This window comes from Oceanobacter sp. 1_MG-2023 (genome assembly GCF_030689025.1).
Classification (GTDB): Bacteria; Pseudomonadota; Gammaproteobacteria; order Pseudomonadales; family Oceanobacteraceae; genus Oceanobacter.
The window spans coordinates 55,877-110,300 of the sequence record NZ_JAUYWA010000003.1; the positions used below are offsets into that span (position 1 = coordinate 55,877).

The 54,424-nt window shown below is 53.9% G+C and carries 66 protein-coding genes (2 of these 66 cut by a window edge); 22 read left to right on the plus strand and 44 right to left on the minus strand.

What is annotated here, in order from left to right; translation table 11 throughout:
- The 23 genes from Q8W22_RS02970 to Q8W22_RS03080 all read right to left on the minus strand — a co-directional run.
- A protein-coding gene (locus tag Q8W22_RS02970) for an ArsR family transcriptional regulator (protein WP_305451549.1) crosses the window boundary here: on the minus strand, positions 1 to 259 show its 5' portion. The gene continues 35 nt to the left of window position 1, outside the view; the window shows 259 of its 294 coding nt (coding positions 1-259); the start codon lies at positions 257 to 259; the stop codon falls past the left edge of the window.
- Positions 259 to 582 (minus strand): DUF2730 family protein, encoded by a 324-nt coding sequence (locus Q8W22_RS02975; protein ID WP_305451550.1) that lies wholly within the window; start codon positions 580 to 582, stop codon positions 259 to 261. The genes Q8W22_RS02970 and Q8W22_RS02975 overlap by 1 nt, the downstream gene beginning before the upstream one ends.
- Entirely contained in the window at positions 582 to 812 is a 231-nt protein-coding gene (locus Q8W22_RS02980; protein ID WP_305451551.1) for a TraR/DksA C4-type zinc finger protein, read from the minus strand. Before Q8W22_RS02980 ends, Q8W22_RS02975 begins: the two co-directional genes overlap by 1 nt.
- A complete protein-coding gene (locus Q8W22_RS02985) occupies positions 812 to 1,117 on the minus strand; it encodes a hypothetical protein (protein WP_305451552.1) in 306 nt (101 codons plus the stop codon). The genes Q8W22_RS02980 and Q8W22_RS02985 overlap by 1 nt, the downstream gene beginning before the upstream one ends.
- Positions 1,114 to 1,605, minus strand: coding sequence for an N-acetylmuramoyl-L-alanine amidase (locus Q8W22_RS02990; protein ID WP_305451553.1), 492 nt, complete (start codon positions 1,603 to 1,605; stop codon positions 1,114 to 1,116). The genes Q8W22_RS02985 and Q8W22_RS02990 overlap by 4 nt, the downstream gene beginning before the upstream one ends.
- Before the next feature lie 89 nt (positions 1,606 to 1,694).
- Positions 1,695 to 2,114 carry a hypothetical protein gene (locus Q8W22_RS02995; RefSeq protein ID WP_305451554.1) on the minus strand — a complete coding sequence of 140 codons (420 nt, stop codon included), beginning with the start codon at positions 2,112 to 2,114 and terminating at the stop codon, positions 1,695 to 1,697.
- A gap of 21 nt (positions 2,115 to 2,135) precedes the next feature.
- Positions 2,136 to 2,564 carry a Mor transcription activator family protein gene (locus Q8W22_RS03000; protein ID WP_305451555.1) on the minus strand — a complete coding sequence of 143 codons (429 nt, stop codon included), beginning with the start codon at positions 2,562 to 2,564 and terminating at the stop codon, positions 2,136 to 2,138.
- Positions 2,554 to 2,928 carry a hypothetical protein gene (locus tag Q8W22_RS03005; protein ID WP_305451556.1) on the minus strand — a complete coding sequence of 125 codons (375 nt, stop codon included), beginning with the start codon at positions 2,926 to 2,928 and terminating at the stop codon, positions 2,554 to 2,556. The genes Q8W22_RS03000 and Q8W22_RS03005 overlap by 11 nt, the downstream gene beginning before the upstream one ends.
- A 10-nt stretch (positions 2,929 to 2,938) precedes the next feature.
- Entirely contained in the window at positions 2,939 to 3,382 is a 444-nt protein-coding gene (locus Q8W22_RS03010) for a hypothetical protein (protein WP_305451557.1), read from the minus strand.
- Positions 3,373 to 4,080 carry a gp16 family protein gene (locus Q8W22_RS03015; protein ID WP_305451558.1) on the minus strand — a complete coding sequence of 236 codons (708 nt, stop codon included), beginning with the start codon at positions 4,078 to 4,080 and terminating at the stop codon, positions 3,373 to 3,375. Before Q8W22_RS03015 ends, Q8W22_RS03010 begins: the two co-directional genes overlap by 10 nt.
- On the minus strand, positions 4,077 to 4,259 hold the full coding sequence (locus tag Q8W22_RS03020) for a hypothetical protein (RefSeq protein WP_305451559.1): 183 nt from the start codon (positions 4,257 to 4,259) through the stop codon (positions 4,077 to 4,079). Before Q8W22_RS03020 ends, Q8W22_RS03015 begins: the two co-directional genes overlap by 4 nt.
- On the minus strand, positions 4,249 to 4,482 hold the full coding sequence (locus tag Q8W22_RS03025) for a hypothetical protein (protein WP_305451560.1): 234 nt from the start codon (positions 4,480 to 4,482) through the stop codon (positions 4,249 to 4,251). Before Q8W22_RS03025 ends, Q8W22_RS03020 begins: the two co-directional genes overlap by 11 nt.
- A complete protein-coding gene (locus Q8W22_RS03030; protein WP_305451561.1) occupies positions 4,479 to 4,790 on the minus strand; it encodes a hypothetical protein in 312 nt (103 codons plus the stop codon). The genes Q8W22_RS03025 and Q8W22_RS03030 overlap by 4 nt, the downstream gene beginning before the upstream one ends.
- Before the next feature lie 9 nt (positions 4,791 to 4,799).
- Positions 4,800 to 5,423 (minus strand): DUF3164 family protein, encoded by a 624-nt coding sequence (locus Q8W22_RS03035; protein ID WP_305451562.1) that lies wholly within the window; start codon positions 5,421 to 5,423, stop codon positions 4,800 to 4,802.
- A gap of 9 nt (positions 5,424 to 5,432) precedes the next feature.
- Positions 5,433 to 5,618: a hypothetical protein gene (locus Q8W22_RS03040; protein WP_305451563.1), complete on the minus strand. Its 186-nt coding sequence runs from the start codon at positions 5,616 to 5,618 to the stop codon at positions 5,433 to 5,435.
- Positions 5,619 to 5,652: 34 nt separating this feature from the next.
- Positions 5,653 to 6,372, minus strand: coding sequence for a hypothetical protein (locus Q8W22_RS03045; protein WP_305451564.1), 720 nt, complete (start codon positions 6,370 to 6,372; stop codon positions 5,653 to 5,655).
- Positions 6,369 to 6,650: a hypothetical protein gene (locus tag Q8W22_RS03050; RefSeq protein WP_305451565.1), complete on the minus strand. Its 282-nt coding sequence runs from the start codon at positions 6,648 to 6,650 to the stop codon at positions 6,369 to 6,371. The genes Q8W22_RS03045 and Q8W22_RS03050 overlap by 4 nt, the downstream gene beginning before the upstream one ends.
- A gap of 1 nt (position 6,651) precedes the next feature.
- Positions 6,652 to 6,990 carry a helix-turn-helix transcriptional regulator gene (locus Q8W22_RS03055; RefSeq protein ID WP_305451566.1) on the minus strand — a complete coding sequence of 113 codons (339 nt, stop codon included), beginning with the start codon at positions 6,988 to 6,990 and terminating at the stop codon, positions 6,652 to 6,654.
- The gene (locus tag Q8W22_RS03060; RefSeq protein ID WP_305451567.1) at positions 6,990 to 7,610 is read right to left on the minus strand and encodes a hypothetical protein; all 621 of its coding nucleotides are present in this window, start codon (positions 7,608 to 7,610) and stop codon (positions 6,990 to 6,992) included. The genes Q8W22_RS03055 and Q8W22_RS03060 overlap by 1 nt, the downstream gene beginning before the upstream one ends.
- On the minus strand, positions 7,607 to 8,320 hold the full coding sequence (locus Q8W22_RS03065) for an AAA family ATPase (protein ID WP_305451568.1): 714 nt from the start codon (positions 8,318 to 8,320) through the stop codon (positions 7,607 to 7,609). Before Q8W22_RS03065 ends, Q8W22_RS03060 begins: the two co-directional genes overlap by 4 nt.
- A 36-nt stretch (positions 8,321 to 8,356) precedes the next feature.
- On the minus strand, positions 8,357 to 10,537 hold the full coding sequence (locus Q8W22_RS03070) for a Mu transposase C-terminal domain-containing protein (RefSeq protein WP_305451569.1): 2,181 nt from the start codon (positions 10,535 to 10,537) through the stop codon (positions 8,357 to 8,359).
- Complete coding sequence (locus Q8W22_RS03075) at positions 10,534 to 11,016, minus strand: hypothetical protein (RefSeq protein WP_305451570.1); 483 nt, start codon at positions 11,014 to 11,016, stop codon at positions 10,534 to 10,536. The genes Q8W22_RS03070 and Q8W22_RS03075 overlap by 4 nt, the downstream gene beginning before the upstream one ends.
- Before the next feature lie 109 nt (positions 11,017 to 11,125).
- Positions 11,126 to 11,377, minus strand: a complete 252-nt coding sequence (locus Q8W22_RS03080) for a helix-turn-helix transcriptional regulator (protein WP_305451571.1) — start codon at positions 11,375 to 11,377, stop codon at positions 11,126 to 11,128.
- A 219-nt stretch (positions 11,378 to 11,596) separates the two neighbouring features.
- Here Q8W22_RS03080 and Q8W22_RS03085 point away from each other — a divergent pair, with 219 nt between their 5' ends.
- Positions 11,597 to 12,286, plus strand: coding sequence for a helix-turn-helix transcriptional regulator (locus tag Q8W22_RS03085; RefSeq protein WP_305451572.1), 690 nt, complete (start codon positions 11,597 to 11,599; stop codon positions 12,284 to 12,286).
- Between the two features lie 443 nt (positions 12,287 to 12,729).
- Here the strand turns inward: Q8W22_RS03085 and Q8W22_RS03090 are convergent, their stop codons facing one another.
- From Q8W22_RS03090 to Q8W22_RS03100, 3 genes are all read right to left on the minus strand, one after another.
- Positions 12,730 to 13,059: a hypothetical protein gene (locus tag Q8W22_RS03090; RefSeq protein ID WP_305451573.1), complete on the minus strand. Its 330-nt coding sequence runs from the start codon at positions 13,057 to 13,059 to the stop codon at positions 12,730 to 12,732.
- Between the two features lie 304 nt (positions 13,060 to 13,363).
- Entirely contained in the window at positions 13,364 to 15,262 is a 1,899-nt protein-coding gene (gene dsbD, locus Q8W22_RS03095; RefSeq protein WP_305451574.1) for a protein-disulfide reductase DsbD, read from the minus strand.
- Positions 15,263 to 15,290: 28 nt separating this feature from the next.
- Positions 15,291 to 16,301, minus strand: a complete 1,011-nt coding sequence (locus Q8W22_RS03100) for a polyprenyl synthetase family protein (protein ID WP_305451670.1) — start codon at positions 16,299 to 16,301, stop codon at positions 15,291 to 15,293.
- A 247-nt stretch (positions 16,302 to 16,548) separates the two neighbouring features.
- On the opposite strand from Q8W22_RS03100, the gene rplU reads away from it, so the two are divergent.
- The 12 genes from rplU to ispH all read left to right on the plus strand — a co-directional run bounded on the left by rplU (position 16,549) and on the right by ispH (position 28,913).
- Complete coding sequence (gene rplU / locus Q8W22_RS03105) at positions 16,549 to 16,860, plus strand: 50S ribosomal protein L21 (protein WP_303431724.1); 312 nt, start codon at positions 16,549 to 16,551, stop codon at positions 16,858 to 16,860.
- 91 nt (positions 16,861 to 16,951) lie between these two features.
- A complete protein-coding gene (rpmA, locus tag Q8W22_RS03110) occupies positions 16,952 to 17,209 on the plus strand; it encodes a 50S ribosomal protein L27 (protein ID WP_303431725.1) in 258 nt (85 codons plus the stop codon).
- A gap of 100 nt (positions 17,210 to 17,309) precedes the next feature.
- Positions 17,310 to 18,509, plus strand: coding sequence for an Obg family GTPase CgtA (gene cgtA / locus Q8W22_RS03115; RefSeq protein WP_303431726.1), 1,200 nt, complete (start codon positions 17,310 to 17,312; stop codon positions 18,507 to 18,509).
- Between the two features lie 130 nt (positions 18,510 to 18,639).
- Complete coding sequence (gene proB / locus Q8W22_RS03120) at positions 18,640 to 19,788, plus strand: glutamate 5-kinase (protein ID WP_305451575.1); 1,149 nt, start codon at positions 18,640 to 18,642, stop codon at positions 19,786 to 19,788.
- 101 nt (positions 19,789 to 19,889) lie between these two features.
- Positions 19,890 to 20,729: a 3-deoxy-8-phosphooctulonate synthase gene (gene kdsA, locus Q8W22_RS03125; RefSeq protein WP_305451576.1), complete on the plus strand. Its 840-nt coding sequence runs from the start codon at positions 19,890 to 19,892 to the stop codon at positions 20,727 to 20,729.
- A 120-nt stretch (positions 20,730 to 20,849) separates the two neighbouring features.
- Positions 20,850 to 21,116, plus strand: a complete 267-nt coding sequence (gene rpsT / locus Q8W22_RS03130) for a 30S ribosomal protein S20 (protein WP_303431729.1) — start codon at positions 20,850 to 20,852, stop codon at positions 21,114 to 21,116.
- 123 nt (positions 21,117 to 21,239) lie between these two features.
- Positions 21,240 to 22,832: a murein biosynthesis integral membrane protein MurJ gene (gene murJ / locus Q8W22_RS03135; protein WP_305451577.1), complete on the plus strand. Its 1,593-nt coding sequence runs from the start codon at positions 21,240 to 21,242 to the stop codon at positions 22,830 to 22,832.
- Between the two features lie 177 nt (positions 22,833 to 23,009).
- On the plus strand, positions 23,010 to 24,026 hold the full coding sequence (gene ribF, locus Q8W22_RS03140; RefSeq protein ID WP_305451578.1) for a bifunctional riboflavin kinase/FAD synthetase: 1,017 nt from the start codon (positions 23,010 to 23,012) through the stop codon (positions 24,024 to 24,026).
- Positions 24,016 to 26,922 carry an isoleucine--tRNA ligase gene (gene ileS / locus Q8W22_RS03145; protein WP_303431732.1) on the plus strand — a complete coding sequence of 969 codons (2,907 nt, stop codon included), beginning with the start codon at positions 24,016 to 24,018 and terminating at the stop codon, positions 26,920 to 26,922. Before ribF ends, ileS begins: the two co-directional genes overlap by 11 nt.
- Positions 26,922 to 27,443 carry a signal peptidase II gene (gene lspA / locus Q8W22_RS03150; RefSeq protein WP_303431733.1) on the plus strand — a complete coding sequence of 174 codons (522 nt, stop codon included), beginning with the start codon at positions 26,922 to 26,924 and terminating at the stop codon, positions 27,441 to 27,443. Before ileS ends, lspA begins: the two co-directional genes overlap by 1 nt.
- Positions 27,444 to 27,520: 77 nt before the next feature.
- Entirely contained in the window at positions 27,521 to 27,979 is a 459-nt protein-coding gene (locus Q8W22_RS03155; protein ID WP_303431734.1) for a peptidylprolyl isomerase, read from the plus strand.
- A complete protein-coding gene (gene ispH, locus Q8W22_RS03160; protein WP_303431735.1) occupies positions 27,969 to 28,913 on the plus strand; it encodes a 4-hydroxy-3-methylbut-2-enyl diphosphate reductase in 945 nt (314 codons plus the stop codon). The genes Q8W22_RS03155 and ispH overlap by 11 nt, the downstream gene beginning before the upstream one ends.
- A 76-nt stretch (positions 28,914 to 28,989) precedes the next feature.
- On the opposite strand, the gene Q8W22_RS03165 is transcribed toward ispH, so the two are convergent.
- From Q8W22_RS03165 to Q8W22_RS03210, 10 genes are all read right to left on the minus strand, one after another.
- Positions 28,990 to 29,430 (minus strand): type IV pilin protein, encoded by a 441-nt coding sequence (locus Q8W22_RS03165; RefSeq protein ID WP_305414126.1) that lies wholly within the window; start codon positions 29,428 to 29,430, stop codon positions 28,990 to 28,992.
- A 50-nt stretch (positions 29,431 to 29,480) separates the two neighbouring features.
- Positions 29,481 to 30,320 (minus strand): PilW family protein, encoded by an 840-nt coding sequence (locus Q8W22_RS03170; protein WP_305451579.1) that lies wholly within the window; start codon positions 30,318 to 30,320, stop codon positions 29,481 to 29,483.
- Positions 30,317 to 30,928 (minus strand): prepilin-type N-terminal cleavage/methylation domain-containing protein, encoded by a 612-nt coding sequence (locus tag Q8W22_RS03175; RefSeq protein ID WP_303431738.1) that lies wholly within the window; start codon positions 30,926 to 30,928, stop codon positions 30,317 to 30,319. Before Q8W22_RS03175 ends, Q8W22_RS03170 begins: the two co-directional genes overlap by 4 nt.
- The gene (locus Q8W22_RS03180; protein ID WP_305451580.1) at positions 30,922 to 31,419 is read right to left on the minus strand and encodes a GspH/FimT family pseudopilin; all 498 of its coding nucleotides are present in this window, start codon (positions 31,417 to 31,419) and stop codon (positions 30,922 to 30,924) included. The genes Q8W22_RS03175 and Q8W22_RS03180 overlap by 7 nt, the downstream gene beginning before the upstream one ends.
- Positions 31,416 to 34,817: a PilC/PilY family type IV pilus protein gene (locus Q8W22_RS03185; protein WP_305451581.1), complete on the minus strand. Its 3,402-nt coding sequence runs from the start codon at positions 34,815 to 34,817 to the stop codon at positions 31,416 to 31,418. Before Q8W22_RS03185 ends, Q8W22_RS03180 begins: the two co-directional genes overlap by 4 nt.
- Positions 34,818 to 34,828: 11 nt before the next feature.
- Positions 34,829 to 35,179 (minus strand): hypothetical protein, encoded by a 351-nt coding sequence (locus Q8W22_RS03190; protein ID WP_303431741.1) that lies wholly within the window; start codon positions 35,177 to 35,179, stop codon positions 34,829 to 34,831.
- A 20-nt stretch (positions 35,180 to 35,199) separates the two neighbouring features.
- Complete coding sequence (locus Q8W22_RS03195) at positions 35,200 to 35,790, minus strand: hypothetical protein (RefSeq protein WP_305451582.1); 591 nt, start codon at positions 35,788 to 35,790, stop codon at positions 35,200 to 35,202.
- A 131-nt stretch (positions 35,791 to 35,921) separates the two neighbouring features.
- Positions 35,922 to 36,476, minus strand: coding sequence for a GspH/FimT family pseudopilin (locus Q8W22_RS03200; protein WP_303431743.1), 555 nt, complete (start codon positions 36,474 to 36,476; stop codon positions 35,922 to 35,924).
- Between the two features lie 127 nt (positions 36,477 to 36,603).
- Positions 36,604 to 37,968 (minus strand): sigma-54 dependent transcriptional regulator, encoded by a 1,365-nt coding sequence (locus Q8W22_RS03205; protein ID WP_303431744.1) that lies wholly within the window; start codon positions 37,966 to 37,968, stop codon positions 36,604 to 36,606.
- Positions 37,965 to 39,503: a PAS domain-containing sensor histidine kinase gene (locus tag Q8W22_RS03210; protein WP_305451583.1), complete on the minus strand. Its 1,539-nt coding sequence runs from the start codon at positions 39,501 to 39,503 to the stop codon at positions 37,965 to 37,967. The genes Q8W22_RS03205 and Q8W22_RS03210 overlap by 4 nt, the downstream gene beginning before the upstream one ends.
- Before the next feature lie 114 nt (positions 39,504 to 39,617).
- On the opposite strand from Q8W22_RS03210, the gene Q8W22_RS03215 reads away from it, so the two are divergent.
- Positions 39,618 to 41,252: an NAD+ synthase gene (locus tag Q8W22_RS03215; protein ID WP_303431746.1), complete on the plus strand. Its 1,635-nt coding sequence runs from the start codon at positions 39,618 to 39,620 to the stop codon at positions 41,250 to 41,252.
- Positions 41,253 to 41,333: 81 nt separating this feature from the next.
- On the opposite strand, the gene Q8W22_RS03220 is transcribed toward Q8W22_RS03215, so the two are convergent.
- Complete coding sequence (locus Q8W22_RS03220) at positions 41,334 to 42,155, minus strand: outer membrane protein assembly factor BamD (RefSeq protein WP_303431747.1); 822 nt, start codon at positions 42,153 to 42,155, stop codon at positions 41,334 to 41,336.
- 128 nt (positions 42,156 to 42,283) lie between these two features.
- Between Q8W22_RS03220 and rluD the strand changes: the two genes are divergently transcribed.
- Positions 42,284 to 43,249: a 23S rRNA pseudouridine(1911/1915/1917) synthase RluD gene (gene rluD, locus Q8W22_RS03225; RefSeq protein ID WP_303431748.1), complete on the plus strand. Its 966-nt coding sequence runs from the start codon at positions 42,284 to 42,286 to the stop codon at positions 43,247 to 43,249.
- Positions 43,230 to 43,964, plus strand: coding sequence for a peptidoglycan editing factor PgeF (gene pgeF, locus Q8W22_RS03230; protein WP_305414119.1), 735 nt, complete (start codon positions 43,230 to 43,232; stop codon positions 43,962 to 43,964). The genes rluD and pgeF overlap by 20 nt, the downstream gene beginning before the upstream one ends.
- A 57-nt stretch (positions 43,965 to 44,021) precedes the next feature.
- Here the strand turns inward: pgeF and Q8W22_RS03235 are convergent, their stop codons facing one another.
- Entirely contained in the window at positions 44,022 to 44,471 is a 450-nt protein-coding gene (locus Q8W22_RS03235) for a DUF4124 domain-containing protein (protein WP_303431750.1), read from the minus strand.
- Between the two features lie 387 nt (positions 44,472 to 44,858).
- Between Q8W22_RS03235 and Q8W22_RS03240 the strand changes: the two genes are divergently transcribed.
- Positions 44,859 to 46,583, plus strand: a complete 1,725-nt coding sequence (locus tag Q8W22_RS03240; protein WP_303431751.1) for an acetolactate synthase 3 large subunit — start codon at positions 44,859 to 44,861, stop codon at positions 46,581 to 46,583.
- 4 nt (positions 46,584 to 46,587) lie between these two features.
- Positions 46,588 to 47,079: an acetolactate synthase small subunit gene (gene ilvN / locus Q8W22_RS03245; protein ID WP_303431904.1), complete on the plus strand. Its 492-nt coding sequence runs from the start codon at positions 46,588 to 46,590 to the stop codon at positions 47,077 to 47,079.
- Positions 47,080 to 47,217: 138 nt separating this feature from the next.
- Here ilvN and Q8W22_RS03250 read toward each other — a convergent pair whose 3' ends face one another.
- Positions 47,218 to 48,027, minus strand: a complete 810-nt coding sequence (locus Q8W22_RS03250; protein ID WP_305414118.1) for an inositol monophosphatase family protein — start codon at positions 48,025 to 48,027, stop codon at positions 47,218 to 47,220.
- A 61-nt stretch (positions 48,028 to 48,088) separates the two neighbouring features.
- Positions 48,089 to 48,763, minus strand: a complete 675-nt coding sequence (locus Q8W22_RS03255; RefSeq protein ID WP_305414117.1) for an arylesterase — start codon at positions 48,761 to 48,763, stop codon at positions 48,089 to 48,091.
- 152 nt (positions 48,764 to 48,915) lie between these two features.
- On the opposite strand from Q8W22_RS03255, the gene Q8W22_RS03260 reads away from it, so the two are divergent.
- Positions 48,916 to 49,074 (plus strand): hypothetical protein, encoded by a 159-nt coding sequence (locus tag Q8W22_RS03260; protein ID WP_305451584.1) that lies wholly within the window; start codon positions 48,916 to 48,918, stop codon positions 49,072 to 49,074.
- Between the two features lie 308 nt (positions 49,075 to 49,382).
- The gene (locus Q8W22_RS03265) at positions 49,383 to 49,511 is read left to right on the plus strand and encodes a hypothetical protein (RefSeq protein ID WP_303431755.1); all 129 of its coding nucleotides are present in this window, start codon (positions 49,383 to 49,385) and stop codon (positions 49,509 to 49,511) included.
- Between the two features lie 13 nt (positions 49,512 to 49,524).
- On the opposite strand, the gene Q8W22_RS03270 is transcribed toward Q8W22_RS03265, so the two are convergent.
- The 4 genes from Q8W22_RS03270 to Q8W22_RS03285 form a co-directional block, all read right to left on the minus strand.
- Entirely contained in the window at positions 49,525 to 50,163 is a 639-nt protein-coding gene (locus Q8W22_RS03270) for a GNAT family N-acetyltransferase (protein ID WP_305451585.1), read from the minus strand.
- On the minus strand, positions 50,163 to 51,146 hold the full coding sequence (locus tag Q8W22_RS03275) for a fatty acid desaturase (protein WP_305451586.1): 984 nt from the start codon (positions 51,144 to 51,146) through the stop codon (positions 50,163 to 50,165). The genes Q8W22_RS03270 and Q8W22_RS03275 overlap by 1 nt, the downstream gene beginning before the upstream one ends.
- Positions 51,147 to 51,625: 479 nt before the next feature.
- The gene (locus Q8W22_RS03280) at positions 51,626 to 51,748 is read right to left on the minus strand and encodes a hypothetical protein (RefSeq protein ID WP_305451587.1); all 123 of its coding nucleotides are present in this window, start codon (positions 51,746 to 51,748) and stop codon (positions 51,626 to 51,628) included.
- A gap of 69 nt (positions 51,749 to 51,817) precedes the next feature.
- Positions 51,818 to 52,075, minus strand: coding sequence for a hypothetical protein (locus Q8W22_RS03285; protein ID WP_305451588.1), 258 nt, complete (start codon positions 52,073 to 52,075; stop codon positions 51,818 to 51,820).
- Between Q8W22_RS03285 and Q8W22_RS03290 the strand changes: the two genes are divergently transcribed.
- Together Q8W22_RS03290 and Q8W22_RS03295 are read left to right on the plus strand one after the other, a co-directional pair.
- Positions 52,074 to 52,838 carry an ABC transporter ATP-binding protein gene (locus Q8W22_RS03290; RefSeq protein WP_305451589.1) on the plus strand — a complete coding sequence of 255 codons (765 nt, stop codon included), beginning with the start codon at positions 52,074 to 52,076 and terminating at the stop codon, positions 52,836 to 52,838. The genes Q8W22_RS03285 and Q8W22_RS03290 overlap by 2 nt on opposite strands.
- On the plus strand, positions 52,835 to 54,424 hold the 5' portion of the coding sequence (locus tag Q8W22_RS03295) for an ABC transporter permease (RefSeq protein WP_305451590.1). It continues 921 nt past the right edge of the window; only the first 1,590 of its 2,511 coding nucleotides appear in the window; its start codon is at positions 52,835 to 52,837; its stop codon lies off the right edge, out of view. The genes Q8W22_RS03290 and Q8W22_RS03295 overlap by 4 nt, the downstream gene beginning before the upstream one ends.

Sequence of the window (54,424 nt, forward strand, 5' to 3'; positions counted from 1 at the left end):
CTCGGGCACGGCCCTGGGCAACGTCTACGCCCCGACTGGTAATCGTGGCCACGTCAGTATTCAGCACCGATTCAATTTCAACCAGCCCCTGCTCACTGAGCCAATAAAGGTGGGTTTTCACCTGGTCACGGCTGAGCCGATGGCCATAGGCATCCAGCATTTTGTTGATGATAGAGTCGTTCGCAGTGCCGTTCACGTCGGTCAGACTGCGCAGGATCACCAGACGTTGATCCTGATTTAACAGATCCTGATAGGCCATCAGTGCCCCCGGTTGTTAAGTAGATGGTCGTTGATCAGTTGCAAGCTGTGATTGATTTGCCGCAGCTCGCCCTCGACTCCGGTCACGCTGTTGCCGATTTGTGTGATCCGGTCATTCATTTTTTCAAAATCAGCGCGACTAGGCGCATGCTCAACGTCTTTTTCGATGCGGATCAGTCGGTCGTCCATCTCGTCGATGTCTTTTTTCGTGGCCCGCTGCCGACTCGCCAGCCAGACATACAGCGCAATAGCGGCGGTGATCGCCGCATTCGCAACGCTGAACCAGAACTGCATGGCCTGATAGTTAATTTCTGATGGTTCCATCAGCAGTGATCCTTGAGTTCGTGCAGCTGCTGACAGTCGATACAGCGAGCGGCATTGGGTTTTGCTGCGAGTCGCTCCGGTTCGATATCACATGCACAGTCGATACACATCACCACACCGTCCTGCACCCACTGCGCTGGCTCCGGTTTCAGCCGAGCACTGTGATTGGCCAGTGCTCGCTCGCGATCCTGTTGTTCAAGCTCCTTGGCGGCATCCAGAAAGTCCGGCATCACAAATCCTTGTTGCTGTTCGTTTGGCTCTCGGGGCGTTTGTCGAGCGTGAGCTGATATTCCTTGGCTTTTGCCAGGCGTTGCTGTTCGAGCATGGATGCGATCAAGTCGACGGTTTCATCGACCACGTCGTTGGTGCTGAGGCGCTGAATCCAGCGCAGGCCGTTGATGATCAGTCGGGTCAGCAGTCGCTCAAATACAACCGGCCATTGAATGCGGCCTAACACCGCCTGTGCGGTATCAATGATCAGGTCTGTCGTCACGGCTGATAGCAGCGGTTTGGCAATGGTGAGTAACCAGGTCATTGGGCCTCCAGGATATTGTTCAGATCTGTGGTGTATGCCTGGGCGATCCACTCCGACACATCAAAGCCGGGGCAGGTTTTGCCGTCAAACAGATCGCGATGACCACACACGGTCGAGATCGACAGGCCATTGCCGGGGTGTGAGAGAGACACAACCAGGGATCGAAGGGCAGACCATTGCTCTGGTGTGTAGCGGTCGCGGCCGATCAAACAAATGCCGATGCTGTGGTAGTTATGGCCGGAGACGTGCGCACCGGTCTCATGCAGCGGCCGACCACACCGGATAGCGCCATTCAATTCGATGACAAAGTGGTAGCCAACGGCTATCAGGTCGGGCTGGTACTTGGGTGCAAGATTCAGATTACGACGAAAGCCGCGCTGGCGGTGCCAGGCGTCGATGTCCTCGATGGTGTTAGCACGGCCGTTTGGGGTATCGGCGCAATGAATAACAATCGTGTCTATATGCGAGAGTTCGCGGGGGCTGCCCATTACATACTCCTGACCTCGGTCTGTTCAGTGGGAACAAGTGATAAGGTCAGGTTACGCGGGCGGGCGGCGGGGGTGGTTTAACGTGGGTTTTAGAATTTATGGCCGATGCAAACAGAGTTGCACGCGCGTTTTGCGATATCAATCCGCAAGTTTTTACTGACGGTTATCCAGCAGTTATGCCCTGCTGAATAGCGCTGTATTGATGTTGGAAGGTTATTATTTGTTTTCACTAAAAAATGAATAGCAACGCCGTCCTCAAAATCGATCAGTTGTGCTGATTCTGCACGGATAAATTCAAACTCTGACTGATATTTTTTAATCCCTGGGCAGGCTTTTATAACTACGGGTAGTACGGCATTGGCTCTGTCAATCATCTCTGGCGTATCGCCAGCGGTTATTGTCAATTCAGTATTTGTGGCATCGGTGTCTTTTCCAGCACTGATAATTACCAACAATACTAATGCGATTACTGCAAATGCAGTCATCATTTTTTTTGTATTAGCATCCATGCCGCTTCCTTTTGATAGTAATCAGAATAGTGTCGGCTGTACCTTCTTCTGATGGTACGCCCGCTGTTCCTTAATGATCCGATAAACGTGCTGCACTGTCACCCGGTATTTCCCAGCCAGCTGATCCGGCGTCATATGCCGATCGGCCCAATCATCGTACAAATTGCCGTCCCGGATCGCCCGTTCCAGCACGTCGCCCTTGGGCAGATAAAAATAGCGGCCGCCGCAGTAACTGGCCAGCTCTTGCACTGCGTTGTACGTCAGTTTGCTGGCATCCGCATCGCTGTAGCCCATACGGTTAAACCGTGAATTGAGCACAGCAATAATTACGATCAGATCCCGTGGCCATTTTTTACGAGCCTCGGGCGGCACGTCATCGAGATGATCGAGCGCGTCATCCGGGATAGGAGCATCTGGCATCAAGTCACGCTGTTGCTGTTCAATTGTCATCTCCGCCTCCTGTTTTCCAGGTATCGATTGGTAGATTATAGTGGTCGATGATGCTGTTCAGTTTGATCCAGTATTTATAGTCTTTCGGGGATTCTAGGATCAAAACAATGCCAGCCCGTTTGTTAGTCTCGATTGCATATCCTAGTGACTGCCCGATTGCTTCAGACCATTTATTGCCAAAGTCGAATTCAATTGCATGCGTACTGGTGACGCAGTCGACCCGTGTTTTATCAGACAGTACTTTTTCCGTCTGCCCACCTGCGTTGGAACACCAGCGCTGCTGATACCATTTTTCGTAATGTTGTCTCGCAGCATGAGCATTCATCGCTAATGACAGTAGCACCAATATAATCAGTGTTTTCAATTTGAACTCCTCACCAGGATGTGTCCGTCAAGCGTTGCATGGATGCTGCGGTTGTTTGATAGTCCGCCGCAGCAGCCGGGCGTTGGTAGCGCACTCTCTGTGTGCCACTACTGATAATGCTTTCCAGCACACGTTTTAAATAGTTGTGATTCGTCAGTGCTTTGGCGTCGGTGCTCTGGCGTTTTGCGCGGATACTCTCGACCGTGTCTTGCAGCGCTGGTGTTAACCAGTCTGGCTCTGCCAGGGCCAGGGCTTCATTTGCCAGTCTCAGCGCTCTGTCCATCGCAAGATCTCGCGATCCACTCCGAAACAGGCCCAGATAGCCAACTAAGGCTGTGGCCGTGTCGGCATCGTGCGCGGCCAGCAGAGCGAGTAACTCTCGCCCCGCATCGTCTTGCACCAGTTGCTCCAGACCGATCCGACTATGACAGACCGGACAGCGATTTAACTGCATGTCTGGCCCTCAGCGGTATCACCAACGATAACAGACATGGGTCGCAGCTCCATGCGGCTCGTGGCGTAGTGCTCCGAGTTTTTGATAGCCAGTTTTTCAAACAGTGGGTTCCATGTAATCACGTGATGATCCAGCAGGATCTGAGTAGCCTCGGCCTGGGTGACGATCTGACCATGCTCTGCGAGTGCCGGCACAGCGGCCATGATCAGCAGCAAATCGCCATTCATGGCTGAGTTGACGACCCGCCGTTGCCACTGTTTCAGCTGCTCCAAAACGGTGTTGGTCATGTTGGTTTGCTCCAGCCATTCGAGAGCATCGATCTGCCCGTTTTTTGCGCGTGTCTGTTTACGTACCCAGGCCATCAGGGCGGTTTCGCTGCCGTCGCTGATAAATCCGGCGCGGTGCATCTGTATCCAAATTGCACGGATTTTGTCGATGCGCGTTTTTCGACCGCTGTGACTGGATGGTGGCGACTGGCGATTGTCGCCGGATTTTTTCCGGCGCTTGGGTTGCCAGCCCTTGCCGACCAGCTCTTTGAGTACCGCGTCGATCTGGTTAATGGTCATGTTGCGTGAGCTGGGTGACTCTGCCGGTGCGCCGTGGCGCGTCAGCAGTTGGCGGTAGCTATCATCGGCCATTGCCAGGTCTTTTTTGGCGATGTGGAGTTTGGCCAGAGCGGCTTGCAATGGAGTTTTCATGCGGCTACCTCTTCTGCGGCTTTGATGCTGCCGTTGATATACACCGCCAGCGCGGTTTTATTTTCGGTCAGACGAACTCGGTTTACGGTGACTTCATCGTCATCCAGTTGAAACGTCACGGAGGCGAATTGACTGCTCAGTTCGCTGGCAATCGCTTGCCATTGGCCCTTAGTTATCATGTTCGTTCTCCATCATGCTGCTGGTTGCTAGCTGATGCGCCATTTTCAGTGCGTCGATCAGTTGTGGAATTCGATCAACATCAACATCCACCTGGTCTTCGTTCACACTGACCTGGACGACATCGCAGCCGTCATCAAAGTTGACGTAACACGGCTCGATCTCCAGCCACTCTCCTGCGGAGATGCACTGTTTATTCGGGTTGTTGTCGTATTGAATGGTCATGCGGATTCCCCTTCGATTCCGTGGATTGTTGTCAGCTCTTCGAGGTAGCCCACTGGCCACCAGAGGTTGCAGTTGCTGCGCGTGTGTTTGCAGACCAGGCCCCGCTTTTGGAGCTTGTTCAGCGCTTTGCGGACATCGGCAGTTTCCATGCCCAAACGACTCGCAATAACCCAAGTCGGGGCGCCACCTTCGTTGCAACAATACTGGTCATCTACGTTGTATCTGGCGAACGCCACAATGTGTTCATACCGGCCGCCAGTCTCGGCTTTAATGGCTGCAATCAGAGTTGACTCAGATAGTTCGCTCATCACATCACCTCACACACTGGCCAAATCGAGTGCGATCTGGCGGTATTTGTCGGTGTCTTCGATACGCTCATACACACGCACGTAGACGGTTGATCCACCCACTCGAATGGAGTCTTTCAAGGCGTTGGTGGCGCGTTGCCAATCTGTGTCGTCGATTTCCAACTGCAACAGCCCCAGCAGTTCAGCGGTTTTAATCTGGCCTGATCGTGTGGTGCGGAATGCCCGATCAACCAGGGCGCGGATATTCACGTCGGCGCTTGCTGTCCATTTGTCCAGGCATTCTGCAAACAGCTGCTGTGCGGCCTCCAGCTCCTCGCTGAATTGAATTTGCTCGGCAAAGACGCGCTGGATTTTGTACCGACCGTTGTAGCTGGACAGGCTGACGTTTCCTTTTTTTCCGCCCAGGGTGACTTCGTACTTGTCGGCAGCGATTTGCAGCAGGTCGGCAATATCGGCCAGGGCTTTGCGTTTGAACTCGGTCAGTTGCTGGCTGATTGCCTGCGCCTGTTTAACGAGATCGGTCACGCATTGGTCGCGCAGCTTGTCTTGCTCGCGTACCTGGTCCTCTGGCACCAGTCGGCCGCGAGCGTCTTGCATATAGCCGGATGGGATGGTTGCTTGTGCTGTGTTCATGATTTTTCCTTAGTTGCTTCCGATGAAGCGCTTTTTCGCGCGTTCTTCCACTTCTCGCTGACGTCGTTTTAATGTCAGCAGCTGTTCCTCTTGTTCCTTAGCCTCCAGCTCGTCGAAACAGGACAACACGTCTGTCTTGTGGTCTCCGGTCATCTTTCGAACTGGACGGACATCTCCGTATTTCAATTTGCTCATGGTCCTTGCCCTTGATATGCCTGTTTAAATCCGATTACGCGGCCGCCGGGTTCAGGCCGGTGCTGACAGCCGGTGGCTTTACGGGGTGTAATTGAGGGTGGCTGGCGCGGACGCTTCCTGCGCCGTTGCCAGCCTCAGCGGCGGGTGCTGCTGTTTGGGTGCCCTGGCTGGTCGCAGCCAGCGGGGCGAATACGGTGCGAGTAGTGAGCACAACCAGGCACTGGATGATGATCAGCGCCAGCCCTTGGGTGCCGATTTGCAGCCATGCCTGCCAGTCGGCTGGTTGTGCGGTGGCCTGTTCGGTGTGCAGTGCCACCAGATCGGCACGAGCCGATGCCAGCTGATTTTGTGCGGTATCGATACGGTCGGCCCAGCCACCACGGGTTTGGCTGTTCTGGTTGTAGGTGGCCAATGACGATTCCAAACTGGCTATCTGAGCGGTGATGGCCTGTTGGCGGTCTGGCAGAGTGCTAGCGGCCTGCTCGTTGCTGCGCTGTTCTGCCATGACAGGGGCTGCCAGTTGGTACAGCGGTGCCGACAGCGCCAGCAGGGTGGCGAACACGGCGATGCTGTTTTTCAGCCAGCTGCGGGCAGCCCACAACCAGATTGCCGCACCTTCAATCACCAGGCTCCAAAGCCAACCGGTGGCCGCGTCGTAGCGACTCCAGTAGTCCATGGCGTGGGTTTGCAGTAGTACGATGCCGCCCAGTAACAGCACCAGCGCCGGGGCGCGTTTCAGCAGTTGAGTGATCATTGACGGATCTCCCATTCGATACGGCAGCCAGCCAAAATGGCGCACATGGTTTTAACGCGGTCGCGGTTGGCGTTGGTGCGGGTTTGTGCCCAGCTGCCGCCAATGGCTTTCAGCTGGGCGCAGGAGCGGACCTGCAGTACTGGCACCGCCAGCGTCAGGTTGGCTTCCAACACTTCCACGCCCATTGCGTTCAGCGCAGACAGTGCATTGGCAGCACCAATCAGTTTGATTCCCAGGTGGCGGTTTCCGGCTGGTAGTGTTTCTGCTTGGTGGTTCATGTCACTTGTTCTCCGCGTAGCTACAGGTTTTGCAGGCGCGATACAGCTGCACGCGCAATGGGTTGTGGGTGGCTCCGGCCTGGCGCTGGTAGCGCTGGCAGTTGTCCAGCTCCAGTTCGCCGAGCACCGGGCAGGTGACGGTGTCGCCCAAATATTGGCCGCGCACCAGCTTTTCAATCCGGTTCAAGTCGCCGGGGTATTTGCCTTTCAGCACCTGGCTGATCAGTGCGCCAGACACCTCCAGTTCACGGGCAACCTGAGCCTGTGAGCGGGCGATACATTGATGGCGCAGTTCGGTCAGCCAGCGCGGTTCCGTGGTGGTTAACAGGATGGCGTCCATCAGTTGGCCTCCTGTTCGTCGTCGGCAGACCAGACGATCTGCTGGGTATTGGCATCAAATACCTGGTCGATGGTCTGGATGATCGGCGGCAGCGGGCCTGTGTAGCGGTGCTGCACAAACCGGTAGACGGTCAGTGCTTTTTTGTGAACCGGAGGCTTGGCGATGGCCAGGTATCCGGCACGTTCCAGGTAGCGGCAGAACCGTTTTGCCTCAGCCTCTCTGACTGACACATCATTTGTGCAAGCGGTTAAGGCCAACTCTCTGTAGTTGAATTGGCCCAGAGTGCGCATGGAACGCCACAGGTTTTCCCGCGCACGGCCCAGCTTGCTGGACTGACCGGTGCTGGTCAGGCGGGGGGCTTCGCGGCCGGTATTACGCACCAGCTGAAAGCGGTTGCGAACGTGTCCGTGATTGAGCTTTTCAACCTCAACAGTCTCCACGTATTCGCCCAGCTTCAGCTTGTTCAGATAGGCGTGAACGCTGGCGTCAGGGATGGTTTGACCCGCTCGTTTACTGGCCTGAATAATCAGGTCCGCCTCGGTGAACTCGCGCAGCTCGCGCACGGTGTCCCAGATCACCTGTTGAACGCGGATTTTCTTGGCGTGTGCATACGTATTCATGAACGCCCCCGTGGTGCTTTGCCGGTGAAGATGGCCTGGCGGTAGTTTTCAAGAGTTACGCGTTCAACACCGTTGTCGGCAGCCCAGTTACGGATGTTCTCAAGGTTGACGCAGATCCGGCGGGTGACACCGTGAGTGTCATCCAGCACTTTCAGCAACAGGTCTTCGGCAATGTTGATGTCACGGGCGTAGATATCCGCCAGCTGCAACACATCGCGTATTTGGCAGGGTTCAGCAGCGACCCAGGACAGGATGCGGTTGTGAATTTTTTCGTAGTGAGCCAGTTTGGCAGGCAATCGCTCTTCACCGATCAGCAGGATGCTGGCTTGTGAACCCTCATACAGATCCATCGCGAGCATGACGTGGCTTTTGCTGTCGGCCAGCCAATCAGCTTCGTCGATAATCAGCGGCCGACCCGATTGCATCAGTTCCTCACAGGCTTGTTCGTTCATGTCCGCCAGGTTTTTGGCGGGCATGATGCCCATTTCCTTGAGGATGGCCTCCAGGAACTTCTTGCGTGTCCAGGTGCTTTTGCACTGGATGTAAAAAGCGCGGTGGGCATTGGCGGCGTAGCTGGCCGCGAAGGATTTGCCATAGCCGCTGGGGCCATGAAGGACTCCCAAACCGGGCAGGCTGGGGCTGCGGTCTTGCAGGTGCATCATGGCTTGATTGGTCAGAGCCACGTTGTTGATACCGGCGATGTTCGACATTGATAAATACTCCGTTTAATTCGCGTTAATCAGCGCTTAACGTGCTGTCAGGGGCACCTGGCGGGTGCGCATTTCGTGAAGGTCTTTTCCGGCGATAAACGCCTTGCTGGTCTTGAATCGTTTGGCCCACAACACCTCAGCGTCGGTGGCGTCTCCGGCGTCGGCTCGCTGCTCGATCTCTACGGCAAGCAGGTAGCGTTCTTCAAAGTCGTCTGGTGGCTGGAACGCTGGGGCGACAAATTCAGGCCGAATCACCTGAGCCGCACGGGGTACTGGTGGTTGTTCCAGGGGCGGTAGCGCTGGCAGATCGGTGGCAGGTTGTGCCTGTTGCGCAGCCAGGGCAGCGCGGGCGGCGTCAATGCCAGCACTGGTGTGCTCTTGCTCTGGTCGTGGAAAATGGCGCACTTTTTCGGCGCGGGCTTCTGCTGCGCGGTGATCAAGAATTTGCTGGGCAACGTCGCGCTTGGTGACTTTTTGGGCACTGACTTTGAGGCGGCGGCGTTCTTCTTGTATCGCCTCTTTTTGAATGATCTTGGCTTTTACGCCAACCTCTTCACGGCTGACGCCGGTGATCGCCGGATCTTCGGCGGTGCAGAGGTAGTCGCCGTCCAGGTCATAGACATAGATGCGCCCCATGTCGGCCTCGTCGTAGAACACGTTCACCTGTTCGCCGGTGTGCGCCGCCAGCTCGGCGTGGATATAAAACCCGCCGTCCAGCTTGATGCCTTTTTTGGTGATGGTTCGGGTGCCAGCCAGCTCACTCAGCAGCACATCCAGCACGCGCTCGTCGTCGATCGTGCGGATGTGTCCGGCATAGCTGGCTATGCGGGCGGCAGGTGATTCCCCCAGGCTACTGTGGCGGCGGGTGTGGTATTCGTGTTCCAGCCAGTCGTCGCAGTATTGCTGCAACTCAGCCGAGGACATTTTCACTTCGATCAGTTCGTCTTTTTTAAACAGGCGGTCGCTGAAACTCTTGCGCGCTTCAATGGCCTGGCGCTCAACGATGTTGTGGCCGATAAACCCTGGCAACAGCTCGGCAATGTCGTGTGAAAATGTTTTGAAAACCCGTTCGATGTGCGGCTTTTTCCAGCCCTGAAATGGCGGGCAAAATTCCTGCTCGACGCCCAGGGAACGGAATACGTTCTGAATGTATTTGGATTTGTAGTCGGCACCGTTATCGGTTTTGGCAACCTCTGGTACACCCCAGCTCAGCAGACAGCGACGGATTACCTGCGCAACGCCTTTGCTATCAGAGGTGGGCATTACGACAAACAGGGTGCGGCGGCTATAAACGTCAATTGCGCCCAATATGGAATGACGGCCATCGGTCAGCATCAGATCGGCAGGCGTACTGTCGAACTCCCAAAGCTGATTCAGCGCGTGAACGTGTTCGCTGGCGCTGCCTTGGGCGTCCATATATTTGTTTTTCCAGGCGTCCGGGTTGGTAACGGCGGTGTATACGGCGCGGTTATCCGATTTCCATTGATTAACCCAGTCACATAAGCGGCGTTCACTCGGCAGCGTTATATCCTGCCCGGCAAATTCGGCACGAAGTGCTTTGGCCAACGTAGTGATTTTGATATGCGGATGGCCCACGACCATACCGACGATGTATTCACGCAGCGCGGGCTGGCTATCAATAATGCCGCTGCCGCGACGGCCTTTGCCGGTATCACCGGCCAGGGCATCAATGCCGTGTTCGCGAATTTTCTTTTCCCACAAATACAGGCTGGGCCGGGAGCACTTGGGTTCGATCTCGCGTACCCAGGCTTCTACTGTGATTTCTTCCTTCTTATATAAGGAAGAAAACTCGGTATATGCCTTGCCTTTTGGCAAACCACTGGCGCGGTGAAATTCCTGCGCGGCGGTCAATACCGCAAGAATGGCATCCACCTTTTTCTTTTGGTTGGCCGACAGCTTTTTATAGCGATTTAACGATTGTTCACGGTGTTGCTGTTGCAGTTGTGACTGAGCATCCATATCGGCAATAACCGGATTGGATTTTGCGCGGGCGGCCGCTTTTTTGGCCATACTGATACGCAGTGCCCGCTGGCTGGCGGCTGGCAGGCTGCTAATGTGATATTCAAAACCACCGCCACGACCAGAGCGCGGGCGCGATTGCCAGGCATCTGCATTGGCCTTTTTCAACAGCCCTGGTACGGTGCCTGGTAATCCGCTAATTCCTGCCAATTCCTGAGTGCTAAACCAGTCGTTCATTCGTCACCCCCAAACAATTCCAGCTCGGGTGATCCCATACGTTCAACCCGCACGCGATGACTGGCCACCTCGGCCATATGACGGGCCAATTCAGCGCTGGCGGATTCGCCGCTTTCGTTACCCATATAAAACGCTGCCAAAACAGTAACGGCCTGACTAAATGACTGCTGGAGCGCCATTAAATCGGTATCTTTAGCAGCCTTGGCTTTTGGCATGGGCACCAGCAGCTGGTAATCACTGGCAGCCAGATATTGGGTAACAAACGAGACGCCACAGGCGTGCTCAAAAGGCCGAATCATCAGCGCGGGCATGCGCGCTTCGTCGAGCCATTTATAAAGGGTGTATTGGCTGGTAATACCGATCAGGTCGGCAATACGCTCGACCGAGAGATTTTTAACGGATTTGGCGTGGTCAACGCACAATTCCATCGCGTGTTTGAGAGACCGTGGCTGCTCTCGCTTCCAATTTCGTTTTGCCATTGCTGCTGTCCGCAAAGTGGTGTGCTAATAAAACTTCCGTTATGCCTCTATGCGCCGAACCGGGCGCGGCATAAGCTGATTCCATCAATCGGAATCAATCGGCGGGATGTTATGAGACATTGCGGTATACTTGCGGATTGGGCTGGTAGCGGCTTGGCCAGATATCGGCAGGCTGTTTGCCCAGGAACTTTGCGACGATTTTCTCCACCTTCGGGTACGGAGCCTTGAACACGTTGTAAAAGGTGGTGGGGTTTTTATAGCCATTTTGTCGCGCCAATTCGGCGACCGAAATACCGCGCATACGAATCGCGGCGATCACTTCCTGGCGGTGCCAGTCTGGGTGACTCTGTGAGTTGCTCATTTTTTTGCCCTGTTGTTAACCAGTTTGTTTAAAGCTGTTGGGTGACTGCTTTAGGTAAACATTATCGGCTAAATAGCCGAATTACAACAGATAAAATCGGTTAAAAGTTCTCTTTTGCGGTTTTCTTGTCTTATTTTTTAGAAAACCTTGTGAAAACAACGAGTTATGAAACATTAAACTCGGTGATTAAAACGAGACAAAGGTTAAAGGTTACGAGCTATGAACTTTGAACTGTTTTCTGATCGGATTTCGCACTTGCTTGACTCGTTTAAAAGTACGAGCGCATTCGCCAGAGAAGTCGGAGTTTCTGAAAGTGTTGTACGAAGATGGCGAGATGGAACCTCGGAGCCATCGCGCAAGAACCTGGAAGCGATCGCAAAAGCATCTGGTGCAAGAATTGAATGGCTGGTGCTTGGAACCGGCACAATGACAAACTCTGACCAGGTCGATGGTCACGTAAAAGAATCTGCTGCGGGCTACAAAATTGAAGATGATTACGCCTTTATCCCTGGCTACAACATCCAGGTAAGCGCCGGGCCGGGCCGTTTTGCCGGTTCAGAAGAGGTATCACGAAAACTGGCATTTAGACGTAAGTGGCTGAAATTTAAAGGGTTACATGAAAAGGATTTGGTGGTTGTGTTCGCCAAGGGCGATTCGATGGAACCGACCATCAGCGACAACAACACCATCATGGTGGACACCAGCGACACCAGCCCCCAGGACGGGCGCATGTACGTGATTCGGGTCGATGGCCATTTGCTAGTCAAGCGCACCCAGATCCTTCCAGGGCAAGGCGTGAAGCTGATCAGCGACAACAAAACCTATGGTGAGCAGCTGGTGAAGTTCGATGGCAGCAATCCAGACCTGGAAGTTATTGGTCGCGTGGTGTGGGTTGGCAAGGACTTCTGACAGACACATTCTTTTAGACGGCAGCATTTTGTCTATGAACAAACTGAGCGTCCAGGTTGAAAATCAGCAAGAACTCTTCGTATTTATTTTTTTATATAAAAATCAAATAGTTATAAGACATAGGCATGTCCAGAGTGAACCCTCTTGAATGTCTAAGTTCGCCGTAGTGAAGTTGGAACCAGCCCGCGTCCAGATTTCGCCAGAAGTGACTCCCTTGAATGCAGACCTGCTAATCGGGCTGTAAGGCCACCAGGCCAGTTCTGATGCGGGTTAGGAGGGACTGGGCGGGCTACCCAGGTAATGCCCGTTCGGGCTTCTTCGTGATGTTCTTAGACAGCGTGTTTTTGTCTAATACAATGCAGCAAAAACAAAAACGCCGGGCAATTTAGCCCGGCGCTTGTTTTTAGACAATGAATCATTAAAGCATGATTGAATTGGCTTGATCAATCGGGACTGAATCCCGATATTGATTCCAGCTTTTTGAGAATCATTTGCTCTTCAAATTTGATTTTTCCTAATCGGTGCAGCAACCGGTCTGTCTCGCTCCAGCTGCTGTTATCCGTCGGAATCCGGGCCTGAAGCGAATGACCAGGCTGAAAGCCTGTAAGGTTGTCAGCATCCTTCAGGGCCATGATGTAGCGGTTTAGAGAGCTTTTCGACGTTGTGATACCGTGTTCGGCAAGATAATCCAGGATTTCCTGCTGACGACCGTATCCCCGGTGACGAATTTCTTTGTTCAGCGATTCCTTGTCTTCAGCTGTCATGTTAGCCACAAAACCTTTCCCAGCCATAAACCCACCTATTCCCGTAAAATTTCAGGTGGATGGTATTGCTGATTCCACCGAATTTCAATTGTTTTCACATTCTCCCGAATTTAATCATCTATCTAATAAGTTGTGTCTGGTTACAGTTTGACTTGACCCGTCAGGCCTGCAAGTCGGCTTCGTGATTCGAAACCATCCGGTAGCCCAGAGTGAGCACCGGATTAAATAGATGCCCCCTATATGTGTGCCTGGTTATGATTATTCAAGTATATCCCCGATATGCGGATGGGCACTTGCATCGGTTGGTGTCGGGTCAGGGTTGGGTCAGGCGCAGAAATTCGGCTTTGGATATTTCCCCGACGATACGGCGCTCAGGAACTTCAATACCTTCGTGGAAGAACAGTACCGTCGGAGGGCCAAAAACGGCCAGGCTTTGTAACAGGGCAATCTGTTCGTCGGTATTACGGGTAATGTCGAGCTGCAGCCAGGTCATATGGCTCAATTGGCGCTGTACTTCATCATCGGCAAAAATTTCTTCATCCATGACTTTGCAGCTGATGCACCAGTCGGCGTAGAGATCCAGCATGACGGGTTGCTGGCTGTTTTTGATCAGGCGCTGGATGTCAGTCACCGACTCGGTGCGATAAAAAGCGTTGGCCTGCTGTTCAGCGCTGGCAGCAGACCCGGCATGAGTAGATGTCAGTGGCTGTAACGGATTATGGTTGCCTTGCAATGCGCCCCAGAAGGCGGCGACGCCGTAAACCAGCAGTGCCCAGGCCAGGCCTTTGAAGGCGCGATGGCGTGGTGTTGATGCCGGTTCAAATACACCGGCAACCACGGCATAAACCAGTGCCAGCAGCCCCCAGAGTGCAAGACTTAGTGACCCGGGCAGAATGCGGCTGACCAGCCAGAGTGCAACGGCCAGCAGTAATACCCCAAAAAAGATTTTGATCTGGTTCATCCAGGCACCGGCTTTGGGCATCAGCGAGCCGCCGCTGGTACCCAGGATAATAAGTGGTGCCCCCATGCCCAATCCAAGCGCCAGCAGGGCGCCACCGCCGAGCCAGACGTTGCCGGTGGTACTGAGGTAAACCAGTGCTCCGGCCAACGGTGCCGAGACACAGGGCGACACAACCAGTGCCGAAAGGATGCCAATCACAAACACGCTGAGCAGGTGGCCACCGGATTGCTGTTGGCTCATTTGATTAAGGCGATTGCGGAGTTTGCTGGGTAATTGCAGTTCATAGAGACCAAACATCGACAACGCCAGCAACACGAACAGCAGGGCAAAGAGCACCAGCACCCAGGGGGTTTGCATCCAGGCCTGGATATTGGCTCCGGCTCCCAGTAGTCCCATGATAACCCCCGCCAGAGCGTAGGTAATGGCCATTCCGAGTACATAGGTGCTGGAAAGCAAAAAACCGCGCCGGGCGGAAATGGTCTGGTTTTGCCCCATCACCACCGCCGACATGATCGGAATCATCGGCAGCACACAAGGGGTAAATGTCAGTCCGATGCCGAGCAGGAAGAACAGGCCAATGGTGGTCAGCCAGGAGCCCTCAAACCAGTGGGCGGAACTGCTGGCTGGCTGGTCGGTCGCGGGAGGATAAGTATTGTTGCTGTTAATGCCAGAGCTGGCGCTGGTGGTTGCTGACTGAGTGACAGCGTTCGTGGTGGTGCCTGCTGCGGTAGTTGCGGTATCTGTTGCGGTATTTTCCCAGGGAGCCGATGGTGTGGCAGTTGCGGGAACCGGACTGGCTGATGGAAGGTCACTGGCCGCAATGGTGATATTGATACGCTGGGGTGGGTAACACAGCCCGGCATCGGCGCAACCCTGATAGTGGAGGGTGACGACACCGGCACTGAATGAATCCAGCTTGAAGATAACTTCCCGTGGGCCGTAATGGGCAATGATATCGCCAAAGGCTTCGTCGTATTTATCAATGCCGGGTTCTGAAAAGCTGGCAGGGTCCTGCTGTATGTCATCCTGGCTCAGATAAATACGATGTTGATACAAATAGTAGCCAGGCGGGGTTTGCCATTGGGCAATTAACAGGCCGCCATCAATATCTGTCTGGAGTGGAAAAGCCTGTTCCACCGGTAAAAATTTGGGTTCAGCGCCGCCGAGTGGATCAAATAGCCCGGCCTGGACAGTAGGCGTCAGGGCGAGCAGCGCCAGGATGGCAATCAGATATCTGGCAACAACCTGCATAAAAATCCCCGGTTCTGGGTGGGTAGAGTTAGGTTTTGCGCTGGACGGCGATTCTGGCCAGAGCAATCAGGGCGTCTTTGGCCGCCGATTGGGGTAAAAGTTGCAGCTGTTGTTCGGCCCGTTGCACACAGGCATTGGCTTTGTTGCGGGTGTACTCCATTGAGCGGGTATGTGTGACCACGGCCATGACATCATTCATGTTATCCAGACCACCTTTGCGAATGGCCTGGCGCACCAGTTTGCGGCCGGTTTCATCGGCATTGGCCATGGCATGAATCAGTGGCAGTGTTGGCTTGCCTTCCGCCAGGTCATCACCAACGTTTTTGCCGAGATCGGCGGCATTGCCTTCGTAATCCAGCACATCGTCGATTAACTGGAAGGCCAGCCCCAGTTCCTTGCCGTAAATACGCAGCGCTTCCTGGATGTCATCCGGAGCTTGCAGCAGGGCGGCGGTGCCGTGGGTTGAGGCTTCAAACAGTTGTGCGGTTTTACCCTGAATCACGTCCATATACTGGGCTTCGGTGATATTCGGGTTTTTGACGTTGGTCAGCTGCAGCACCTCGCCTTCGGCAATCACACAGGTGGTCGAGGAAAGAATATCCATTACCTTGAGGTTGGCCAGTTCCACCAGCATGTTAAACGAGCGGCTGTAAAGGAAGTCACCGACCAGTACGCTGGGAGCATTACCCCATTTGGCATTGGCGGTCGGGTTGCCCCGGCGCATGTCCGAGGTATCCACCACATCGTCATGTAACAGGGTGGCGGTGTGCAAGAACTCGATAATGGCCGCCAGTTTGATCACACCCTGATCGCAGTTGCCCAATGCCCGGGCGCTCAGAAGCACCAGCAATGGCCGGATGCGCTTGCCACCACTGTTGACGATATAGTCAGCGATTTTTTCGACCAGTGGAACGCGGGATTCCAGCTGCTCGTTGATGAGCCGGTTGACCGCCTGAAAATCATCATCAACACATGTCAGTATGTCGGCCAGCGACATGGACGGGGCCGGAGATGGGGATGTGATGTTGGATGACGGCATATTCATAATGTCTCGGGAAAACTGCCGCAAATGCTAGAGTTGAGCGTCGACACTGTCAAGGAAATGCGAGAATCTCCGACTTGCAACGCAGCTTGCTCTGAGGTACAGTCTCGCGCCCGAATTTCAGCTCCCTGCCATATGGTAACCCGTGCGTTCCCAGTAGAAGCAGGTTGTGAAAGTAGCGTATTCGGTTATGGACCGGTGCTGATCAGAGGCCCGGCTAAAAATGCAGCAGGTGGAGAACCTCATGTACGCAGTAGTAATTACCGGCGGTAAGCAATACCGTGTTGAAGAAGGCCAAACGCTGAAAGTTGAAAAACTGGAAGTAGCAACAGGCGATGCGGTTGAACTGGAAAAAGTTTTGCTGATTGGTAACGGCGATGACGTTAAAATTGGCACTCCTGTGGTTGAAGGCGCTAAAGTAACGGCAGAAGTGGTTGCCCATGGTCGTCACAAGAAAGTGAAAATCATGAAGTTCAAGCGTCGTAAGCACCACATGAAACAAATGGGCCACCGTCAGTGGTTCACTGAACTGAAAATCACCAGCATCGCTGGCTAATTTTTTTAAATTCAATTTGGGCCCGGGTGACTGTGAATGACGGTCACCGCATCCGCAGTGTTGTAGTGGTCCCTCAGAAGGAGAAAGAAGCATGGCTCACAAAAAAGCTGGTGGTTCTACCAAGAACGGTCGCGATTCCGAAAGTAAACGCCTTGGCGTGAAACTGTACGGCGGCCAGGCAGCAAAAGCAGGCGCAATCATTATTCGTCAGCGTGGCACTCGTGTACACGCCGGTGACAATGTCCGTGTTGCTCGTGACCACACTCTGTTTGCAACTGCCGAAGGCGTTGTCAAATTTGAAGTGAAAGGTCCAAACAATCGCAAGACTGTTAGCGTCGTTCCTGCCTGATCGACAACCGGTTCAAGGTTGTCGGCGGTTGGTTTGCCGTAAAAAGCGCCCCAGCTGCTTGCAGTTGGGGCGTTTTTGTATGTTTTTTTGAGGTATCTATATGAAGTTCGTTGACGAAGCACGAATTACAGTTGAAGCGGGAAAGGGCGGCAACGGCTGTTTGAGCTTTCGTCGCGAAAAGTTCATTCCTAAAGGCGGCCCGGATGGCGGCGACGGCGGTGACGGTGGTTCGGTGTATCTTGAAGCCAACGACTCGATCAATACGCTGGTGGATTATCGTTATACCCGGCGTCATCGCGCCCAGAACGGTCAGGGTGGCGCCAGTCGTAACTGTACCGGTGCCAAAGGTGAAGATATTGTCTTGCCGGTACCTGTCGGTACCACGGCGATCGACGAAGATACCGGTGAGACGCTGGGTGATCTGACGGCAATCGGCCAACGCCTGATGGTGGCTCGGGGTGGTTTTCACGGTCTTGGGAATACCCGTTACAAGTCGAGTACCAACCAGGCACCACGCCAGACCAAGCCAGGGCAAGAGGGAGAGTCACGTAACCTCAAGCTGGAGCTGAAAGTCCTGGCTGATGTCGGTTTGCTGGGCTTGCCCAATGCCGGTAAATCTACCTTTATCCGGTCTGTCTCTGCCGCTCGCCCGAAGGTTGCTGACTATCCCTTCACCACACTGGTGCCGAATCTGGGGGTGGTTTCCATAGAGCAGCATCGCAGTTTTGTGATTGCCGATATTCCCGGGCTGATCGAAGGTGCATCAGAAGGTGCGGGCTTGGGTGTTCGCTTTCTGAAGCATTTGGTGCGGACTCATTTGTTACTGCATATTGTGGATATGGCTCCACCGGATGGCGCTGATCCTGCCGAGTGTGCGCGTACCATTATCGATGAGCTGGAGTATTTTTCTCCCGGACTGGTCAAGCGGGATCGCTGGCTGATTCTGAACAAGCTGGATCTGTTGCCGGAAGACGAGCGACAAGCCGCCTGTCAGGACGTTCTGGACAAGCTGGACTGGCAAGGCCCGGTTTACCAGATTGCTGCAATCAACAAGGATGGTACTTTCCCGTTGAGTTGCGACATTATGGAATATATCGAAGAACGCCGCCTGCGGGCTGAGCAGGACGAAGAGTTTGCTGCCCAGATCGAGCGGGAGCGCGAAGTGGTCGAAGAAGAAGCCCGCGAACGTATCGAAGAGCTGGAAGAGCGGCATCGCGCCGAGCGGGCTGCGATTCGGGCGGCGTCAAACGACAATGACGACGATGACTACGACGTCGAAGTTGTTTATCTTAACGAATAGTTTTCAGGTAGCCGTCGCGGTTACCACGTCGCTGGTTGGCTCCCTGTTGGTGTGATTGCCGCGCCAGCCAGGTTGTCCCAGTATCCCGGCCATTGCTTTCTGCCATGGCCTTGCATCAATAGCTTTTGGAATGGCTTTGGACTCTCAACAGCAAATTCAGCAGCATCGTATTCGGCTGGCGCAGAAAAAGCGCTGGGTTATCAAGATTGGCAGCGCTCTGCTGACCAATGACGGCCAGGGTCTTGATCTCGAAGGGATGCAATCCTGGGTCGATCAGATGGCCGAATTACAGCGCCTGGGGCACGATATTATTCTGGTCTCGTCTGGCTCGGTTGCCGCCGGTATGACCCGTCTTGGCTGGCATAAGCGACCGGAAGAACTTTATCAGTTGCAGGCGGCGGCAGCGGTCGGGCAGATGGGGTTGGTGCAGGCTTATGAAACCGCTTTTGGTAAACATGACCGGCTCACCGCCCAGGTGTTGCTGACCCATGATGACCTCAGTAACCGTACCCGTTATCTTAACGCTCGCAGCACGTTACGCACTCTGATGAATCTGGGTGTGGTGCCGGTGGTGAATGAAAATGACACCGTTGTAACCGATGAAATCTGCTTTGGGGATAACGATACGCTGGGCGCTCTGGTTGCCAACCTGGTAGAGGCTGATGTACTGGTGATTCTGACCGATCAGCAAGGGCTGTTCACTGCCGATCCCCGTTCCTACCCGGATGCCGAGCTGGTACTGGAAGCCAAGGCGTCTGACCCTGCCATTGCCGATATGGCGGGCAGCGGTGGTGCGTTGGGGCGTGGTGGCATGGTCACCAAGGTACGAGCGGCGTCTCTGGCATCCCGTTCCGGAGCGGATACCCTGATTGTCGGCGGCCGGATTGAGAATGTGTTGCCGCGTTTGCGTGCGGGTGAACTGCTGGGCACCTTGTTGGTGGCTGATCGCGAGCCAGTTGCGGCGCGCAAGCAGTGGATTGCCGGTCACCTGCAGACTCGCGGGGAATTGATTCTGGACGATGGGGCGGTAAATGCCCTGCGTAATGGTCATCGCAGTCTGCTGCCGATTGGTGTGGTGGCGCTGAATGGCCGCTTTGAGCGCGGCGAAGTGGTTGCCTGTAAAAATGAACGTGGCGAGCTGGTTGCCAAAGGGCTGGTGAATTACAGTCGCAGCGAAGCCAACAAGATCTTGCGCACACCGTCGTCCGAGTTGGAACAGGTGCTGGGTTTTGTTGTGGAACAGGAAATGATCCACAGGGATAATCTGGTGGTAATATAACCAGACAGACGCAATAAACCGTTATTATTGCTTTGCGCCTCATTCGTGCAGGGTACACGTCTGAGTCCCTGAACTTTCTAAATGTATATCTGAGGAACACTATGATTGAGTCGGTAGCCTTTGGCGGTCTGGAAGTCAGCAACGACAAGCCTTTTACCCTGTTTGGCGGTATGAATGTGCTTGAGAGTCGTGATCTTGCCATGGCCATTTGTGAGCATTATGTGGAAGTGACCACTCGCCTGGGTATTCCGTATGTCTTCAAGGCGTCGTTTGACAAGGCGAACCGCTCCTCGATCAACTCCTATCGCGGTCCCGGTATGGAAGAAGGCCTGAAGATCTTTGAAGAGATCAAGGCAACGTTTGATGTGCCAATTATTACCGACGTTCATGAAACCTATCAGGCAGCTCCTGTTGCCGAGGTGGTTGATGTGATTCAGTTACCGGCTTTTCTGGCGCGTCAGACTGATCTGGTGGTGGCGATGGCTGAGACAGGTGCTGCCATTAATGTGAAAAAACCCCAGTTTCTGGCACCGCATGAAATGCGTCATATCATCAAAAAATTTGCCGAAGCCGGTAACGAGCGGGTGATGTTGTGTGAGCGTGGTTCTTCATTCGGCTATAACAACCTGGTGGTTGATATGCTCGGTATGGATGATATGAAACCCATGGCACCGGTTATCTTTGATGCGACCCATGCGTTGCAGCGCCCGGGTGGTCGTACGGATTCGGCGGATGGGCGTCGTCAGCAGGCGTTTGAACTGGCGCGTTCGGGGATGGCGTTGGGTATTGGTGGCCTGTTTATCGAGGCTCACCCTAACCCTGCAGAAGCCAAATGTGATGGCCCTTGCGCCTTGCCACTCGATAAGCTGGAAGTTTATTTGAAGCAAATGAAAGCAGTGGATGACCTGGTTAAATCGTTCGATAAGGTTGTTATCGGCTAAGTTGCAAGAAAACCGGCCAGTTTGTTGAAATAAAGCGACTTCTGGTTGACATGAAAGGGGCTGGCCGGGATAATCCCGGCCCTCTTGGAATTCACTAATCCCCTTATTAAGGAGCCGACTGTGGCAAATTCTGCTGGTTCTCGTAAACGCGCCCGTCAGGCTATCAAACGCCGTGCCCGTACGATCGCACTGCGTTCTATGGTGCGTACCTACATCAAGAAAGTACACGCTGCTGTAGCGTCTGATAACTACGAACAGGCCCAAGCTGCGTTCGTTAAAGCCCAACCGTATATCGATAAGATGGTCAACAAAGGTATTCTGCATAAAAACACTGCAGCCCGTACCAAAAGCCGTCTGAATTCGCAGGTTGTTGCGCTGAAAGGCTAAGGCCTTTCGACGATAAAAAAGCCCGCTTTTGCGGGCTTTTTTGTGGCTGTCTGTTGGCAAGGCCCTTCTGGGTGAAGCATCCTGCGCAGCCCGTACCAGGTTGTACAACAAGAGAAATCCGTCGTGGACAAACAAAAAGCAGCATCGTCAACAACCACGGAAGCGGGTGCCCGGTCGACAGGCAGTAGTCTGCTGCGTTCTTCATCGGTCGTCAGCGTGTTCACCTTGCTCAGCCGGGTGCTGGGGCTGGTGCGTGATATTGTGGTGGCACAGTATTTTGGCACCCGGGTTGATGCCTTTCTGGTGGCTTTTAAAATCCCCAATTTTTTTCGTCGCCTGTTTGCCGAAGGTGCCTTCTCGGTCGCTTTTGTTCCGGTACTGAGTGAATACCGTACCCGTCGTTCTCTGGATGAGGTGCAACTGCTGGTGTCGCGGGTATCCGGTACCCTGGGTCTGGCATTGCTGACGGTGACGACACTGGCGTTGTTATCGGCGGACTACCTGCCCTGGTTGTTTGCCCCCGGTTTTGCTACCAATCCGGAAAAATTTGCCCTGACCGGGGATCTGCTGCGTATTACCTTTCCTTATCTGTTGTTTATTGCCATGACGGCCTTTGCGGGTGGGGTGCTGAACAGTTACGGCCGTTTTGCCATCCCGGCTTTTACTCCGGTGTTGCTGAATCTGACACTGATTGCCGCAACATGGCTGATGGTTGACTGGTTTGAGGAGCCATTGTTTGCATTGGCCTGGGGAGTCTTTTTTGCCGGACTGCTGCAATTGCTGTTTCAGCTGCCGTTTCTCGCCCGCTTGCAGCTGTTGGTGCGGCCGACGGTAAAACGGGATGATGAAGGGGTTCGACGTATTGTCAGCTTGATGATACCGGCTTTGTTCGGGGTGTCGGTCAGTCAGATTAATCTGTTGCTGGATACGGTACTGGCATCATTTCTGGAAGATGGCAGCGTCAGCTGGCTGTATTATGCCGATCGGCTCAATAACCTGCCGCTGGGAATTTTTGCCATCGCCATTGGTGTGGTGATCTTGCCTGCGCTGTCGAGTAAGCACGCTGGAGAACAGGATGAGGGCTTTGCTCGTACGCTCGATTGGGCGGTGCGCATGGTGTTGCTGCTGGCATTACCGGCAGCCCTGGCGCTGGCACTGTTGGCTCAGCCGTTGATGGCAACCATTTTTTATCACGGTGAAATGACGACTTATGACATTGAGCAAATGTCGGTCGCCTTGCAAGCTTACGCCTCGGGCCTGTTGGCCTTTATGCTGATCAAGGTCTTGGCTCCCGGTTATTATGCACGGCAGGATACCCGCACACCGGTACGTATTGGTATTCAGGCGATGGTCGTGAATATGGTGTTTAATCTGGCGCTGGTATTGCCATTTGCCCATGTCGGACTGGCGCTGGCCACCGCTATCTCATCGTACTTTAATGCTCTGATGTTATATCTGGGGTTGCGCAAAGCCGGGGTGCTGCAACACAGTCGTGGCTGGTTGGGGTTTATGGCCAAGCTGGCATTGGCAAATGCTGCCCTGCTGGGAGTGACCTGGTGGCTCATGGGGGATGTGGCCGATTGGCTGCTGTGGTCAGCTTCTGAGCGTATGGTACAAATGACGCTGGTGGTTGTTTCGGGCGTTGTCGTCTATGTGCTGGTGTTGCTTGTTGCCGGGCTGCAGCCCCGGCACTTGCGTGGTGCCTTGTTTGACTAGAGGGCTGGTGCCCGCTGCGCCTGATGGGGTGGTTCGAGGCTAAATTCAGTCTATAGCGGCTGTTTCCGGTGTTTGACTGTTCCCGGCGCGGTGCCTTGGCTATAATCCAGCCCCTTGTATTTTTGTCTGGTTATCTGTTTGTTCCGGTAACTGAATCACTGAGGACTGTCATCGCTCATGCGTCTGCTGCGAGGCTTACATAATATTCCAGCGGAATTCTCTGGCTGTGCGATCACCATTGGTAATTTTGATGGCTTGCATCTGGGGCATCAGGCTATTTTGCATGGACTCCATGCCGCGGCAACCGGGTTGGCTGTGCCAACGCTGGTAATGATTTTTGAGCCGCAGCCCAAGGAATTTTTTGCCGCGGACCAAGCCCCCGCGCGACTGGCCAATCTGCGCGAGAAATTACTTGATCTTGATGCCGATCACGTCGATTACGTTCTGTGCCTGCCGTTTAATCAGGCGCTGCGATCAATGTCGGCGGATGATTTTATCAAGCAGGTACTGGTGGATACGCTCGGTATTCGCCATCTGATCGTGGGAGATGACTTCCGCTTTGGCTGTGATCGCCGGGGTGATTATGCGCTGCTGGCCAGTGCTGGCCAGCAATACGGTTTTGTGGTGCAGGACTCCTCGACCTTTCTGGTGGCCGGAGAACGCGTCAGCAGTACCCGTATCCGCAAGGAGCTGGAAGCCAACCGTCTGGGCGAAGTGCGCAAGTTGCTGGGGCGTACCTATCGCATGTCCGGGCGGGTTGCCCACGGCCGGGAACTGGGCCGTACGCTGAATACTCCCACCGCCAATGTGATGATCCATCGCCGCCGCCTGCCTTTGTGTGGAGTGTATGCCGTGGCCACACGTATCCAGGAGACCGGCGAAGAATATCTGGGAGTGGCCAATGTCGGAATCAAACCGACCATCAGCCTGAAGCCTGAGCCGTCACTGGAGGTTCACCTGTTCGGATTTTCCGGTGATCTGTATGGCCAGCATCTGACGGTCGAATTCTGGCATCGTATTCGTGGTGAGCGTGCCTTTGATGGCCTGGAATCACTACAAGCCGCTATTGACGATGACAAACGCTCGGCCCAGCATTATTTCGCCACATTGCCATACTCTTTCCGTGATTCGGGATCGACCCGGATAACGACGACCGAATTGAATTTATCAGAAGTGACCCGTTATGAACGATAAAGTGGACAGCCAGTACAAATCGACCCTGAATTTACCGGATACCGAATTTCCCATGCGCGGCAATTTGGCCAAGCGAGAGCCTGACATGCTGGCTCGTTGGGAAAAAATGGGGCTGTACCAGCAGATTCGTGCGGCACGTGCCGGTCGTAACAAGTTTATCCTGCATGATGGCCCGCCATACGCCAATGGCAAGATTCATATTGGTCACGCCGTTAACAAGATTCTGAAAGACATGATCGTCAAGTCTCGGACCATGAGTGGCTTTGATGCTCCTTATGTACCGGGATGGGATTGCCATGGCTTGCCGATTGAACTGAAAGTGGAAGAGCAGGTAGGCAAGGCGGGTGACAAGGTCAGCGCCAGTGAATTTCGTCGTCATTGCCGCGAATACGCCGCCAAACAGGTCGATGGCCAGCGCGAGGACTTCAAACGCCTGATGGTGTTGGGAGACTGGGATAACCCTTATCTCACCATGGATTTTACAACCGAAGCGGACATCATTCGTACGCTGGGCAAAATCATCGACAAGGGCCACCTGCACAAGGGCTTCAAGCCAGTGAACTGGTGCCCGGAATGTGGTTCTGCATTGGCGGAAGCGGAAGTTGAGCACCAGGATAAAAAGTCCGTAGCGATTGATGTGAAGTTTGCTTTCCCGGATACCGCGCAGTTGCTGGCGGCCTTTGGTGCCGAAGCGACACTGGCGAGTAAAACGGCCAGCATTGTGATCTGGACAACCACCCCCTGGACTCTGCCGGCGAACGAAGCCGTATCGGTACACCCGACGCTGGAATACTCGCTGGTACTGCTGAAAGAACAGGATGAGCTATTGGTGCTGGCGGCCGACCTGGTGGCTGACTCAATGGCCCGTTATGGCATTGATGCCAGTGATTACGAGGTGGTGGCTACTGCCAAGGGCGCAGTATTGGGTTGGACTCCGGAACAACTGGCGGCTGGTGACAGCGCTCCGTTTGTGGTTCGACACCCTTTTATGCCAGCAGCCGATAGCGCCGAAAAATACGTACCGATCATCACCGGCGAGCACGTCACCGCCGATTCCGGTACCGGCTCTGTCCATACCGCTCCAATGCACGGTGCGGATGACTACAGCGTGTGTCAGACCTTCGGCATCCGCTCCGCCGAGATGCTGGTCGACAGCCACGGCAATTTTATCGATAACGCCACCTTGCAAGCCTTGGAACTGACCGGGTTAAGCACCGCGAACAAGGGTAACTTCCGGGTATTGGCCATTCTTAATGAATGTGGTGCGTTGCTGAAAAAAGCCAATATCACCCACAGTTATCCACACTGCTGGCGTCACAAAACCCCGATTATTTTCCGGGCAACGCCCCAGTGGTTTATTGCCATGAATCAGAATGGCTTGCTGCAGCAGGCCATGGACGAAGTGGAAAACGCAGTGGAATGGCGCCCGGGTTGGGGCAAGGCCCGTATTGAAGGCATGCTGACCGACCGGCCGGACTGGTGTATTTCGCGTCAGCGTACCTGGGGCGTACCGATCGCGCTGTTTGTCCATAAAGACAGCAGTGAATTGCATCCCCGTACTGCCGAACTGATTGAACAGGTAGCGCAAAAAGTAGAAGCCGTGGGTATTGATGCCTGGTTTGAACTGGATGCCGCGGAACTGTTGGGCGATGAAGCCGCCGACTACGTCAAGGTGACGGATACCCTGGATGTCTGGTTTGACTCCGGCGTCACCCATACTTCCGTTTGTCAGCGTCGTGAAGAACTGACCTTCCCGGCCGATATGTATCTGGAAGGTTCTGACCAGCATCGCGGCTGGTTCCAGAGTTCCTTGCTGACCAGTGTGGCGGCGTATGGCCATGCCCCCTATAAAACGGTGCTGACCCATGGTTTCACCGTCGACGCCAACGGTCGCAAGATGTCCAAATCCTTGGGCAACACGGTTGAACCACAGAAAGTGCTTAACAGCCTGGGTGGCGACATCCTGCGCTGGTGGGTGGCCGATACCGACTACAGCGGTGAAATGACCGTCTCGGACGAGATTCTCAAGCGCAACGCCGATGCCTACCGTCGGGTGCGTAATACCTGTCGTTTCCTGTTGGCCAATATTCATGGTTTTGATCCAAAAACAGATCTGGTGGCCGGTGAACAACTGCTGCCGCTGGACGCCTGGATTGTGGAATACACCCGCACCCTGCAAGAGAAGGTGATCGCCTTTTATCTGGATTACGATTTCAAGGGGCTGACCAAAACGTTGATGAATTTCTGTGTCAGTGAGCTGGGTGGCTTCTATCTGGATATCATCAAGGACCGTCAATACACCGGCAAACATGATGGCTTGCCGCGTCGCAGTGCCCAGACGGCGTTGTTCCATGTACTGGAAGCCATGGCTCGCTGGATTGCCCCGGTATTGTCCTTTACTGCGGAAGAAATCTGGGACAACTTGCCCGGTGATCGTGATGCCTCTGTGTTGTTGGCCGAGTGGTACACCGACTTTCCGGTTGTGTCTGATAACGGCTTCGACAACGGGTACTGGCAAACCATTCTCAAGGTCAAGGAAGCCGTAAATGGCCAGCTGGAAAAAGCCCGTAGTGACAAGCTGATCGGTGCCAGCCTGGGAGCAGATCTGGTGCTGTACGCCAATGACGAACTGCGAGTGGCGCTGGAGCAACTGGGTGATGAATTACGCTTTGTGCTGATGACGTCTTCAGCCCGGGTGGCAGCATGGGATGATGAGCAAGGCGAAGCCACTGATCTGAGCGACTTGCGCGTCAGTGTCGTCGCCTCGACAGCAGAAAAATGTGAGCGTTGCTGGCATCACAGCGAGACGGTTGGCAGCGATGCCGCCCACCCAACGCTGTGTCGCCGTTGCATCGACAACGTTGAGGGAGAGGGCGAAGTTCGCCTGTACGCCTGATGACATCGATAAAAAACAGCGCCCTGATCTGGTCGTGGCTCAGCCTGCTGGTTCTGGTCATTGATCTGGCCACCAAACAAATGGCCGAAGCCTGGCTGCACTATGGCAATCCGGTATATCTGTTACCGGTGCTGGATTTTACCTTGCTGTATAACAAGGGGGCTGCATTCAGTTTGCTGGCCGACCAGCCGGGCTGGCAACGCTGGTTCTTTACGTTTATCTCAGCCGCCGTCAGTGTCATGCTGATGGTCTGGATGCGGCGCTTACCGCGCAGCCAACCCTGGCTGGCGGTGTCACTGGCACTGATTCTGGGGGGCGCGGTGGGCAATCTGGTCGACCGGGTGCTGTTTGGTCATGTGATTGACTTTATTTCCGTGCATTGGGACAACGCGTATTTTCCTGCCTTCAATATTGCGGACTCTGCCATTACGGCAGGGGCCATTATGATGGCAATCGACGTGATACGGGACAGCATCAGCACACAGAAACCGGCTTCTGACTCCGTCAGTCGCAGCGATTGAATCCGTACGGCTGACATACATTGGCGTAACCCGGTATCTGGCGAGCGCCCAACAAACGCCTAACAAGAGGTGAACTCATGGCCGCAGACATTATTTCCAGTGGCAGCACGGTATCCCTGCATTTTGCCCTGAAACTGGCAGATGGCCAGGTGATTGACTCAACCTTTGATGCCACGCCTGCGCAGCTGGTAATTGGTGATGGCAATTTGCCAGAAGGCTTTGAAAGCCTGCTTGTAGGTTTGGCCCCCGGAGCTCATGAAACCTTCAGTGTTGCTCCTGAACACGCTTTTGGCCAGCATAACCCGAACAATGTCCAGCGGATGAAGCGTTCCGACTTTGCCGCGGACTTGCCGATTTCTCCCGGTCTGGTGGTGTCATTTGCGGATGCATCCAACACCGAGCTGCCAGGCGTGATTGCCAGTGTGGAAGGCGAGTGGGTCGAGGTGGATTTTAATCATCCTCTGGCAGGTAAAATCCTGACATTTGAGGTTCAGATTCTTGACGTCAAACCGACAGAGATCAGCCATGCAAATTAAACTCGCCAATCCACGCGGATTTTGTGCGGGGGTTGATCGGGCTATCGATATCGTCAACCGGGCACTGGAATTGTTCGAGCCACCGATTTATGTACGCCATGAAGTGGTACACAACAAGTTTGTGGTGAACGATTTACGCCAGCGTGGCGCCATCTTTGTGGATGAGCTGGATGAAATACCGGACGGCAGCATTGTTATCTTTTCTGCCCATGGTGTGGCCCAGGCGGTACGCAAGAATGCCACTGACCGCCACCTCAAGGTTTTTGATGCCACCTGCCCACTGGTTACCAAGGTCCACCTTGAAGTGGCCCGGTACAGTGCCGATGGCAGCGAGTGTGTGCTGATTGGACATAAAGGCCATCCCGAAGTGGAAGGCACCATGGGGCAATACGATTACAGCCGGGGTGGCAGTATTTACCTGGTTGAAAATGAAGAGGATGTCGCCAACCTGTCTGTCCGTGACGCCTCCCGGTTGTCTTATGTGACCCAGACGACCTTGTCGATGGACGATACCGCCAAGGTAATCGATGCCCTGAGACAGAAGTTCCCTGCTATTCAGGGGCCACGCAAGAATGATATTTGCTACGCCACCCAGAACCGGCAGGATGCCGTGAAACAACTGGCTGCTGAATGTGAAGTCCTGTTGGTGGTTGGTTCACCCAACAGCTCAAACTCGAATCGCTTGCGCGAGCTGGGAGAGCGTATGGGAGCCAAGGCCTATCTGGTTGATAACGCCAGCGAAATCCGCCCTGAATGGTTGAACGACATTGGCCACGTAGGGGTGACGGCCGGTGCATCAGCTCCGGAAGTGCTGGTGAAAGAAGTAGTGCAGTGCCTGGTGAATCTGGGCGGTCGGACCCCTGAAGAAGTTCAGGGAACCGAAGAAAACGTGGTGTTTTCGCTGCCCAAGGAACTGCGCTTGAGCGAAGTCTGAGCCCGGTCTGGCGCCTGCTGACGGCTGCCGTCATTTGTGATAGCCGCAGGCTGTCAACCAATACCGGCTGGCCGTTTTACCATTCGAAGACGTCACTGCCTACGGTACGGGTCTGGGTACCGGTGGAGTCCAGTACCAGATTACCGTCGCTTGCCTGGCTGCCGACCGCCGTGGCAGTGATCTGGATACATTGGCTCAGGGAAGCTCCAGAGCAACTGGAAGCACTCACTTTGTAGGCGGTGGTATCGCCGCTTTTGATCAGGTAATAGCCGCTGCTGAGAGTCAGTCCCAGTTTGCTCAAATCCGTGGTGTAGGTCAGCTCATCGGAATAATAACGTTCCTGGGCGGCCATGATACGTGATAATTCCTGGGCAGTGTCTGCACGAATGGCCCGGCTTATATAGCTGTGATAGCCAGGTATAACGATTGCTGCCAGAATGCCGATAATGGCAATCACAATCATCAGTTCAATCAGGGTAAAACCTCGGCTGGGAGCAAGGTGGGCTGGCAATCTCATCGGTTTCAGGTTTCCTGTTGTCGATCGGGAAATAGCCTTCATGGTGAAGGTTAGCGGTTCGGGAAAAATACAGTCGTTTCAAGAATCTGGCGCGGTATATTATCTGTCCGGGTAATCGGATCAGCATCCAGTACCAGATAGCTGCGGGTACCATCGACTCGGGCTGCATCGCTGAACGCTTTGGTCAGGATAGCAATACGGACAGCTGTAACGTCGGCCAGAGTGGCGAGGTCGGCGCTGACATAACGGCTGGCATTGGTGTTGCCTGCGCCCGGGTCGGTATACAGCACCTGAAAGGATTCGATCCCGGAGGCAATCGTCTGTACACCATCTCCGAGAATGGTGTCAGAACCGGCATCATTTTCCAGATAGCTGGCACAGCGCAAGACATCGTCATATTCATCATCAGTACCACCGCTGGTATCCAGTGCAACCCAGTACACATCAACGATCACTGAACCCGAAGCAACGCCCGCCCCTGCCAGGTCGACACCGCTACAGGTCGTCTGGTCCCAGGTATTCGCCGTTGAATCTTCAAAGGTGCGGCGGATGGCCAGTCGGTCACCGGCCTGATCTGTGGATTCCCAGTTGCAGTCCGCATTGGCGGCTGGAGGTATCAGGGTGGCATCGCTGCAAAGGTCGGCAACGGGTTGAATGGCCTCACCAAACAGGTCTGGGTTGAATCCTCCGTGGCGAACCTGCTTGGATAGCCAGGTGAGGGTGAAGCGGGCACTCTCTTGCACTTGTGACATGCCATCAATACGGTTGGATGCACGGTTGGAGCCGACCATTAATTGCATCACAGCCAGACCGATAATGATCGAGATAATCCCGGCGATCATTAACTCGATCAGTGTCATGCCATGCTGTTTTATCGGTAACGTTTTCACAAGTCGATCTCCGTTGAAAGAGAGTCGGTACGGTTGGTAATGTCGCCTTCGTTCAGATAGTTGGTGCTGCCATCATCCAGGGTACCTGAGGTTCTGACATCCCAGGTTATCGTGATTTGCACCTGGGTTGACGAAGCACCGACGCCGAGTCCGGCCTGTACATCAACAACGAGGGAAGGCGGTGCAAGAAAGTCGGCATTACCGGCGCGGGTAATATCGGAGTCTGTTACCGATACATCAGAAGGGCAGGCCACGTCCCATAAATCAAACGCCGCCATTTGAGCGCCGCTGCAATTGGCGCTGGCCTTGCGTGAAGTGCCATCGTGATAGTAGGCACACATGGTCGGGCGAGCGGCGCAGCTGACTGCCGCTGCGCCAGTGTCATAACTGGCAACGGCATCCTGATTGGCCATGATACGGTTGGTCAGGTCATCGATCATCCAGGCCGCCAGGGAGCGACTGGTCGAATCCTGGGCTGAACGGTCAGACTCCAGCAACAGAGCCACCAGTCCAACCAGCCCGACGGTGGTAATGGCGACAGTCACCAGAATTTCTATCAGGCTGAAACCTTTTGTGGCGGATATGCTCCGCTTGCTTTGGATCAACATGCACTCTCCGATCGAATGATCTGACCAATCGCCAGTATTTCTATGCGGTATACCCTGTTTCCGCTGCAGCCGGTAATCTTGATGGTCAAGGCTCCGACGGCGGTTGCGCGACCGGCACCATTGAAGGATAAAAGCCCGGAACCCATGGAGGATGCCGTGATGGTACCGTCGCTGGAATCCAGGCTGGACTGGCGCAGGATGGTATTGGATGTGGCCTCGCGGACCTCCCAGCCATTGCTCCAGCTGCCGGATTTGGGCTGAACATTAACCGTCAGCTTGTAATTGGCGGCATGGCTGCGGGCATACTGAATGTCGGTATGCAGCTGTCGGGCAATCCGGTCGGCAGTCTGGTTATTCAGGTAACGAGTCATGGAAGGGGTGCCCACCGCAGCCAGAATGGCGAATACCGCGATGGTGATCATCAGTTCGATCAGGGTAAGCCCTGCCACTGTTCCCCTTGCTGATACTGCAACCCGTCTGGCCTGAATCATTGTTCCAATTCCCTCCAGAAGGTTTGTTCAACCGGGTCTGATGCGCCCAGGGCATCAACGGTAGTGGTGCCGTTGACGATAGTGGGCTTGGAAGTGATGACTGTGCTGTCCTGATCTTCTTCCTCATCATCTTCATCAACGGGCTGTGCAGTTTCCTGGTACACAACAACCGGGGTGTCCTGGATACCGGGGAAGTTGGATTCAATCTCATCCTTGTAGACCGAGAGTTCACCGGCGGTGTACTGCAATGACAGGACGTACAGGGTGCTCTGGCCGGTATCTGGCTCACAACCGGAACGATAAGCCTCATCCGTTGGCTGATAACTGTTGATATAGCTGTAGTAATTTAATGAGATGGCATTGGAAAGTACTTTTTCGCCACTGCCTGACAAGTCGAGGTAGACCCCGTTCTTGAGATCGTCGGTATCGGCTGTTGCGATATCGTCGTAATCAACCAGATCATCCTGCGTTAGCGCTGTGTACGTTTCCGGTGCCGCATCTACATCAAAATCGTTGATGATATAGATACGGTCCTTGGTGATGGTGTTTAACGGGTGCGCCCGGTAGCCAGAGCCGATGACCAGCTGGTAGCGACTGGCGGCGTAACTGTAACCGGTGGTTTTATCCAGAAAAGTATCCCGTGACGAGTAAGTCAGATCGGGAGTGGCGAAAAACCGGACGTTATTAATTTCGGTCTCGTCATTACCCAGGTCGGCAATCATGCCGCCGGTTGCAAAAGTAGAGGCATTATTGGACAGGCTGTCTTCCTGGGCGAAGTCTATACGCCAGATACGACCACCGAGGTCTGCGGCATACATAGTGTCAACGTCACCATCGCCATCGTTATCGGCAGGTACCAGATCACCAACTATGCCACTGGTCATATCACTCAGCCTCAGATTGCCGCTGGATTTCGAGGCTTTCCAGAGCAGCTCTCCAGTCGTCGGGTCAACCATATAAATGGCGTTACCCATGCTGTGGGCGGTGCGTTTGGTATAGTCGTCTTCAGCCTCGTCATAACCACCGGCAAAGACCAGTACATCGGTTTGTTCACCTTTCCACAGTACGGTAATTGGCAGCATCTTGGACCAGGTTTGTCCCAGCTCAGCAAAATCACCGCTGCCGCCTTCAATGGTCCAGGCCAGTGTTGGGGCATCAAGATCACTGACGTCGAGTGCGTAATAGTTTCGTCCGCCACGGCGCATGCCGCTGTACAGATATGCTTTTTCTCCGGAGTCGACGATATTGTTGCTGTTACTGTCGATGTGATATTTGGAGATATACCCATCCATACCGTAGGTCCGATCAGGACTTTGGTCGAAATAGGCATAAGCGCTTTCAAACAGATCCGAAGGAATAAAGGCAAAGTATTCTTCAGGATTATCCTCATCGGTGTTAAATGCGTGCAGATAGCCCGAGTTGGTACCAACAAACAGCGCGGTTTTGCTGCTGCTGCCGGAACTGTAGGACATCAATACCGGGCGGCTGTGCAGGGCGTCTTCGATTTCCCGTCGTGGAGTAGTGCTGGATGAGTCGGGATCGTAGCCAGCCAGCCAGAGGATAAAGTCGGATTTTTCGTCATCCGGTACGACGCTCGGCAGATTGTCCGGCAGTGACGTATTGCTGCTGCTGATACGGTTGTCCGTTGTGCTGATGCTGCTTCCTGCGATATCGGTCATGATACGGCGGCTGCCAGGATCAGACAGGCGACGGGCGATCCCTCCCTTGGTGACGGTTTCGCCATCCGGAGCATCTTCATCCAGGGTCCAGTAGCTGCGGGCATTGTCAGAAAAGTAGCCGGTGGATGAGTCGATGGCAAGATCGCCATCAACGTCCATGATGTCACCGCTGCTGTCGAGCCGGTAGCGTTTGATATTGCCGGTCCAGTCTGCAGCAGTGGATGGACTGAATACGGAATAATACAGCTGGTCGAGATGCTCCAGGCTGTTATAGGCGTTGACCGCCACGGCGGGGGCGGCAAAGGTACCGGAGGTTTTGGAGATGTTTTCAAAAACCTTGACCAGCGCCAGGCGCAGGGAGTCTGAATCGGAACCGCTACCGGCAACACCGCCACCGTAAGAGGCCATATCATCGAGTCGTTCCTGGGTGCTGCCGGCGACAAAACCACCAATCGTGTGCACATAAATCGGCTGACGGCCACTGAAGTCATCACTGTTGTCGGCGTTATACAGGTAATAGGCCAGTTCTTCGGCGCAACCACCGTCACCGGTACAAGAGGAGCTGAAGTCATCGTCATTGGGGAAATCGGCACTGGGCAGTTCGGTCAGTAATGATCTCACCTTGGAGTTGATACTGGTGTCGTAGTAAGGCGCACCGTCACTGAAAATCACCACGTGGTTGGTTTGGCATTCTTCGGTGATGGGCGAGATATAATTGCCGTTACCATCGTGGGTATCATCCAGGTTCAGGTACTCGGTACAGACCAGAATGGTTTCTGTGGCAGGTTCACTGTCATCCCCTGAATCATCGCCATCATCATCTTCAGAAGAGGAGGCGGTATAGGCAATATAGTCGGATTCACTGATGCCGTAAGTTTTGATCAGAGCGTTTTGAAACCAGCTGTCCAGGTCGTCCCATGGTGTATAAGCCCCGGTGTCTGTATCAACCACATATGGCCATCTCCAGGTATCCATTACCATAAACCAGGCGGGTTCACTGGCTTCGTACTCCGACTGGGTTACGCCGTAGCTATCCAGTAAGGTTCCCTTGTAGTTTTTATGGACCTTGTTCCAGGAGTTCCAGTCAGTGTTGTTGTTTTTCAGATAGTAGTCTTCGATGGCCCAGGTATCATCACCGGCCATCATTTGAAACCACCAGAGGCTGGTATCAACACTGCCAGAAGATGAGCTGGAGCTACCGCTGGAACCAGAGCCGGTAACAGCGATTTCCTGTTCTTCCCAGACCATACACAAATCGGAGTTGGCGGTGGTGGTTTTGCCGTATTTCATGGCATCGCCACGGAGGTAGGCCGCCGCTTCATAAACACTTTCTGTAATCGGGGTGGCACCACCGGGAGAGTAGGAATCGAGAATATCCTCGACCATGCTACGGACGCCTTCAGCATCAATCGATAACATCGGGCTACTCATCCAGGCACCCTCGGAGCTGGAACTGTTGAAGCGGAACAAGGAGAGGTTGATACCGGTTGTGCTGTTGATCACCTCAATCGCGGCATCCCGAACCACATCCAGGCGAGAGCCGGCATAAGAACCGTCTTCGTAGACGCTGCTGCCCATACTGCCCGAGGTATCCATGATAAAGACCACATTCGGCGCTGTGGTGGTGGTGGTCTGAACGTAAATTTCGGTGTCGTCGGCCAGGACCGGACGATGACTGAACAGCCCCAGGGCGATCAGTGTTAGCCAGTAGAGTTTCATAAGAAGGCTCCTCAGTGTTCGCCCGGCGCATGGCCGCCAAAGTTAATGTAGTCCACCAGTTTTTGCTGGCGGTCGATGCCGATAAAAATAACCGGGATGTTCTTGCGCAGGTAAATCTCAGATGCCCGGCTGAGGTCAATGGCTTGTTCATATTCAAACAAGGCGGTATCGGCTTTCAGGGCAATACTTTCAGCCTGACATTCATCACACAGCTTGACGGTGATGGCGGCACTGGAAAAGGTGATCAGATCTTGCGGCGGTACATGAAATTCAGCATGTCGCATCAGGTTGGGAGAGACCGCCAGGCTGATCGGGCTGAACAATAACAGCAGGGAGAACAAGCTAATAAGTCGGGTATTCATGATAATCCTCGCGAATGTCGTTACTGAGCCGAAGCACCAATTCTTTTTATGCCAACCTGCTGGGTCGACGAAATATTGCCGCTTGAACTGGCCGTTGTAGCCGTTAATACAAATGGATAGGCAGAGCTGGCTGATCCGGACGAGCCTTCGGTGTTTTTCAGATTCGGTGTGCTGGTGTCAGTCTGTGCAATCTGGTCGGAAGGGTAGGTAATCAGCACGGTGGTGGCGGCGACGCCGGTGAGTAAATCCACGTCCGGGGTCTGCCAGCCAAAATCGGAATAGGCATTGATGTATTCGGAGTTGTATTGCAGGTCGCTTTCCTCCACACCGTCATTAATCTGTGCCTCGATATTGGCATTTTGTCGGGTGATCAAATCGGTTAGCAGGGTACCACCGGAGTTTCCCAGGTTTTTTACGGCTCGGCTAAGGTGGCTATAAGAGGCTGCAAAGGTCTGTTTTTCAACATTCATACTGGTCACCATGCGTACTTGCGTGGTGGATTGTTGCATGGCTACGGTGGCGCCAATGGTAATCGCAGTGAGTACCCCCAAGCTAACCAGAAGGGTTGACCCTCGTTGCCGGGATGGTTGTGTGGTCCAGTGAATGTGCATGATAAATCTCCGCCGACGTACTGATTGTAGGACAGTACCTGTTGCGACCCTGTGAGGCCCAGAGATGCTGGACTAACGGAGTAGTGAAGACGACAAATGGTATCTGGCCCTGGCCTGGGGTCGGTGAGGTTTCAGCGACACGATACGTCTTGGCCGTTGGCCAGCTCGACGCGATCATTGTTGTTGGCGTCGATGCCCGGTCGCAAACGGCCGATGCGCGAGAGAATAAAAGCGGCGCTTTTGTACTGGCCGTCGGGCATGGTGCGGCAATAACCGAAAGAGCCGTTGTAGCCGCCAGCAAATCCAGTGGCGCTGAAGGCGATGGCAATACGGTTGTAGCTGCGCAGCACGGTGTCATCGGCGGCGGGGATACGCTGTAGCACCTGGTCGTCATCATCCAGTGTGCGGTTACGCTCACGGTCAGAAAACAGGGTTAATTCGCCATTCCAGAGTGAACTGCAGCGCTTGCTGCTGTCGAGCGGGCATAACGTATGGGAGGTCTGTGTCAGGATGGCGCGAGTTCGGGCGCTGGCAATGGCCATATGAATCCGGGAAATATCCCGATCCGCGAGTTGTTGCTGGATAATATGGGTCGCGGCAGGAGTAATGGTCACGCTACTGATCGCCAGGACGGCGATCACGACCATCAGTTCGGTCAAGGTCATTCCGTGTGCAAACCGTGTCATGGCCTGTCCTCCCTGACTGGCTATTCCGATGGGTTTGCTGGTTATCTTAGCGAGGATCCGGCTTTTGTCACTCAGGCAGATGGCTTAGTGATACCGGTTGTTACTCATGCCATCGACTGATCACGGTTTAATCAATATCAAGCTTTTTGCAACGGTAACGTAATGCCCGAAAACTGATACCCAGTTTCTCGGCTGCCGCTGTCTTGTTCCAGCGAGTCGCTTCCAGTGCCTGGGTAATGGCATTACGTTCGATATTTTCGAGGTAGGCTTCCAGATTACTGGTTTCTATCGCCGCCGCCGGGTCGATGGCGGGCATCAATAGCGTGCTGGGAGTGGTAGTGACCTGATCGGGCAAGTTCAGGTCAGCCTGGCTGATTTCATCACCTTCCGCCATGGTAACGGCGCGTTGGAGAATATTCTCCAGCTCTCGGACATTGCCGGGGTAGTGGTACTGGATCAGGGCTGTCATGGCCTTCTGATCGATGCTGGCTTCCGGCATACCCCATTCGCTGCTGTATTTGCGAATAAAGTGGCCAACGAGGGTGGGGATGTCTTCCTGTCGTTCTGACAAGCGTGGCACGGCAATCTGGATCACATCGAGGCGGAAAAACAAATCCTGGCGGAAACGCTCCTGCTCGACCAATTGGGCGAGGTCTTTATGGCTGGCACTGAGAATCCGTACATCGATAGGGATCTCGTGCTCACTGCCAACGGCACGGGTGGCTTTTTCCTGGATTACCCGTAACAGCTTGGCTTGCATTTCAATGGGCAATTCAGCCACTTCATCGAGAAACAGGGTGCCACCTTCCGCGGCTTTGAAAAAACCGTCCTTGTCAGCACTGGCGCCGGTAAATGCCCCGCGTTTGTGACCAAAAAATTCACTTTCCATCAGGTCTTTCGGGATCGCACCGCAGTTAACCGGAATAAACGGGCTATCGGCGCGGGAGCTTTGATGGTGAATCAGTCGAGCGACCAGCTCCTTGCCGGTACCGGATTCGCCATGGATAAAAACCGGTGCCTGGGTGCGGGCGACTTTCTGGATTTTTTCCTTGAGTGCCATCATCGCCGTGGAGCGTCCCAGCAACGCATCACTGGATGGCAGCGACTCCAGATGCACTGGCACCCGGGTCAGTTGCAGAGCGGCGGCAACCAGTTCACGCAGGCGAGTAATATCGAGGGGCTTGGCGACGACATCAAAGGCGCCGGCTTTCAGGGCTTCAACTGCCATGTCCATGCTGCCGTACGCGGTAATCATGGCGACTGGCATATCGCTATAACGGGCGTGACAGAGCTGGATGATCTCGAGGCCGTTGCCATCCGGCAGTTTCATATCGGTGACGCAGAAATGGTATGGGCGTTCGCTGAGTAATGACAGTGCTTCACTGACGTTGGCAGCCTGGTAACACTCCATGTCCATACGACTGAGGGTCAGGGCGATCAGTTGGCGGATATCCGGTTCATCGTCGATGATCAGGGCGGAGTATTTTTTCATAGGGTTAAGTCCGTTCTCAATGTCAGGCGGAAACAGGAACCCGCCCGGATACGATGATACTGGATGTTGGCCTGATTGGCTTCGCACAACTCACGACAGAGATAAAGCCCCAGGCCGGTGCCGTTATGCTCGGTGGTAAAAAAAGGCTCGAACAGTTGTTCGATTTTGTCGTCGGCGATACCCGTGCCGTTGTCCATCACATCCAGTGACATACGGTTGTGACGCTGGGATTTGGCCGAAAGCATCAGGCGGGCATCATTGGGCTGCTGTTTGAGGGCATAACGCAAACCGTTGGCGCAGAGGTTATGCAGAATCTGCTGCAGATGATCCGGGTCAAAGGCGATTTGCTGCTGATCGTGGCAATGAATAAACAGCTGGAACGGCTGCTCCCTGTGCATCCCGATAAACTGCTCACGAAAGTGCTCCAGCCAGGGTTTCAGGCGCAAGACCTCAATCGAGGGCTGGCGTTTGCGACTGAGCTGCAAGATATCTTCGACGGTACGATTGATTCGCATACAATGCTGTTCAATAACCTGGCTGAGATACAGCTCTTCTTCTTTCAGGTAAGGGGTTTCCGCCAACAGCTGGCTGGCCTGACGTAACGCGCTGAGCGGATTGCGTATTTCGTGGGCAATACTGGCGGTCAGGCGCCCGAGAGAAGCCAGTTTCAATTGTTGTGCTGTTGCGGCGATACGGGACTGGTCTTCGATAAACAGCAAGTAGTCGCCAGGCAAAGAATCTGGCAACAGCATTTTACTGACCTGCAGGGACTCCCCCCGCAGTGTCAGTGCGTGTTTGCGGCCGGGGTCATCCAGCACGGTTAGCAATGGTGCCGGCAACTCTTCGTCATCGCTGATATTAAGCCAGCGTTGTGCTTGTTGGTTAAAAAACAGGATTTGGTTGTCGCGATCACAGGCAATGATACCGTTGGGCAAGTCAGCCAATGCCTGCCAGCTGATATTCTGCAGGCGGCGCAACCGTACCGATTGGTCACTGGCCAGTTCCAGGGCACTGTTCAGTCGCCGGGACAGTGCCTGGGTCAGGGCCGCCAACAAAAAGCACAAAAAGCCGTAAATGCCAGAATTGACCAACTCACCCGTTTGATAACGTTCCGGCCAGAAATGCTGAATCACCATAATGGCCAGCGTGGTCCAGGCGGCGACCGCAAAGCCGAGGACTCCCGGGGCTAGCAAGTTGGCGATCACCACACAAAGCAGGATCAGACTGGAAAACCCGGTATCGAGACCGCCGGAGGCAAACATCAGTATCGATAGCAGAGCGGTTTCGAGGAAAAAATAGCTGGTTGCCAGTTGAACATGGGGCCCCAGGCTGGCAATGGCAACAAAACTGGCGGCGATTACAACATACAGTATCGTCGCTACCAGGCTGATATAAGGGGCATCATGGCCAATCAGGGTAGCGTCATCGACGGTATGAGCCGCCATAATCAACAAGGCCAGCAATAATGAATAGTAGCTGTATATTTGCAGCAGTCGTTTGCCGTTGACGACCAGATCACTCACGTTGGATGGCATGTTAACTGTCCTGTTGCCTGCTGGTGTTCATAAGGTCGGGCGTTAATGTGTTTGCCTAACTTGCAGAATTTCCAGACAATACCGCGGAAAAACAGCATAAGGTAACGCGACAGCATGACAGAGTCACTCCACATCGCCATGGCGCAATGCAACTTTCTGGTTGGCGATATTACCGGCAACTGCGATCAGATGCTCAGCCAAGTGGACGCCGCCCGTCAGCGCGGCGCTGATCTTATCCTGTTTTCTGAGCTGGCGCTGACCGGTTACCCGCCAGAAGATCTGTTGCTGCGACCCAGTTTGCAGCCACGTGTCGAAGCCGCCATACAACGCCTGGCCGACGCCAGCCAGGACATCGCCATAGTGGCGGGTTTTCCATGGCGGCAAGATGGGCAACTCTATAATTGCGCCGGTGTGTGGCATCAGGGGATATCGCTGGGGCGTTACGCCAAACAATGTTTGCCAAACTATCAAGTGTTTGATGAAAAACGCTACTTCAGTGTTGGTGATCAGCCGTTGGTGGTGACCATTGCCGGTGTTGCACTGGGATTAACGATTTGTGAAGACATCTGGTTTACCGGGCCAGCCGAGCAAAGTGTGGCTGCAGGTGCCGAACTGATTCTTAACCTGAACGCTTCGCCGTTCCATATTGGCAAACACCACGAACGCCAGGGCATCCTGCGCGAGCATATCAGCCGTCTGGGGGTGCCAATTGTGTACGTCAATCAGGTCGGTGGGCAAGATGAGCTGGTGTTTGATGGTGCCTCGTTTGCGATGGACGCAGAAGGGCGCAATGTGGCTCAGTTACCGGCGTACCAGGAAGCCATGGCGGATATCCGCTTTGTTGATGGTACCTTGCAGGGAATGGATAGCGCACCGCTGCCGGAAGCCCATCATCATGAACTGGCCAGTCTCTACGACGCACTGGTGCTGGGGGTGCGTGACTACGTCAATAAAAACCACTTCAAGGGCGTGATTCTGGGATTGTCGGGTGGTATTGACTCAGCCCTGACGCTGGCGATTGCGGTAGATGCCCTGGGTGCTGACCGGGTGCAGGCCGTCATGATGCCCTTTACCTATACCTCGGGCATGAGCAAGGAAGACGCAGCCCGGCAGGCAGAGGTAATGGGGGTCCGTTATCAGTCGTTATCGATTGCCCCTATCTACGAACAGTTTATGAACACCCTGGCACCGGACTTTGCCGGCTTGCCTGTTGATACGACGGAAGAAAACCTGCAAGCCCGTTGCCGCGGTGTCCTGCTGATGGCGCTGTCAAACAAAACCGGATACATGGTGCTGACTACCGGAAACAAGAGTGAAATGGCCGTCGGATACGCCACCCTGTATGGCGATATGGCAGGTGGTTACGGGGCCTTGAAGGATGTTTATAAAACGCGGGTGTTTGCGCTGGCACACTACCGCAATACCATCGGCGATGGCGAAGTGATCCCACAGCGGGTGATCGACCGTCCACCGTCTGCAGAATTGGCCCCGGATCAGAAAGACGAAGACAGTCTGCCACCTTATCCGGTGCTGGATACCATTCTGGAACAGTACATCGAACAGGACATGAGCGCCGAAGCCATTATTGCCAGCGGCTTTGATCGTGAGGATGTGATGCGGGTACTGCGGCTGGTGGACGTTAACGAATACAAGCGTCGCCAGGCTCCGGTCGGAGTACGGGTTACTCCGCGAGGCTTCGGTCGTGACCGCCGTTACCCGATCACCAGTGGCTGGCGCGCCGGTATCTGATCCATGGTCGTCGATATGGCAGGATGGGAACATGAGCAGACTGGCTGCTCATGTGACCGCTGCCTGTTCAGGTTGGCGGATTTACTTGCTCAGACCAAAGGTAATGATTTCCAGCCAGCTGCGACGATCCGTCTCAGCCAGACCGCTGGTTATAAATTCACCATCCTGCAGTTGTGAATGGTCAGGAAAATTGTACTTCAGCAAGGCCAGTGAGCGATCGGCTTCCTTGTCCATCGACAGCTCCCGGTAAGCTTCCGTCATAATAACCAGACCATCGGCAACCGCTGTGGTGCCAGGGTAGTCTGAGACCACTTTATTGGCCCGGTTGGCTGCGGCGATAAAGGCGTGGCGTTTCATGTAATAGCGTGCAACACCAATATCGTGGCTGGCCAGTCGTTCACGCAGATAGACCATGCGCGCTCGGGCATCTGCGGTGTAAGGGCTGTCCGGAAAGCGGGTTAATAATTCAGAAAAATACTGGAACGCATCGCGCAGTGGCGTCGGGTCCCGTTGGGCGACATCGTTGGACAAGCGTCGCTCGACCATGGTGAAGCCCATTTCATAGGTTGTCAGTGCGCGAATGTAATAGGCATAGTCGATCTGGGGGTGCAGCGGATGCAAGCGAATAAACCGCTCTGCCATTTCGAGGGCAGATTCCAGATCACTGGTTTTGAAATAAACGTAAATCAGCTCCAGCTGGGCCTGTTCGGCATACTCACCAAAAGGGTATTGGGATTCGAGGGCCTTGAGTTTTTCAATGGCAAGCACATTGCTGTCCTTGTCCAGTGCGGCTCGGGCTTCCTGATACAATTGTTGCTCGGTCTGTTCTCTGGGTTTGTCCGGATTTCCGGAGCAGGCGACCATCAGGACAGATAATAAAATCAACAGCCAGCGGCACGTCATGGAGCGCATTCCTAATTGTGGATATACTTCAGTAAAGCGCGGTATTAAAACACAGTCCCGACACAGCCCCAACCAATTGGCGGCGCAGAGGTCTGGTACCGTATCGACCCTCTCCGATTTGGCAAACTATGACCAATCAGATTTCTATCAGTACCCAGGTGCCCTTCGACCAGGGCAACAAACGACTAGACCAGGTAGCGGCACAACTGTTCCCTGATTATTCCCGTTCACGACTGCAGCAATGGATCAAGGACGGCCAGCTGACCGTTGATGGCAAGCTCTGGCGTGGCCGGGACAAACTCACTGGCGGCGAAACCCTCGCGCTGGAAGCCGAATTGTCACCGGAAGGTGATTGGCTGCCGGAGGCGATGGATCTCGATATCGTCTACGAAGACGATCATATTCTGGTGCTCAACAAACAAGCCGATCTGGTAGTGCACCCTGCCGCCGGCAATCGCGAAGGCACCTTGCTGAATGGCCTGCTGCACCATTGCCCGGAACTGGCCAATATTCCACGGGCAGGGATTGTGCATCGACTCGACAAGGACACCACCGGATTGATGGTGGTGGCCAAGACCCTGCAAGCCCAGGCTCACCTGGTGGCGCAGCTGCAAGACCGCACCATGGGACGGGAGTACGAAGCGGTTGTACAAGGGTATATGACCGGTGGCGGCAAGGTGGACGAGCCGATTGGCCGACACGGTACCCAGCGTACCCGTATGGCCGTCAATCCGGTTGGCAAAGACGCGGTAACCCATTACCGGGTGCTGCATAAATTTCCGACCCACACCCATATTCGCTGCAAGCTGGAAACCGGCCGGACACACCAGATCCGGGTGCATATGACGCATATCGGTCATCCGCTGGTTGGTGATGCCACCTACGCTGCCCGTACGCGTCTGACCAAGGGTATTGGTTCTTCCCTGCGCAGCCTGTTGCAGAGTTTTCCCCGTCAGGCGTTACATGCCAAGGCGCTGGGGCTATTGCATCCGGTAGAACAGGAATGGATGGAATGGGAAGTTGATCTGCCCGATGACATCATCGAACTGCTGGAAATGCTGGAGGAAGACCGGCGTGACGCGCACAACCGTTGAGCTGATCCGTCCGGACTGGTCTTTACCTGACGGGGTACAGATCGCTTTCAGTACCCGGCGTCTGTTGTGCGGTGACGGGTCTGCATCGCCGTGGCAGGGGGCCAACCTCGGGCTGCACGTAGGTGATGACCGACAGCAGGTACTGCGGCACCGCTTGTCGCTGATCCGGCAACTACCGGGCCTGCAGTCGATTCAGTGGCTGGATCAGGTGCATGGCAATCGTTGCGTACAGGCCTGTGGCAGCGATGTGCTGCTGCGCGCCGACGCCAGCTGGAGTGCAGAAGCCGGCATGGCCTGTGCGGTCATGACGGCAGATTGTTTGCCGCTGTTGCTGGTCAGCGACGATGGTTTGCAGGTTGCCGCCGCCCATGCCGGTTGGCGTGGTCTGGCGGGAGGTGTGCTGGAGCAGACCCTGGCTTGTTTCAGTCGACCGGTGATCGCCATGCTGGGGCCGGCCATTGGGCCGACGGCGTTTGAAGTGGGGCCAGAGGTAAAGGCTTGCTTTGCGGATGCGCCGGCAGATTGTTTTGTAGCCGGTGCGGGGGATCGTTATTTCGCTGATCTGTATGGCCTGGCCCGCTGGCGTTTGCAGCAGGCCGGAGTTGAGCGGGTATTGGGAGGCGACTGGTGTACTTTCAGTGAGCCGCAGCGTTTCTATTCCTATCGCCGGGATGGCCAGACCGGACGCCAGGCCAGTCTGATCTGGCGCGAATAAAGCGCTGTCGTGTTTCCGGGATCTGTGAGCAGTGCCCAGCGCGGACGGTGTTTTCCGTTACTGGCAATAATCCGCCATGATTTTACGGGCCTTATCCTGTTCCCGTTGCCGTTCGGCATCACTTAACGGGCGGAATTCACCGGTTTCGGCATCCTTGAAACGACGGCTGTAATTGCTGCTGAGCTGGTTCATGTATTGCTGGCCTTGCTGGCAGCGGCTGTCGGCCTCTTCTTTGGATACTTTGGGCTTGCCTGCGTCGGGGTCTGGTTGTTGCGCTTCGTTTTCCGGCTTGCCATTGGCTGGTGCTGCGGCATCGGCAACCTGGCCAGCTTCAGGGCGTGACACCTGGACCTCATAGGCTTCGGCCTTGACCTGCTGGTCCCGCGGCGGTTGAGAGCCGAAGTGTACCTGGCCATTGGCGTCCGTCCAGCGATAGACCTGCGCTTGTAACGGGCTGGATAACAATATGGTTAGCAGTAGCGCTGATGTTGAAAATAGATATTTCATAAAAACCTGATAAATCAACAGAACCGGGATGCAGCGAACACTATGGCAACGGGGGAATAAGTCAAGGAAACAGCCGTAATTCCGGAATGCTGCGACCCGCGTGTTCTCTGGACAAACGGCGCTATGCTGCTAAAATTGCAGCGCTTTTGCCGGATTGAACAGTCAACACCCCTGTACTGGACTCTGGCAGTCATGGCCTCTGGATCAGAGTTATCCTCCGATTCGGTTCCAACCCGCCGTTTATGACCAGATTGCGGGACCTTGATGAGCAACTACAAGTTATTCATCCTCACCGGGATCAATCCACCTTCAGGGTGTGATGATGTTGATCCTGCAATTTTTATATCACTCATGCTCTGACAAGAGCCTGTGCAAGAGGATAGTACGGTGGAATTACTTTCCGGCGGAGAGATGTTGGTTCGTGCCCTGCACGAAGCAGGCGTTGAATACATTTACGGTTATCCGGGCGGCTCACTGCTGCACATTTACGACGCAGTCTACAAACAAAGTGCCGTGAAACATGTCCTGGTCCGCCACGAGCAAGCGGCGGCCCATATGGCAGATGGTTATGCACGTGCAACCGGCAAGGCCGGTGTGGTCATGGTGACCTCTGGCCCTGGTGCTACAAACACGATTACCGGTATCGCGACAGCGTTTACCGACTCCATTCCAATGGTCGTCATTTCTGGTCAGGTGATGAGTCATTTGGTGGGCGACGATGCCTTTCAGGAAACCGACATGCTGGGTGTTTCACGCCCGGTAGTGAAGCACAGCTTCAGCGTTCGTCGGCCAGAAGAAATTCCGGAGCTGATCGCCAAGGCGTTTTATATTGCCAATACCGGCCGCCCAGGGCCTGTACTGATTGATATTCCAAAAGACATGACCATGCCGAATGAACGTTACGAATACGTTTATCCGAAAAAGGTCAAGTTGCGCTCCTACACGCCCCCTCAGCGTGGTCACTCCGGCCAGATCAAAAAGGCTGTTGAGTTGCTGCTGGCGGCCAAGCGTCCGGTGGTATACAGTGGCGGCGGCGTCATTATCGATGGCAGCTCCGACAAACTGCGGGCCTTGGTCGACCGTCTGGATTTCCCATGTACCAGTACCCTGATGGGGCTGGGTGGTTATCCCGGTACCGGTGAGCGTTTCCTCGGCATGCTGGGTATGCACGGCACCTACGAAGCCAACGTGGTGATGCACCATGCGGATGTTATTCTGGCGGTTGGTGCGCGCTTTGACGACCGTGTCACCAATGCGACCAACAAGTTTTGCCCGGATGCGAAGATCATTCATATCGATATCGACCCATCGTCGATTTCCAAAACGATCACTGCCGATGTACCGATCGTTGGGCCAGTGGGTACCGTGCTGGACGAAATGACCGCGTTGCTGGACGAAGCCGGAGAAACTCCCGACGCCGATGCGCTTGCCTCCTGGTGGAAACAGATCAACGACTGGCGTCCACGTCATGGCATGCGTTACGAGAAAAACGACAACGGCCTGATGAAACCCCAGGAAGTGATCGAAGCGCTGTGGACTGCGACCAAGGGCGATGCCTACGTTACCTCTGATGTTGGTCAGCACCAGATGTTTGCTGCCCAGTACTACAAGTTCGACAAGCCGAATCGCTGGATCAACTCTGGCGGTCTGGGCACCATGGGCTTTGGTTTTCCGGCTGCGATGGGCGTGAAAATGAACTTCCCGGATCACGAAGTGGTATGTGTTACCGGTGAAGGTTCGATCCAGATGAACATTCAGGAAATGTCGACCTGCCTGCAGTACGGTATTCCGGTCAAGATCATCTGCCTGAACAATGGTTCTCTGGGTATGGTGCGTCAGTGGCAGGATATGAACTACGAAGGGCGTCACTCCAATTCCTACATGAAATCGCTGCCGGACTTTGTCAAGCTGGCAGCAGCCTATGGCCATGTCGGTATTCAGGTGAAAAGCCGTGACGAGTTGCCGCAAGCGCTGGACGATGCTCTGAACAAGTACAAGGATCGTCTGGTCTTCCTTGACGTCGCTGTTGATCCGGAAGAACACGTTTATCCAATGCAGGTGCCTTTGGGTTCCATGCGCGACATGTGGCTGAGCAAGACGGAGCGTACCTGAGATGATGCGACATATAATTTCTATCCTGCTGGAAAACGAACCAGGTGCCTTGTCACGGGTGGTCGGGCTGTTCGCCCAGCGTGGCTACAACATTGAAACCCTGACGGTTGCACCGACGGAAGATCCGACGCTGTCGCGTCTGACCATGACCACACACTGTGATGATCGCAAGATCGAACAGATCACCAAGCAGCTCAACAAGCTGATTGAAGTGGTCAAGCTGGTGGACCTGTCTGAAGGTCAGCATATCGAACGTGAGCTGATGCTGATCAAGGTGAAAGCGGTAGGAGCCCAGCGTGCAGAAATCAAGCGGACGGCGGATATCTTCCGTGGCCAGATCGTGGATGTATCTCCGTGTGTGTACACCATTCAGCTGACAGGGGCGACTGACAAACTGGAAGCCTTTATCGATGCGATTGGGTCTGCGGCGGTTCTGGAAACCGTGCGGACAGGGGTATCCGGTATTTCTCGTGGCGAGAAAGTCCTGAGCCTGTAATGATCCCGGCCACCTTCCCGAGAGGAGGTGATCGATACAAAAAACCCGTTGCCGATATTTTTCGGCAACGGGTTTTTTAATGGCCGGCGAATAGTGGCTCGGCAAGCCGGCCAGTGCTGTCTGGACGGTGGCTGTGGTCTAGTGGCGACCGAAGCTGGCATCCGACTGGCGTAGCAGCGCTTGTAATGGCTCAAACAGCGCAGGGGTCACAATCATGATATTACTGCTGACCAACTGTGGATTGGTGCTGTCTGGCAGGGGATGAATATGCCCGAGTCGGGCACCGGCTTCGCGGGCAATCAATTGTGCTGCGGCGCAGTCCCAGATTTTAACGTTTTCGTAGTAACCATCGAGGCGGCCACAGGCGACCCAGCACATATCGAGGGCGGCGGCACCGACCCGGCGCAGATCGGCACAGTGCTTGAGCACTTGTCCAAAACGACCGATCAGGTAATCAAGATCATCTTTCTGATAAGGAAAGCCGGTACCAATCAGGGCGCGGTTTAACTCGGTTTTGCCGGAGCAGTGAATCGGCTGGTTATTCATACAAGCACCCTGGCCTTCGAGAGCATGGAACGTTTCTCCCTGAAACGGGCTATGCACTACCGCAGCCCGGGCCTTGCCTTGGTGGTAATAAGCAATCGAGACAGCCACCTGGTGCTGGCCATGGGCGTAATTGACGGTGCCATCGATCGGATCAATGATCCAGAGATGCTCGCACTCGGTGCTGTTTTCCGGCCCCAGTTCTTCCGATAACAAATGATGATCCGGAAAGGCAGCCAGAATGCCGTTACTGATCAACTGGTCAGCGGCGACGTCGGCCTGGGTAACCAATTCAGCACCGTCGTATTTGAAATTGATCTGCAGGTCATTACGCAGTTGGGCAATGGTATCACCGGCCTGTTGCGCCAGTGACAGTGCCAGATCGAGCATGGGTTGATAATTCATGGTGCATGATTCCTGTCGGCGAGTAAGGGCTGAATCGTTCAGCGATTAAATGCAACCCTGGTTACAGTTCGTTGTTAACAAACTGTATCCAGATATCGAGGGCATCGATCACGGCCGTGCTCATCATTGGCTGGGCTGCGGTGGCAGGATGAATGCCGTCAGCCTGCATCAACTCTGGCTGCGTGGCGATGCCTTCCAGCAAAAAGGGGAGTAACAGGGTTTCTTGCTGATTGGCGAGTTCGCTGTAAATATTGGCAAAGCCTTCGGTATAACGGCTGCCGTAATTGGGGGGTATCTGCATACCCAGTAACATCACCATAATACCCTCATGCTCCGCCATGGTGATCATCCGTTCCAGATTGCTGCGAATGACACTGAGTGGCGTACCGCGAAGGCCATCGTTGCCACCAAGTTCGATAATCAGCAGGTCTGGCTGATGGCTTTGTATCAGCGCAGGCAAACGCGCCACACCGCCCTGGGTGGTGTCGCCACTGATACTGGCATTAACTACCGTGACGTGTGGAACACGTTGCTGCAACTGTTGTTGGAACAGAGTGACCCATCCCTGTTGAACCGGCACGCCAAATCCGGCACTAATACTATCTCCAATGACCAGGACGACCGGATTCTTGCTGTGACCGGTGTCTATAGGCTCAGCCCATGACGGCAGGCCGGTCAAGACGACCAGCCCCACTAACAGGATTTTGATACCAGCCATGCGTGATAACAGTGACATATCGCTTAGTCCCCTTGAAAAATCGACATCGTCCTTTGTGGCTGGTGGTAGCCACAGTCCAGCTCTGAGTTAACCTGTGTTGGCAAAACAGTGCAAGCAAGAGGACAACCGTTGACCCTGTTAAAGGGGTCGGTTTCTCTGCAAGAGGAAAAGTGGAAGTCGGTATCAGTCTGGCGATGGTGGGCACCTCGGGCAGTGACAAGCCGACGCTGTTAGGGATTATGGCCGGGTTGGGTTTCCCCTCTGTTGGCGAGCTGTCATTGCTCGGACACCGCGGTATTTTCCAACATGGTTGTCCGGTAAATTATTAGTCAGGCCGCTTATGCAGTGATGTCGAATCACTATCATATGGCGCTGTTTGTTGATATTCAGCAGGGGAAGAACTGGAACGATATGGGGCTACTGCGCTGGCATTGGCTGTTCAAGGGCAATGTACTGTTACAACGGTTTGCTCGGGCAGACATGGCTGCAGCCGCCAGAAACACTGGATCACACATCTGTTCGTCGTCGAATAAATCACGTGAAAACCGCAGTAAAAGCCAATGCCGTCAATCGATAATGCCCTGACCTTCTGCTATTGATTGGCCATCAGAAACAACATTCACCAGCGGGTATCCCGATGCCATTGAATGACTGTCTGGTATTGGTGGATGCAACCGGAGGGATGATTTGCGGCGATAAACGCGGTGCGATGAACGAAGAATTATCGCCAAAACTCAGTCGAATTGACCTGGATGAAAGCCAGTGATCTGATAGCTTGATTAAAAGTATGACACACCTTTTTTCCAATATTCTGGTAAATTTTGTAGAGGTACCTTCATTAGCACCACACCTGCCGGTATCAGTTCGTTGGGCATTTGAGTTATCCGGGCGATTTCAGTGAATTTTAAAACTCTCTTATAAAAAAAATCATTTTCAGGATTGACTGCTATAACAATCTCTTCATAGTCTTTTTTAATGATAATCTGTATCGCTTGCTTTACAAGCTGTTTTATCAAACTGTTCTTTGACCTGTAGTCCGGGTGCGTACAGATACGCCAAACATTACAAATATTGCTGTTGTTTTTACGTATTTGTGTCATTTCTTTGGGAAAGTATTTATCAGCAGGTGCGCCCATATGAACATCTCTTGAAACACTGATTGTCCCCACTATTTTATCGTCTTCTTTGACGAATATTACATCGCTATTGTACAGATCCTCTAGTTGAGGATACATATTGATAATTCCGGATGCCTGGGCAGGTATGGTGTTTTCTGACACTAGGCAATCATGATACAGTTTTTGTACCAAATAGCGTTCTTGATCAGTTTCTACTAATTTGAATTTCATATGGATTAATATAATTGTGATTGAAGGGTTTTGTTTGTATTGGCCGGGTTCTCTAATCTCAAAAAACACTATCGCTTATCAAAATAATGCCCCATTATATCTAGAATGGAACGCTTGCGATTGGTTATGGACCACTTGATTTCATTACGTGTTTTGTCTTCTATCAAACCCGGATCAATGTTCATTCTGATTTTTTCATCTAATTGAGGTAGTTGATTCCAGGATACCCAAGGAAAAAAATGATGCGGAATATGGCGGTTGAAGTTTAGCAAGAAAAAATTTGACCAGACTGGAACATGCTTGCATGAATGAGACACCAAGTATTGCTTAGAAAAATGCAACGGTTTGTCTTCCTTGTCTAATAATGGTGTTTCTGCATGATGTGGTAAATTAACGAGCTCTTCGAGATAGAACAATAATATAAGTGCGGGAATATACCAAAATAATGCCGTTACCAAGAGAGAGGAACTAAACAGTATTATTAGTGCTAACAGGTATAAAGAAAAATAAATAACAGAATACTTTCGCTCTTTTTTTAGTGACAGGGAATTATAATTTTTATGTGTATCTTGAAATGGATCTCGCCAAAGGCCGATTCTGTCATTTAGTACAAATAATGGTATCCAATATTTCCAGACAAATTCTAGTTTTCTGGACATTTCGTCAGAGAGGACGGAGAAGAAATCAATCGCTCTTTTGTTGGCAGGGTCGAGAGTCGGATGCCCTGTATAACGGTGATGTAATACGTGTGATCGTTTTCTTGACAAATAAGGCATAAAAATCAACCAACTAAATAAATGTCCTAAAAAATCATTGGTTGTGATTTTCCTGGTTAAAGTATTGTGTGTGGCTTCGTGTTGGAATAAATATGCGTGTAATAAAACTGTGGTCAGAAAAAACCAGGATAATATTATGTAAACCCCTTTTAGTTGAAAGAGGTAGAAAGAGAATCCAAGCAAAATAAAATCGCATATCCAGATGAATAGTGTTGCACTGGAAAAACCTTTTCGCGGGAATTGCTCTCTTATTGTATTCCAGTGCGATTTTTTCATAATATATACTTTGAATCAGATTCAAAAGTCACGATAACCCATGCTTCAGTGTTTTTCAAGGCAGTAGTCACCTAAATATCACCTGAAACTATTAAGCGGCATCTTTGTATTATTCTGGCTTTTCTCGTTCTCAGGCTCCTGCATGGTAATGTATAAATGGTGTTTTTTTATTGAGCAATTCAATAAATGTGACGCTATTCACATTCGGCGCTCGCGGGTTTCTTGCAGATGGGGACATCTATTTAATCCTGCACGGCTCTGCGCGAGTGTTGCCGTTGTTCAGAGCAAGGCGACGAATGCAGCGAAATGGCGAGTCCTTTTCAAATTCGTCAACACCGCACTGGACGGCGGCAACCCGCGCCCTTCGGGGGCTGCCGGATGATCTCGACTCGGTGTCGCCGACTTTTGACTTGACCCGTCAGGCCTGCAAGTCGGCTTCGTGATTCGAAACCATCCGGTAGCCCAGAGTGAGCACTGGATTAAATAGATGTCCCCTGATAGGCAACTTCGTTATAAATATTGGCAAAGCCGTCGGTGTAGCGAGTGCCATAATTGGGGGGAATTTTGCATACCGGCAGCATGATGCCTTTGTGTTCGGCCATGGCAATCATCTGCTGCGGATAACGCTGGGTGGTGTGCCGCGCAGGCCATCGTTGCCGCGAGTTCGATTATCAGTAGGTCTGGCTGTGGCTGGTGTCGCCACTGATACTGGCATTGACTACCGTGACCAGTGGAACACGCTGTTGCAGCTGCTGCTGAAGCAGAGTGACCTGTCCCTGTTGAATCGGCACGCCGAATCCGGCACTAATACTGTCTCCAACGACGAGAATCATCGGGGCGGCGTGACGCCCGGTATCCGCCGGTTCTGCCAGTGACGGCAAGCCGGTCAATACGACCAGTGCCACTAACAGGATTTTGATATTAGCCATGCGTAATAACCGCGACATCTCGCTTGATCCCCTTGAAAAACCGGCCTCGTCCTCTGCGACAGACGGTCACCACAGCCTAGCCCTTGAGTTAACCCGTGTTGGTAAAACAGTGCAAGCGGGAGGACAACCGCTGACGTTATTGACGGCGGTTTCCCTGCAGGTGGAAGCAGGTACCAGTCTGGCTATTGTCGGTACCTCCGGCAGTGGTAAGTCCACCTTGCTGGGGATTATGGCCGGGCTGGATTTACCCTCTGCTGGTGAGCTGTCACTGCTCGGACACCGGCTCGACCAGCTGGATGAAGACCAGCGGGCGGCAGTACGGGCGCAAGGGGTCAGCTTTGTGTTTCAGAACTTCCAGTTATTGCCAGGGTTGACGGCACTGGAAAATGTCATGTTGCCGCTGGAAATTCGCCAGCAAACAAAACCACAGCGTGAAGCAAAATCGTTGCTGGACAGCGTTGGTCTGGGTCATCGTATCAGTCATTACCCCAGCCAGTTGTCGGGGGGGGAGCAACAACGGGTGGCGCTGGCGCGGGCCTTTGCGGGTCAGCCGGATATTCTGTTTGCTGATGAGCCTACCGGTAATCTGGATCGCGCCACCGGCAAACAGATTGAAGATTTGTTATTCCAGATGAACGCTGACTACGGCACCACGCTGGTGCTGGTGACTCACGACCCACAACTGGCACAGCGTTGCCAGCGTCAGGTACGCATGACCGATGGCCAACTGCAGGATGTGACTGTCGCCGAGGCTTCGGCATGACAACATTACCCATGACCCGATTACCCTTGCTGGCACAGTGGCGGCTGGCATTACGACTGCTATGGCGTGAGGCCCGCAGTGGTGAATTAACGCTGATTTTACTGGCGCTGCTGATTGCGGTGACATCCACCACTGCCATTGCGCTGTTCAGTGCCCGCCTCGAGCTGTCGCTGGATGATAACTCCAGTGCCTGGCTCGGGGCTGATTTGCGGGTTCGATCCACCGCTCCCTTTACCGATGAACAACGGCAACTGGCAACCGGTCTGGGTCTGGAAACCGCTCAGTTAATGACTTTTCCCAGTGTGGTGTTACACGGCGACAATATGACGCTGGCAGCAATCAAGGCGGTGGATAACGGCTATCCGATGCAGGCGCGATTAAAGGTGATCACCGCCAGTCATCCGGAACCGGTGTTACAGAATCATGGCCCGGCAGCGGGAGAAGCCTGGCTTGAACCGCGCTTGCTGGCGTTGCTGGGTGCCTCTCTGGGGGATGAGCTGGAACTGGGGGACAAAAGCTACCGGGTCACTGGGGAAATCATGGAAGAGTCTGATCGTGGTGGTGGCCTGTACAGCCTGTCGCCACGGATGATGGTGCACTGGGACGATGTTCAGGGCAGTGCCTTGCTGGGGCCGGGCAGTCGTTTGCGCTATCGCTTGCTGATGCAGGGGGAGCCGGATGCTCTGGCACAGCTGCAAGACCAGTGGCCGCTCAGCGACAAGGAAAAATTTGAAACCCTGGAAGATGGCAATCAGCGTATGGCCCGTTCGCTGGCAAAAGCCCGCCAGTATCTGGCGTTGGCCTCTCTGTTGGCGGTGGTGCTGGCCAGCATTGCGGTAGCGATTTCAGCGCAGCGTTACGCCCTCCGGCATTTTGATATCAGCGCCCTGATGCGTACCTTTGGTTTGCACCGGGCTGATGTGCTGCGGCTCTACCTTTGGCAACTGGTGACACTGGGCGTGGCGGCGGCAGCGGCCGGGGCGTTACTGGCGCTGCTGTTGCAAGCGGGGATTATCCAGTTACTGGCGGATGTTTTGCCTGCCGAGATGCCCGCCGCTCCGGCGCTGGCCTGGTTGCTGGGCCTCAGCTCCGGGTTGGTGACGCTGTTGGGATTTGGCTTGCCGCATTTGCTGCCGCTGGCAACCGTGTCACCCTTGCGGGTGTTGCGGCGGGATCTGACACCGGTGCCATTGGCCGGTTGGCTGATGACCGGTTTGGCGTTGTTGTCATTGACCTTGCTGCTGTGGGTGTTTACCCGTGATTTGTTACTCACCTTGTTAGTGATGGGGGGCGGATCGCTTCTGGTCTTGGTCTTGCTCGGAGTATTGCAGCTGGGTATCTCCGGCTTACGCAAGCGACTGGAAAATACCAGCCTGGCGCTACACTGGCGTTTTGCCTGGCAGCACCTGAGCCGTAACAGCCGCCAGACTGCCGGGCAAATACTGGCTTTTTCGCTGACACTGCAAGTCATGATCGTGATTGCGATGCTGCGTAATGACCTGTTGGCTGACTGGCAAAACAGCTTGCCAGCCAATGCCCCGAATGTATTTGCCATGAATATCCAGAGTTACGACAAGGAAGGCTTT

Bases quoted from the DNA above. Each gene is read 5' to 3' on its own strand.
- Q8W22_RS02975 (WP_305451550.1), bottom strand. From the start codon at position 582: ATGGAACCATCAGAAATTAACTATCAGGCCATGCAGTTCTGGTTCAGC.
- Q8W22_RS02980 (WP_305451551.1), bottom strand. From the start codon at position 812: ATGCCGGACTTTCTGGATGCCGCCAAGGAGCTTGAACAACAGGATCGC.
- Q8W22_RS02985 (WP_305451552.1), bottom strand. From the start codon at position 1,117: ATGACCTGGTTACTCACCATTGCCAAACCGCTGCTATCAGCCGTGACG.
- Q8W22_RS02990 (WP_305451553.1), bottom strand. From the start codon at position 1,605: ATGGGCAGCCCCCGCGAACTCTCGCATATAGACACGATTGTTATTCAT.
- Q8W22_RS02995 (WP_305451554.1), bottom strand. From the start codon at position 2,114: ATGGATGCTAATACAAAAAAAATGATGACTGCATTTGCAGTAATCGCA.
- Q8W22_RS03000 (WP_305451555.1), bottom strand. From the start codon at position 2,564: ATGACAATTGAACAGCAACAGCGTGACTTGATGCCAGATGCTCCTATC.
- Q8W22_RS03010 (WP_305451557.1), bottom strand. From the start codon at position 3,382: ATGCAGTTAAATCGCTGTCCGGTCTGTCATAGTCGGATCGGTCTGGAG.
- Q8W22_RS03015 (WP_305451558.1), bottom strand. From the start codon at position 4,080: ATGAAAACTCCATTGCAAGCCGCTCTGGCCAAACTCCACATCGCCAAA.
- Q8W22_RS03020 (WP_305451559.1), bottom strand. From the start codon at position 4,259: ATGATAACTAAGGGCCAATGGCAAGCGATTGCCAGCGAACTGAGCAGT.
- Q8W22_RS03025 (WP_305451560.1), bottom strand. From the start codon at position 4,482: ATGACCATTCAATACGACAACAACCCGAATAAACAGTGCATCTCCGCA.
- Q8W22_RS03030 (WP_305451561.1), bottom strand. From the start codon at position 4,790: ATGAGCGAACTATCTGAGTCAACTCTGATTGCAGCCATTAAAGCCGAG.
- Q8W22_RS03035 (WP_305451562.1), bottom strand. From the start codon at position 5,423: ATGAACACAGCACAAGCAACCATCCCATCCGGCTATATGCAAGACGCT.
- Q8W22_RS03040 (WP_305451563.1), bottom strand. From the start codon at position 5,618: ATGAGCAAATTGAAATACGGAGATGTCCGTCCAGTTCGAAAGATGACC.
- Q8W22_RS03045 (WP_305451564.1), bottom strand. From the start codon at position 6,372: ATGATCACTCAACTGCTGAAACGCGCCCCGGCGCTGGTGCTGTTACTG.
- Q8W22_RS03050 (WP_305451565.1), bottom strand. From the start codon at position 6,650: ATGAACCACCAAGCAGAAACACTACCAGCCGGAAACCGCCACCTGGGA.
- Q8W22_RS03055 (WP_305451566.1), bottom strand. From the start codon at position 6,990: ATGGACGCCATCCTGTTAACCACCACGGAACCGCGCTGGCTGACCGAA.
- Q8W22_RS03060 (WP_305451567.1), bottom strand. From the start codon at position 7,610: ATGAATACGTATGCACACGCCAAGAAAATCCGCGTTCAACAGGTGATC.
- Q8W22_RS03065 (WP_305451568.1), bottom strand. From the start codon at position 8,320: ATGTCGAACATCGCCGGTATCAACAACGTGGCTCTGACCAATCAAGCC.
- Q8W22_RS03070 (WP_305451569.1), bottom strand. From the start codon at position 10,537: ATGAACGACTGGTTTAGCACTCAGGAATTGGCAGGAATTAGCGGATTA.
- Q8W22_RS03075 (WP_305451570.1), bottom strand. From the start codon at position 11,016: ATGGCAAAACGAAATTGGAAGCGAGAGCAGCCACGGTCTCTCAAACAC.
- Q8W22_RS03080 (WP_305451571.1), bottom strand. From the start codon at position 11,377: ATGAGCAACTCACAGAGTCACCCAGACTGGCACCGCCAGGAAGTGATC.
- Q8W22_RS03085 (WP_305451572.1), top strand. From the start codon at position 11,597: ATGAACTTTGAACTGTTTTCTGATCGGATTTCGCACTTGCTTGACTCG.
- dsbD (WP_305451574.1), bottom strand. From the start codon at position 15,262: ATGCAGGTTGTTGCCAGATATCTGATTGCCATCCTGGCGCTGCTCGCC.
- Q8W22_RS03100 (WP_305451670.1), bottom strand. From the start codon at position 16,301: ATGCCGTCATCCAACATCACATCCCCATCTCCGGCCCCGTCCATGTCG.
- rplU (WP_303431724.1), top strand. From the start codon at position 16,549: ATGTACGCAGTAGTAATTACCGGCGGTAAGCAATACCGTGTTGAAGAA.
- rpmA (WP_303431725.1), top strand. From the start codon at position 16,952: ATGGCTCACAAAAAAGCTGGTGGTTCTACCAAGAACGGTCGCGATTCC.
- cgtA (WP_303431726.1), top strand. From the start codon at position 17,310: ATGAAGTTCGTTGACGAAGCACGAATTACAGTTGAAGCGGGAAAGGGC.
- proB (WP_305451575.1), top strand. From the start codon at position 18,640: ATGGCTTTGGACTCTCAACAGCAAATTCAGCAGCATCGTATTCGGCTG.
- kdsA (WP_305451576.1), top strand. From the start codon at position 19,890: ATGATTGAGTCGGTAGCCTTTGGCGGTCTGGAAGTCAGCAACGACAAG.
- ribF (WP_305451578.1), top strand. From the start codon at position 23,010: ATGCGTCTGCTGCGAGGCTTACATAATATTCCAGCGGAATTCTCTGGC.
- ileS (WP_303431732.1), top strand. From the start codon at position 24,016: ATGAACGATAAAGTGGACAGCCAGTACAAATCGACCCTGAATTTACCG.
- lspA (WP_303431733.1), top strand. From the start codon at position 26,922: ATGACATCGATAAAAAACAGCGCCCTGATCTGGTCGTGGCTCAGCCTG.
- Q8W22_RS03155 (WP_303431734.1), top strand. From the start codon at position 27,521: ATGGCCGCAGACATTATTTCCAGTGGCAGCACGGTATCCCTGCATTTT.
- ispH (WP_303431735.1), top strand. From the start codon at position 27,969: ATGCAAATTAAACTCGCCAATCCACGCGGATTTTGTGCGGGGGTTGAT.
- Q8W22_RS03165 (WP_305414126.1), bottom strand. From the start codon at position 29,430: ATGAGATTGCCAGCCCACCTTGCTCCCAGCCGAGGTTTTACCCTGATT.
- Q8W22_RS03175 (WP_303431738.1), bottom strand. From the start codon at position 30,928: ATGTTGATCCAAAGCAAGCGGAGCATATCCGCCACAAAAGGTTTCAGC.
- Q8W22_RS03180 (WP_305451580.1), bottom strand. From the start codon at position 31,419: ATGATTCAGGCCAGACGGGTTGCAGTATCAGCAAGGGGAACAGTGGCA.
- Q8W22_RS03185 (WP_305451581.1), bottom strand. From the start codon at position 34,817: ATGAAACTCTACTGGCTAACACTGATCGCCCTGGGGCTGTTCAGTCAT.
- Q8W22_RS03190 (WP_303431741.1), bottom strand. From the start codon at position 35,179: ATGAATACCCGACTTATTAGCTTGTTCTCCCTGCTGTTATTGTTCAGC.
- Q8W22_RS03195 (WP_305451582.1), bottom strand. From the start codon at position 35,790: ATGCACATTCACTGGACCACACAACCATCCCGGCAACGAGGGTCAACC.
- Q8W22_RS03200 (WP_303431743.1), bottom strand. From the start codon at position 36,476: ATGACACGGTTTGCACACGGAATGACCTTGACCGAACTGATGGTCGTG.
- Q8W22_RS03205 (WP_303431744.1), bottom strand. From the start codon at position 37,968: ATGAAAAAATACTCCGCCCTGATCATCGACGATGAACCGGATATCCGC.
- Q8W22_RS03210 (WP_305451583.1), bottom strand. From the start codon at position 39,503: ATGCCATCCAACGTGAGTGATCTGGTCGTCAACGGCAAACGACTGCTG.
- Q8W22_RS03215 (WP_303431746.1), top strand. From the start codon at position 39,618: ATGACAGAGTCACTCCACATCGCCATGGCGCAATGCAACTTTCTGGTT.
- Q8W22_RS03220 (WP_303431747.1), bottom strand. From the start codon at position 42,155: ATGACGTGCCGCTGGCTGTTGATTTTATTATCTGTCCTGATGGTCGCC.
- rluD (WP_303431748.1), top strand. From the start codon at position 42,284: ATGACCAATCAGATTTCTATCAGTACCCAGGTGCCCTTCGACCAGGGC.
- Q8W22_RS03235 (WP_303431750.1), bottom strand. From the start codon at position 44,471: ATGAAATATCTATTTTCAACATCAGCGCTACTGCTAACCATATTGTTA.
- ilvN (WP_303431904.1), top strand. From the start codon at position 46,588: ATGCGACATATAATTTCTATCCTGCTGGAAAACGAACCAGGTGCCTTG.
- Q8W22_RS03250 (WP_305414118.1), bottom strand. From the start codon at position 48,027: ATGAATTATCAACCCATGCTCGATCTGGCACTGTCACTGGCGCAACAG.
- Q8W22_RS03255 (WP_305414117.1), bottom strand. From the start codon at position 48,763: ATGTCACTGTTATCACGCATGGCTGGTATCAAAATCCTGTTAGTGGGG.
- Q8W22_RS03265 (WP_303431755.1), top strand. From the start codon at position 49,383: ATGCCATTGAATGACTGTCTGGTATTGGTGGATGCAACCGGAGGGATG.
- Q8W22_RS03275 (WP_305451586.1), bottom strand. From the start codon at position 51,146: ATGAAAAAATCGCACTGGAATACAATAAGAGAGCAATTCCCGCGAAAA.
- Q8W22_RS03280 (WP_305451587.1), bottom strand. From the start codon at position 51,748: ATGGCCGAACACAAAGGCATCATGCTGCCGGTATGCAAAATTCCCCCC.
- Q8W22_RS03290 (WP_305451589.1), top strand. From the start codon at position 52,074: ATGCGTAATAACCGCGACATCTCGCTTGATCCCCTTGAAAAACCGGCC.
- Q8W22_RS03285 (WP_305451588.1), bottom strand. From the start codon at position 52,075: ATGGCTAATATCAAAATCCTGTTAGTGGCACTGGTCGTATTGACCGGC.